The sequence below is a fragment of the Pseudomonas sp. RA_5y_Pfl1_P24 genome (assembly GCF_963970945.1).
Lineage (GTDB): Bacteria > Pseudomonadota > Gammaproteobacteria > Pseudomonadales > Pseudomonadaceae > Aquipseudomonas > Aquipseudomonas tritici.
Genome location: NZ_CAXAOJ010000009.1, coordinates 1 through 54,148, shown reverse-complemented (window position 1 = coordinate 54,148; position 54,148 = coordinate 1). Strand labels below are relative to the sequence as shown.

The 54,148-nt window shown below is 60.0% G+C and carries 58 protein-coding genes and 5 pseudogenes (1 of these 63 cut by a window edge); 33 read left to right on the top strand and 30 right to left on the bottom strand.

The window, feature by feature from the left end; translation table 11 throughout:
- On the top strand, positions 1-4,250 hold the final stretch of the coding sequence (locus tag AACY30_RS16770) for a filamentous hemagglutinin family protein (RefSeq protein ID WP_339540757.1). 8,323 nt of this gene lie to the left of the window's left edge; only the last 4,250 of its 12,573 coding nucleotides appear in the window; its start codon lies off the left edge, out of view; the stop codon is at positions 4,248-4,250.
- A gap of 123 nt (positions 4,251-4,373) precedes the next feature.
- Here the strand turns inward: AACY30_RS16770 and AACY30_RS16765 are convergent, their stop codons facing one another.
- From AACY30_RS16765 to AACY30_RS16755, 3 genes are all read right to left on the bottom strand, one after another.
- Complete coding sequence (locus AACY30_RS16765) at positions 4,374-5,960, bottom strand: hypothetical protein (protein ID WP_339540756.1); 1,587 nt, start codon at positions 5,958-5,960, stop codon at positions 4,374-4,376.
- Between the two features lie 65 nt (positions 5,961-6,025).
- The gene (locus tag AACY30_RS16760; protein ID WP_339540755.1) at positions 6,026-7,759 is read right to left on the bottom strand and encodes a hypothetical protein; all 1,734 of its coding nucleotides are present in this window, start codon (positions 7,757-7,759) and stop codon (positions 6,026-6,028) included.
- Positions 7,756-9,555, bottom strand: coding sequence for a tyrosinase family protein (locus AACY30_RS16755; protein ID WP_339540754.1), 1,800 nt, complete (start codon positions 9,553-9,555; stop codon positions 7,756-7,758). Before AACY30_RS16755 ends, AACY30_RS16760 begins: the two co-directional genes overlap by 4 nt.
- A 158-nt stretch (positions 9,556-9,713) precedes the next feature.
- Here AACY30_RS16755 and AACY30_RS16750 point away from each other — a divergent pair, with 158 nt between their 5' ends.
- The gene (locus AACY30_RS16750; RefSeq protein WP_445261442.1) at positions 9,714-10,187 is read left to right on the top strand and encodes an Lrp/AsnC family transcriptional regulator; all 474 of its coding nucleotides are present in this window, start codon (positions 9,714-9,716) and stop codon (positions 10,185-10,187) included.
- A 260-nt stretch (positions 10,188-10,447) separates the two neighbouring features.
- Here the strand turns inward: AACY30_RS16750 and tal are convergent, their stop codons facing one another.
- Complete coding sequence (tal, locus tag AACY30_RS16745) at positions 10,448-11,371, bottom strand: transaldolase (protein ID WP_339540753.1); 924 nt, start codon at positions 11,369-11,371, stop codon at positions 10,448-10,450.
- Positions 11,372-11,395: 24 nt separating this feature from the next.
- A pseudogene (locus AACY30_RS16740) lies at positions 11,396-11,917 on the bottom strand (sugar-binding domain-containing protein); the annotation flags it as partial.
- Between the two features lie 6 nt (positions 11,918-11,923).
- Here AACY30_RS16740 and AACY30_RS16735 point away from each other — a divergent pair.
- Positions 11,924-12,067: pseudogene (locus AACY30_RS16735) on the top strand (LLM class flavin-dependent oxidoreductase); the annotation flags it as partial.
- Between the two features lie 55 nt (positions 12,068-12,122).
- On the opposite strand, the gene AACY30_RS16730 reads toward AACY30_RS16735, so the two are convergent.
- Positions 12,123-12,470 (bottom strand): hypothetical protein, encoded by a 348-nt coding sequence (locus AACY30_RS16730; RefSeq protein ID WP_339468714.1) that lies wholly within the window; start codon positions 12,468-12,470, stop codon positions 12,123-12,125.
- 91 nt (positions 12,471-12,561) lie between these two features.
- Between AACY30_RS16730 and AACY30_RS16725 the strand changes: the two genes are divergently transcribed.
- From AACY30_RS16725 to AACY30_RS16710, 4 genes are all read left to right on the top strand, one after another.
- Positions 12,562-12,897 carry a hypothetical protein gene (locus AACY30_RS16725; protein WP_339540752.1) on the top strand — a complete coding sequence of 112 codons (336 nt, stop codon included), beginning with the start codon at positions 12,562-12,564 and terminating at the stop codon, positions 12,895-12,897.
- A 55-nt stretch (positions 12,898-12,952) separates the two neighbouring features.
- Positions 12,953-13,861: a glutaminase B gene (glsB, locus tag AACY30_RS16720; protein WP_049712766.1), complete on the top strand. Its 909-nt coding sequence runs from the start codon at positions 12,953-12,955 to the stop codon at positions 13,859-13,861.
- Positions 13,862-14,013: 152 nt separating this feature from the next.
- The gene (locus AACY30_RS16715; RefSeq protein ID WP_339540751.1) at positions 14,014-14,142 is read left to right on the top strand and encodes a hypothetical protein; all 129 of its coding nucleotides are present in this window, start codon (positions 14,014-14,016) and stop codon (positions 14,140-14,142) included.
- 86 nt (positions 14,143-14,228) lie between these two features.
- Positions 14,229-14,882 (top strand): zeta toxin family protein, encoded by a 654-nt coding sequence (locus AACY30_RS16710; RefSeq protein ID WP_339540750.1) that lies wholly within the window; start codon positions 14,229-14,231, stop codon positions 14,880-14,882.
- A 39-nt stretch (positions 14,883-14,921) separates the two neighbouring features.
- Here AACY30_RS16710 and AACY30_RS16705 read toward each other — a convergent pair whose 3' ends face one another.
- From AACY30_RS16705 to AACY30_RS16690, 4 genes are all read right to left on the bottom strand, one after another.
- Positions 14,922-15,425 carry a signal peptidase II gene (locus tag AACY30_RS16705; protein ID WP_339468711.1) on the bottom strand — a complete coding sequence of 168 codons (504 nt, stop codon included), beginning with the start codon at positions 15,423-15,425 and terminating at the stop codon, positions 14,922-14,924.
- 72 nt (positions 15,426-15,497) lie between these two features.
- Positions 15,498-15,737 (bottom strand): DUF6124 family protein, encoded by a 240-nt coding sequence (locus AACY30_RS16700; RefSeq protein ID WP_445261441.1) that lies wholly within the window; start codon positions 15,735-15,737, stop codon positions 15,498-15,500.
- Between the two features lie 420 nt (positions 15,738-16,157).
- A complete protein-coding gene (locus AACY30_RS16695; protein WP_339428497.1) occupies positions 16,158-17,402 on the bottom strand; it encodes a saccharopine dehydrogenase family protein in 1,245 nt (414 codons plus the stop codon).
- Positions 17,403-17,430: 28 nt separating this feature from the next.
- Positions 17,431-18,528, bottom strand: coding sequence for a carboxynorspermidine decarboxylase (locus AACY30_RS16690; protein ID WP_339540748.1), 1,098 nt, complete (start codon positions 18,526-18,528; stop codon positions 17,431-17,433).
- 262 nt (positions 18,529-18,790) lie between these two features.
- Here AACY30_RS16690 and AACY30_RS16685 point away from each other — a divergent pair, with 262 nt between their 5' ends.
- From AACY30_RS16685 to AACY30_RS16655, 7 genes are all read left to right on the top strand, one after another.
- On the top strand, positions 18,791-19,810 hold the full coding sequence (locus tag AACY30_RS16685; RefSeq protein WP_339436936.1) for a LacI family DNA-binding transcriptional regulator: 1,020 nt from the start codon (positions 18,791-18,793) through the stop codon (positions 19,808-19,810).
- A complete protein-coding gene (locus tag AACY30_RS16680) occupies positions 19,794-20,798 on the top strand; it encodes an ABC transporter substrate-binding protein (RefSeq protein ID WP_339436935.1) in 1,005 nt (334 codons plus the stop codon). The genes AACY30_RS16685 and AACY30_RS16680 overlap by 17 nt, the downstream gene beginning before the upstream one ends.
- Positions 20,799-21,617, top strand: a complete 819-nt coding sequence (locus tag AACY30_RS16675) for an ABC transporter permease (RefSeq protein ID WP_339436934.1) — start codon at positions 20,799-20,801, stop codon at positions 21,615-21,617.
- The gene (locus tag AACY30_RS16670; RefSeq protein WP_339428500.1) at positions 21,614-22,408 is read left to right on the top strand and encodes an ABC transporter permease; all 795 of its coding nucleotides are present in this window, start codon (positions 21,614-21,616) and stop codon (positions 22,406-22,408) included. The genes AACY30_RS16675 and AACY30_RS16670 overlap by 4 nt, the downstream gene beginning before the upstream one ends.
- Positions 22,405-23,436, top strand: coding sequence for an ABC transporter ATP-binding protein (locus AACY30_RS16665; RefSeq protein WP_339468707.1), 1,032 nt, complete (start codon positions 22,405-22,407; stop codon positions 23,434-23,436). The genes AACY30_RS16670 and AACY30_RS16665 overlap by 4 nt, the downstream gene beginning before the upstream one ends.
- A 9-nt stretch (positions 23,437-23,445) precedes the next feature.
- Positions 23,446-24,279, top strand: coding sequence for a phosphodiesterase (locus tag AACY30_RS16660; protein ID WP_339540747.1), 834 nt, complete (start codon positions 23,446-23,448; stop codon positions 24,277-24,279).
- Positions 24,280-24,416: 137 nt separating this feature from the next.
- Positions 24,417-25,736: an OprD family porin gene (locus AACY30_RS16655; RefSeq protein ID WP_339540746.1), complete on the top strand. Its 1,320-nt coding sequence runs from the start codon at positions 24,417-24,419 to the stop codon at positions 25,734-25,736.
- 173 nt (positions 25,737-25,909) lie between these two features.
- Here the strand turns inward: AACY30_RS16655 and AACY30_RS16650 are convergent, their stop codons facing one another.
- Both AACY30_RS16650 and AACY30_RS16645 read right to left on the bottom strand, forming a co-directional pair.
- Positions 25,910-26,368: a GNAT family N-acetyltransferase gene (locus tag AACY30_RS16650; protein WP_339540745.1), complete on the bottom strand. Its 459-nt coding sequence runs from the start codon at positions 26,366-26,368 to the stop codon at positions 25,910-25,912.
- Positions 26,365-26,751 carry a GFA family protein gene (locus AACY30_RS16645; RefSeq protein ID WP_339540744.1) on the bottom strand — a complete coding sequence of 129 codons (387 nt, stop codon included), beginning with the start codon at positions 26,749-26,751 and terminating at the stop codon, positions 26,365-26,367. The genes AACY30_RS16650 and AACY30_RS16645 overlap by 4 nt, the downstream gene beginning before the upstream one ends.
- 194 nt (positions 26,752-26,945) lie before the next feature.
- On the opposite strand from AACY30_RS16645, the gene metE reads away from it, so the two are divergent.
- Positions 26,946-29,234, top strand: a complete 2,289-nt coding sequence (metE, locus tag AACY30_RS16640) for a 5-methyltetrahydropteroyltriglutamate--homocysteine S-methyltransferase (RefSeq protein ID WP_339540743.1) — start codon at positions 26,946-26,948, stop codon at positions 29,232-29,234.
- A gap of 48 nt (positions 29,235-29,282) precedes the next feature.
- Here the strand turns inward: metE and AACY30_RS16635 are convergent, their stop codons facing one another.
- Positions 29,283-30,437 (bottom strand): DUF1624 domain-containing protein, encoded by a 1,155-nt coding sequence (locus AACY30_RS16635; protein WP_339540742.1) that lies wholly within the window; start codon positions 30,435-30,437, stop codon positions 29,283-29,285.
- A 146-nt stretch (positions 30,438-30,583) separates the two neighbouring features.
- Here AACY30_RS16635 and AACY30_RS16630 point away from each other — a divergent pair, with 146 nt between their 5' ends.
- Positions 30,584-31,120, top strand: a complete 537-nt coding sequence (locus tag AACY30_RS16630) for a DUF924 family protein (protein WP_339540741.1) — start codon at positions 30,584-30,586, stop codon at positions 31,118-31,120.
- Positions 31,121-31,216: 96 nt separating this feature from the next.
- Complete coding sequence (gene yfcF, locus AACY30_RS16625; protein ID WP_339540740.1) at positions 31,217-31,849, top strand: glutathione transferase; 633 nt, start codon at positions 31,217-31,219, stop codon at positions 31,847-31,849.
- Here yfcF and AACY30_RS16620 read toward each other — a convergent pair.
- Positions 31,824-32,096 (bottom strand): hypothetical protein, encoded by a 273-nt coding sequence (locus AACY30_RS16620; protein WP_339468700.1) that lies wholly within the window; start codon positions 32,094-32,096, stop codon positions 31,824-31,826. The two genes, yfcF and AACY30_RS16620, sit on opposite strands and share 26 nt — an antisense overlap.
- A gap of 131 nt (positions 32,097-32,227) precedes the next feature.
- Here AACY30_RS16620 and AACY30_RS16615 point away from each other — a divergent pair, with 131 nt between their 5' ends.
- Positions 32,228-32,863, top strand: a complete 636-nt coding sequence (locus AACY30_RS16615; protein WP_339540739.1) for an ATPase — start codon at positions 32,228-32,230, stop codon at positions 32,861-32,863.
- A gap of 34 nt (positions 32,864-32,897) precedes the next feature.
- A complete protein-coding gene (locus AACY30_RS16610; RefSeq protein ID WP_339540738.1) occupies positions 32,898-33,239 on the top strand; it encodes a hypothetical protein in 342 nt (113 codons plus the stop codon).
- Between the two features lie 57 nt (positions 33,240-33,296).
- Here the strand turns inward: AACY30_RS16610 and AACY30_RS16605 are convergent, their stop codons facing one another.
- Both AACY30_RS16605 and AACY30_RS16600 read right to left on the bottom strand, forming a co-directional pair.
- A complete protein-coding gene (locus tag AACY30_RS16605) occupies positions 33,297-34,043 on the bottom strand; it encodes a creatininase family protein (protein ID WP_339540737.1) in 747 nt (248 codons plus the stop codon).
- Positions 34,044-34,075: 32 nt separating this feature from the next.
- Entirely contained in the window at positions 34,076-34,789 is a 714-nt protein-coding gene (locus AACY30_RS16600; protein WP_339540736.1) for a murein L,D-transpeptidase catalytic domain family protein, read from the bottom strand.
- A 40-nt stretch (positions 34,790-34,829) separates the two neighbouring features.
- Between AACY30_RS16600 and AACY30_RS16595 the strand changes: the two genes are divergently transcribed.
- On the top strand, positions 34,830-36,425 hold the full coding sequence (locus tag AACY30_RS16595; protein WP_339468695.1) for a L,D-transpeptidase family protein: 1,596 nt from the start codon (positions 34,830-34,832) through the stop codon (positions 36,423-36,425).
- Between the two features lie 12 nt (positions 36,426-36,437).
- Here the strand turns inward: AACY30_RS16595 and AACY30_RS16590 are convergent, their stop codons facing one another.
- Positions 36,438-36,956, bottom strand: coding sequence for an AAA family ATPase (locus AACY30_RS16590; protein WP_339540735.1), 519 nt, complete (start codon positions 36,954-36,956; stop codon positions 36,438-36,440).
- A gap of 74 nt (positions 36,957-37,030) precedes the next feature.
- On the opposite strand from AACY30_RS16590, the gene dapF reads away from it, so the two are divergent.
- The gene (gene dapF, locus AACY30_RS16585) at positions 37,031-37,834 is read left to right on the top strand and encodes a diaminopimelate epimerase (RefSeq protein ID WP_339540734.1); all 804 of its coding nucleotides are present in this window, start codon (positions 37,031-37,033) and stop codon (positions 37,832-37,834) included.
- Here dapF and AACY30_RS16580 read toward each other — a convergent pair.
- Positions 37,822-38,071, bottom strand: a pseudogene (locus AACY30_RS16580) (PAS domain-containing sensor histidine kinase); the annotation flags it as partial. The gene dapF and the pseudogene AACY30_RS16580 overlap by 13 nt on opposite strands.
- Before the next feature lie 291 nt (positions 38,072-38,362).
- Here AACY30_RS16580 and AACY30_RS16575 point away from each other — a divergent pair.
- Complete coding sequence (locus tag AACY30_RS16575; RefSeq protein WP_339540733.1) at positions 38,363-38,914, top strand: hypothetical protein; 552 nt, start codon at positions 38,363-38,365, stop codon at positions 38,912-38,914.
- A gap of 15 nt (positions 38,915-38,929) precedes the next feature.
- Here the strand turns inward: AACY30_RS16575 and AACY30_RS16570 are convergent, their stop codons facing one another.
- Together AACY30_RS16570 and AACY30_RS16565 are read right to left on the bottom strand one after the other, a co-directional pair.
- Positions 38,930-39,355: a GNAT family N-acetyltransferase gene (locus AACY30_RS16570; RefSeq protein ID WP_339437291.1), complete on the bottom strand. Its 426-nt coding sequence runs from the start codon at positions 39,353-39,355 to the stop codon at positions 38,930-38,932.
- Positions 39,352-39,849: a GNAT family N-acetyltransferase gene (locus AACY30_RS16565; protein ID WP_339421324.1), complete on the bottom strand. Its 498-nt coding sequence runs from the start codon at positions 39,847-39,849 to the stop codon at positions 39,352-39,354. The genes AACY30_RS16570 and AACY30_RS16565 overlap by 4 nt, the downstream gene beginning before the upstream one ends.
- A 207-nt stretch (positions 39,850-40,056) precedes the next feature.
- On the opposite strand from AACY30_RS16565, the gene AACY30_RS16560 reads away from it, so the two are divergent.
- On the top strand, positions 40,057-40,527 hold the full coding sequence (locus AACY30_RS16560; RefSeq protein ID WP_339540732.1) for a GNAT family N-acetyltransferase: 471 nt from the start codon (positions 40,057-40,059) through the stop codon (positions 40,525-40,527).
- A gap of 112 nt (positions 40,528-40,639) precedes the next feature.
- On the opposite strand, the gene AACY30_RS16555 is transcribed toward AACY30_RS16560, so the two are convergent.
- Positions 40,640-41,128, bottom strand: a complete 489-nt coding sequence (locus AACY30_RS16555; protein ID WP_339540731.1) for an HIT family protein — start codon at positions 41,126-41,128, stop codon at positions 40,640-40,642.
- A gap of 124 nt (positions 41,129-41,252) precedes the next feature.
- Between AACY30_RS16555 and AACY30_RS16550 the strand changes: the two genes are divergently transcribed.
- Positions 41,253-41,582 (top strand): DHCW motif cupin fold protein, encoded by a 330-nt coding sequence (locus AACY30_RS16550; RefSeq protein WP_314569705.1) that lies wholly within the window; start codon positions 41,253-41,255, stop codon positions 41,580-41,582.
- A gap of 48 nt (positions 41,583-41,630) precedes the next feature.
- On the opposite strand, the gene AACY30_RS16545 is transcribed toward AACY30_RS16550, so the two are convergent.
- Entirely contained in the window at positions 41,631-42,113 is a 483-nt protein-coding gene (locus AACY30_RS16545; RefSeq protein WP_339540730.1) for a copper chaperone PCu(A)C, read from the bottom strand.
- Complete coding sequence (locus AACY30_RS16540; protein WP_339468688.1) at positions 42,113-42,721, bottom strand: SCO family protein; 609 nt, start codon at positions 42,719-42,721, stop codon at positions 42,113-42,115. Before AACY30_RS16540 ends, AACY30_RS16545 begins: the two co-directional genes overlap by 1 nt.
- A 181-nt stretch (positions 42,722-42,902) precedes the next feature.
- Between AACY30_RS16540 and AACY30_RS16535 the strand changes: the two genes are divergently transcribed.
- Both AACY30_RS16535 and AACY30_RS16530 read left to right on the top strand, forming a co-directional pair.
- Positions 42,903-43,286 carry a DUF2946 domain-containing protein gene (locus AACY30_RS16535; protein WP_339540729.1) on the top strand — a complete coding sequence of 128 codons (384 nt, stop codon included), beginning with the start codon at positions 42,903-42,905 and terminating at the stop codon, positions 43,284-43,286.
- 63 nt (positions 43,287-43,349) lie between these two features.
- On the top strand, positions 43,350-43,895 hold the full coding sequence (locus AACY30_RS16530; RefSeq protein WP_339421264.1) for a putative natural product biosynthesis protein: 546 nt from the start codon (positions 43,350-43,352) through the stop codon (positions 43,893-43,895).
- Between the two features lie 521 nt (positions 43,896-44,416).
- Here the strand turns inward: AACY30_RS16530 and AACY30_RS16525 are convergent.
- Positions 44,417-44,893: a hemerythrin domain-containing protein gene (locus AACY30_RS16525; protein WP_339468685.1), complete on the bottom strand. Its 477-nt coding sequence runs from the start codon at positions 44,891-44,893 to the stop codon at positions 44,417-44,419.
- A gap of 279 nt (positions 44,894-45,172) precedes the next feature.
- Between AACY30_RS16525 and AACY30_RS16520 the strand changes: the two genes are divergently transcribed.
- Positions 45,173-45,379 carry a PLDc N-terminal domain-containing protein gene (locus AACY30_RS16520; RefSeq protein ID WP_049712903.1) on the top strand — a complete coding sequence of 69 codons (207 nt, stop codon included), beginning with the start codon at positions 45,173-45,175 and terminating at the stop codon, positions 45,377-45,379.
- Positions 45,380-45,437: 58 nt separating this feature from the next.
- Here AACY30_RS16520 and AACY30_RS16515 read toward each other — a convergent pair whose 3' ends face one another.
- Positions 45,438-45,998, bottom strand: coding sequence for a type 1 glutamine amidotransferase domain-containing protein (locus tag AACY30_RS16515; protein ID WP_339540728.1), 561 nt, complete (start codon positions 45,996-45,998; stop codon positions 45,438-45,440).
- A 26-nt stretch (positions 45,999-46,024) separates the two neighbouring features.
- Positions 46,025-46,528 carry a DUF4142 domain-containing protein gene (locus AACY30_RS16510; RefSeq protein WP_339540727.1) on the bottom strand — a complete coding sequence of 168 codons (504 nt, stop codon included), beginning with the start codon at positions 46,526-46,528 and terminating at the stop codon, positions 46,025-46,027.
- Positions 46,529-46,724: 196 nt separating this feature from the next.
- Between AACY30_RS16510 and AACY30_RS16505 the strand changes: the two genes are divergently transcribed.
- From AACY30_RS16505 to AACY30_RS16495, 3 genes and pseudogenes are all read left to right on the top strand, one after another.
- The gene (locus tag AACY30_RS16505) at positions 46,725-46,949 is read left to right on the top strand and encodes a hypothetical protein (RefSeq protein WP_339540726.1); all 225 of its coding nucleotides are present in this window, start codon (positions 46,725-46,727) and stop codon (positions 46,947-46,949) included.
- 2 nt (positions 46,950-46,951) lie between these two features.
- The gene (locus tag AACY30_RS16500) at positions 46,952-47,383 is read left to right on the top strand and encodes a DNA methylase (protein WP_339540725.1); all 432 of its coding nucleotides are present in this window, start codon (positions 46,952-46,954) and stop codon (positions 47,381-47,383) included.
- A 14-nt stretch (positions 47,384-47,397) separates the two neighbouring features.
- Positions 47,398-47,827 (top strand): annotated as a pseudogene (locus AACY30_RS16495) (DUF72 domain-containing protein).
- Here AACY30_RS16495 and AACY30_RS16490 read toward each other — a convergent pair.
- Positions 47,792-48,577, bottom strand: coding sequence for a DeoR/GlpR family DNA-binding transcription regulator (locus tag AACY30_RS16490; protein WP_339540724.1), 786 nt, complete (start codon positions 48,575-48,577; stop codon positions 47,792-47,794). The pseudogene AACY30_RS16495 and the gene AACY30_RS16490 sit on opposite strands and share 36 nt — an antisense overlap.
- Positions 48,578-48,698: 121 nt before the next feature.
- Between AACY30_RS16490 and AACY30_RS16485 the strand changes: the two genes are divergently transcribed.
- Positions 48,699-49,859: an alpha-hydroxy acid oxidase gene (locus tag AACY30_RS16485; RefSeq protein ID WP_339540723.1), complete on the top strand. Its 1,161-nt coding sequence runs from the start codon at positions 48,699-48,701 to the stop codon at positions 49,857-49,859.
- 192 nt (positions 49,860-50,051) lie between these two features.
- Here AACY30_RS16485 and AACY30_RS16480 read toward each other — a convergent pair whose 3' ends face one another.
- On the bottom strand, positions 50,052-50,978 hold the full coding sequence (locus AACY30_RS16480; RefSeq protein ID WP_339540722.1) for an alpha/beta hydrolase: 927 nt from the start codon (positions 50,976-50,978) through the stop codon (positions 50,052-50,054).
- Positions 50,979-51,138: 160 nt separating this feature from the next.
- Between AACY30_RS16480 and AACY30_RS16475 the strand changes: the two are divergent.
- Both AACY30_RS16475 and AACY30_RS16470 read left to right on the top strand, forming a co-directional pair.
- Positions 51,139-51,985 (top strand): annotated as a pseudogene (locus AACY30_RS16475) (SDR family NAD(P)-dependent oxidoreductase).
- Positions 51,986-51,996: 11 nt separating this feature from the next.
- Positions 51,997-52,584 (top strand): NUDIX domain-containing protein, encoded by a 588-nt coding sequence (locus tag AACY30_RS16470; RefSeq protein WP_049712913.1) that lies wholly within the window; start codon positions 51,997-51,999, stop codon positions 52,582-52,584.
- A 235-nt stretch (positions 52,585-52,819) separates the two neighbouring features.
- Here the strand turns inward: AACY30_RS16470 and AACY30_RS16465 are convergent, their stop codons facing one another.
- Both AACY30_RS16465 and AACY30_RS16460 read right to left on the bottom strand, forming a co-directional pair.
- Positions 52,820-53,233, bottom strand: a complete 414-nt coding sequence (locus AACY30_RS16465) for a hypothetical protein (RefSeq protein WP_339540721.1) — start codon at positions 53,231-53,233, stop codon at positions 52,820-52,822.
- Position 53,234: 1 nt separating this feature from the next.
- On the bottom strand, positions 53,235-54,148 hold a 914-nt coding region (locus tag AACY30_RS16460; RefSeq protein ID WP_339540720.1), incomplete at its 5' end, for an RHS repeat domain-containing protein.

The following is a 54,148-nucleotide window of genomic DNA, read 5'->3' as shown; positions in this document are numbered from 1 at the left end:
AAGGCTGGGTGCTGTTGCCGGGTGTCGATTTCAGTGGTGGGACTATCGTGGTGCCGGGCAATGGCGTGACCTTGGCCGACGGCACTGCCTTCCCGGCGGGCGCCACGCTTAACTACGACTTGCCGATCAAAGGCTTGACAGTGGCTGCCGACACGCGCTTGCCGGTGGCCGCGACCTTGGACCAGGACCTGGTGCTGCCCGCCGGCAGCGTGTTGTCGGCGGATGTGCGCGATGCCGGCGGTAACCTGCTGTTTGCCGCCGGCACCTTGCTCAGCCAGGCGCAAACCCTGGTGGCGGGCACACAACTGGGGGCCGGCACGTTGTTGACGGAGGGCACGCGCCTGCAAGCCATGATCTGGCCCAAAGGCGTGCCGCTGCCCACCGTGCACGGCGCAACGCTGAGCAATAACATCGTCTTGCTCAGCGGCACCAAAGCCTTGCCGAAGGGCGGACTGATCCCCGCAGGCACCGATGTGAAACTGCCCAACGGGGCGACGTCGGTGCAACTGCGCGTCGGGGTTTCCGGCGCCGCCGGCCAGGTGTGGGCGATCTCGCCGATGCTGGCCGAAGGCACTCAATCGTGGTCGTTGCGCCTGGTGGCGGGCGCCGACACCGAGGCGGCTGACAGCCGTATCCTGCAAGCCCACCCGCGCAGTGGTGACATCCACTTGGCGGATAACCACTACGGCATGTTTGCCAAGGAAATTCCGGCAAAAGGCGTGCAAACCTGGACCGCCCAGGCAGTCATTGATATGGGCTTTGCCGGTGTGGTCGTCAAGGAGGGCGAACCGATTGATCAGGCGGTACTCGATGGCTTCGGGCTCGGTTCAATCGAGGACTTCTGTGCCGCATCGCCGGAGTACTGTAAGCCCAAGGTCACCTATGTATTCACCCAGTACGCTGTTGATCAGTTGGCAAGTCAAGGCATCACTGTGGTCGTCAATACCGAGATGACCGATGCGTTTTTCCAGAGCATTGAATACCCGACTGTGGCTGAGGTGTGTGGCAGTGCGCCTGAGTTCTGCCTGTTGAAGGCGGACAAGGAATACGCCGCCACCCCTTCCAGCACGCGATTCAGCGTCATCCGCACTGGCACCGGCGACCTGGAATTGTTGAGTGCGGGCAGCCTGAGCATGGATTCGTTGTACGGCGTCTACACGGCCGGCACCTCGTCGACCGGCACCTTTGCCGGCGACCCTTATAACCTGCCCAAGGCGACGCCGACAGGCGCTGACCCGTCCAGTAAAACGGTGCTGAGCGACCCCGGCAGCTTCTTTGAACAGTTCGTCAATGGCTCGCCGACCAGCCTGTATCGGGCCTGGTACCCGGAGGCAGGGGGCAACCTGACGCTGAATGTCGGAGGGGACCTGACCGGTCATATCACCAGCCTCACCGCGTTGAGCCCCACGCGCCCCAACCCCAAGGATGCCGGGGTGGACTCCGCTGCCGTCGGCAATTGGTTATGGCGCCAGGGCAGTAGCGATGTGGCGACGGGCGGGCAAGCTCAGCCGACGGCCTGGTGGATCAATTTCGGCAGCTACACCGCAACGACGGCGGCGGACAAGATGCTCGGCTTTACCGGCTTCGGTGCCCTTGGCGGCGGGAACGTGGATGTCAACGTCAGCGGTGATGCCGGCGTGTTGAACACACTGGGCTACAGCACCAGTCATGTCGAGGCTAACCCGCATAGCCAGGGCTTGGTGCTGGCTGTGGGCAGCACGGGCCGGGTCGCCAGCGATGGCAGCCTGCAACTGACCGGTGGCGGCGACCTGCGCGTGCGCATCGGTGGGGCACTGAACCCGGCCAGCGTTGCCGACACCGCTGACCATCGTGATGGTGTACTGGTCAACCTGCGAGGTGACGTGCAATTACGCAGTGCTACCGTGGGCAGTGTCGACGTGATGTATGGCAGTAGCGCCAACTTCCAGAGCCCCGGCGAAACCCGTGCCTACGACCCACTGGTCGCGACCCGTGGGGCGGCTCGCGGCGGAATGACCCTGGTGCCGGGCGATGCTACGTTCAATCTGCAAACCCTGGGTGACCTGGTGGTGCAGAACGTCGAAGACCCGGGGCGAGTCGTACTCTCCCACCTGTCCCCCTTCGCTCAAGGGGCTGAACAGGGCACCGGTACCAGTTGGTTCACACTGTGGACCAAGGGTACGTCGATCGACCTGTTTTCCCTGGGCGGCAACCTCACGCCCTTCAGCCGATCCGACGCGACGGCCGATTTGGCGGTGGTCTATCCATCGATCGTCAGGGCTACGGCAGCCGGCGGCAGTCTGTATTACGGTAAAGCGGCGCAGACGCAGGTGAATGGCGACGACAACTACAGTTACCCACTGCTGTTGGCGCCCGGCGAAAACGGCCAGTTGCAGTTCCTGGCCCAGGATTCGATCTACGCCGGCGGCATGACCGTCAGCCAATCCGGGACGGCGCAAAGTACTCTGGCAACGCCTTGGCATCCGGCGTATCAGGGTCGCATCGGTAACACGGTGAAGGCCAGCAACCTGTCGGTTAACGGTAACTCGGGCAGCCAGCCGTTGTTTGTGTACGGGCCGGGGACGGCCACGCTGTCTCCCGGTGGCAGTGCTGAACCCGCACGTTTTTACGCGATAGACGGGGATCTGGTCGGCGTCAGCAGTGGCCGCGTGATTGCCTTCAGTGCAGCGGCGGGCAGCTTGCATGAAGGCCAGACCTGGTATGAGGGCAATGGACCGGTCTGGATGATGGCTGGACGCGATATCGTCAGCAGTGGTCGCCGCTTCGGTCAGGAGTCGACTGCTGTTGTGGACATACGCACCCAGGACAACCTGATCCTTCACAACAACCTCAACGAAATCTCCGTGGTGTCCGCCGGCCGCGACATTCTGTACAGCAACTTCCAGGTCGCCGGGCCCGGCCTGCTGGAACTGTCGGCGGGGCGCAATATCCTCCTGACCGGTTCCGGGGCGTTGGGCGAGTCCAGCGTGACCAGCCTCGGGCCCCTGTTGGCCGGGGATAACCGTCCTGGGGCGAGCATCGTCATGCAGGCGGGCGTCGGTCCCCATGGGCCGGATTACCGGCGCTTCGTCGAGGCGTACCTGAACCCCGCCAACCTGGCGCAGCCTGGCGAGTCGATTCAAGGCAATAAGGTCGCCAAGACGTACGAAAACGAGCTGGTCACCTGGCTCGCCGAGCGCTTCGGTTTTGTCGGCGATACCGAGCAGGCACGCGCCTACTACGCGGCGCTGCCCGCCGAGCAGCAACGCGTGTTTGCCCGCGACCTGTACTTTGCCGAACTCAAGGCCGCAGGGCGCGAGTACAACACCGACGGCAGCGTGCGCCAAGGCAGCTACCTGCGTGGCCGCGCCGCTATTGCGGCGCTGTTCCCGGACAAGGACGTGGCCGGCAACCCGATTACCTACAAAGGCGACATCACACTGTTCGGCGGCTCGGGCGTGCACACCAACTTTGGTGGTTCGATCCAGATGCTCACCCCAGGCGGCCGCCAGACCTTCGGCATCGAAGGCGAGGCGCCCCCGTCGACGGCGGGCGTGATTACCCAAGGTGCCGGTGATATCCAGCTGTACTCCATGGGCAGCATCCTGCTTGGCCAGAGCCGCATCATGACCACCTTCGGCGGTTCGATCATGGGGTGGACCAGCGAGGGCGACATCAACGCCGGTCGCGGGTCCAAGACCACCGTGGTGTATACGCCGCCCAAGCGTGTCTATGACAACTGGGGCAACGTCGGCCTGTCGCCGTCGGTGCCGAGCACGGGCGCGGGGATCGCGACCTTGAACCCGATTCCGGAAGTGCCGGCGGGGGACATCGACCTGATCGCACCGTTGGGCACCATCGACGCAGGGGAGGCGGGGATTCGCGTATCCGGCAACGTCAACATCGCCGCGTTGCGCGTGGTGAACGCGGCGAATATCCAGAGCCAGGGCAAGTCGTCCGGGGTGCCGGTGTCGGCCACGGTCAACACGGGGGCCATGAGCTCGGCCAGCGCGGCGGGGGCAGCGGCATCGCAGGCGGCGGAAGACGCGGCGCGCAGCCAGCAGGCGGCGGCCAAGCAGGGCCGGCCTTCGATCATGACGGTGGAAGTATTGAGCCTGGGCAGCGAGCCGTTGCCGCGTGAACCGGAACCGCAGCAGAAAAACTCTGCCTACAACCCCAACAGCCCGGTTCAGGTGCTGGGCGCGGGGCCGCTGAGCGAACAGGCGCGGGCGCGGTTGACGGATGAGGAGCGCAAGCAGATCAGTTTGTAAGGCTAAGGAAAGGACCTCTCGATGTACCGTTCGGGGCGATCAATGATCGCCCCTTTTTTTCGGGCGTTTCTCGGTCGGCTGTGGGGCCGGCCTCCCTCTGAGTGTCAGGCTTGCAACACCCGCCTAATGATCATCCTTGAGGGTCTTGAACGCCTCGATGCGTTTGATCAGGCGAGTGTTCTTCGCGGAGTCGGCGCTGCCGAACAGGAAGGAGAAGTCCGACGCCAATTTGGAACCACCGGCAATGGCCGCGTACTGGTGGCAGTCGTTGCAGTTCTCTGTCTGCACATAGGTTTCCAGGGTGGTATTGGCGACGGCAACACTTTGATCGCTGACAAACGGCCCATAGGACAGCGGCGTCTTCACGTTCGGCCCAGGGCCTGGATCGTTAGGTGCGTTGGGCGTTTTAGACCACAGCACGTTCACCAGTTTGTAGTACTGGAACACTGATTGGCCCTGGGTCTGCTGGGCGAAGGTCTGCTGCACCGCCGTGTTTAACGCTTGCATGTCCTCAGGCGTGGCATTGGCCCGTGTGGCCTGTACCGGTTGGTTAAATGGCGTGCAGTTGGGCGGCGTGTGGGTGGCGTCACATTGCACGCGGGCGACGTTGGGTGTGCAGGCATCACCGGTGCAGGCCGGGTTGTTGAAGCTGTAGCCCTGCGACGGTGTAGCGCCGCCGTCAGGCACGTTGTCGACCTGCTCGAACGTGGTCCAGATGAAGTTCGGCTGGGTCTGGGTCTTGTTGATGATATGCAGGCCCACCAGACCCACGACTTCCTGGGTGCATTGCAGCGTGTCAGGGCGTTGCAGCCAGGCGACGGTGGTCAGGTAGCGTGCGTACAGCTCGGGTTTGTGGGTGAGGACGCGCCAGGCCGCCTTGAGTTCCAGGGCGCCCAATTCTTCCTGGGGCAGCGCCTTGGCCGGCAGCTCACGCACCAGCTTGCCCGCAGGCAACGACAGGCCGGCGGGGTGTCGGTTGTCGCTGTTCTGCGCCACGATCAATTGATTGGCGGCGTCGTACAAGCCGTTATTGACGATGTAGTCGAACTCGGCCTTGCCGACCTTGCGCTCGAAAAACACCAGGTTGCCCGACTGGTCCGTCAGCCAGCCGCCGGCGGCTTCCATGATCGAATCGGGCAGGGTCACCTGGGTGCCGCTGGACAGGTGGAAGCGGTGCTTGCGGTTGATCGCGCTTTCCGACGTGGCGGTAATGAATTTGCGCGCGCCGGTGGAGAGCGCTTTCAGGTTGCCGGTGGCGGTGCAATTGGACGGCACCAGGGTTTCCACGCCCCAGCCGGTCGGTTTGGGTGCACCGGGCAGGAAAATGTCGTTGGCGTCCTTGTAGCTGGCCCACACCGGCGCGTTGCTCATCGGCTTGCCGGGCGTTTGCGGCACGCCGAACTGTGCAGCGCTGCTTTGCGTGTCTGGCTCGCCCGCCAGGGTCGGGTCGGCCGGCCAGCCGGGATTGACCGGCCAGTTCATGGCGATGAACAGTTGCCAGCCGAAACAATTGAGAAAGTCCTGCTCGGTGCCGAAATTGTTCACCGGCAGGAAGCCCCCACTTGCGGGGTCGAACACCAGTTGCTGGACGCAGGTCTGCGCGTCCGAAGCGCTGGCCGGTGGCGGCGCCACCAGTGACAGCAGGGCGCCGGCCAGTAACGAGAAAACATTCAAGCGAGCCCGACACAGCGGGCGAGGCCATCCGTACATGATCGCATTCCTTGCTCAAGGCTTAAGGGGAGCCGCCCACGCCAGGCATGGGCGGCAGGGACCAGTCAGGCGCCTGGCACCAGCGCAAGGCCGCTTTCCCATGGGTGTTGGGCCGCGCTGGGGTTGGCGGCTTCGCTGGGGTTCAGCGCCCGCACGCTGACCAGCCCCGGCGCAGCGTTGCCGCTGACGTTGACGGTCATGACGTAGCCTTGCGTGCCGCCACTGTCGGTCTGCCCGGGAATCGCCGAGGCATCCGGCAAGAACTGCGTGACCTGGGCGCTGATCCCCGGGTTGGAAAACTGCACCCGCGCATCCGCCACGGTGGTGTTCGGGTCTGCCCCTTGCACCACCAGCACGAACTGAGCTGAGCTGCCGGGTGCAAAACTGGCCGGCAAGTCACTGGGTGACTGGCCGTAGAACAGGTCCAATGGCAGCAGTTGCACGGGCCAGGGTTGGGCATCGGTGTTATTGGCGGCCACGCAGTCGCATTCCTTGGGCGTGGCGGTCAACGGTGCTGGCGTCACGCTCAAGGCGACATTTAATTCGTTGGCAATCACCCACACGTAGTCGATCGGCGTGCCGTTGATGGTGATGTCATTGATCGAGAACCCCGCGCTTTGCGGCACCTCGAACACCGCCTGCAAAATCTGGTCGGAGTTGTTCGGGCCGGTGCCGGCAGTGCCACGGGTGACGCGCCAGTAGCTGCTCACATCCTGGCCTTGAGGGCCTTTCCAGGTGCTGAAGGATTTCGGCTGTTGCAGGTACAGGCCGATGGGATTGGTCAACGAGATCAGGTTTTTAACCGCGGCCTGGTTGGCGGAAAAGCCGATATGCGGGTCGGAGTTGCGATAGTTCTGCCCGTATTGAGCGCAACAGATCAGGTTCTGTTGGTTGCCGCTGCTTTGGATCGGCCGAAGGATGGTAGCCGCGGCCGCCAGGTAGATCTCGGCACTCAGGGTGTTGGGCCCGGAGGTCAGGTGCATCGCGCCGCCTGAGACGCCCGGTATACGCACGGTGCCGGCGTTCCATTTGTTGACGGTGTCATAGGCGGGCCGCCCGGTGGTTTCATCGATCACCGGGTCACCGGCATTGCCGGTCGGGCCGTTGGCGGTGTAGCGCAGGTACAGGTCTTCGAGTTTCACATGCGGGTCGACGTACGCCTGGTACAGCCCCAGCACGGCATTTGGGTCGATGTTCCACATGGTCAGGAAGTAGGCCGGGTTCTCGCTGGTGAACATGATGCTGCGCATGTTGCCGTCGGGGTCGCGGGTGATGGACCACTCGCAATACTCATCCAGCCAGCCCCGTGGACCCGAGGGCGAAAAATCGGCATAGGGGCCGTGCCAGTTGATGGACTTGCACAACACTTTGGGGATCTGCAGTTGGGTTGCCGCCGGGTCCGGGTACAGCGAATAAAGCGTGTTGTTAAGGGTGATCTGGCCGTGATCGGTCAACTGCATCACCTGGTCCAGGGTCATGGCCGTGCCGCCCAGTTGCGGAACCACGGCGGCGCCATTGTTGTAGAAAAACGTCCACAGTCGATTGGGGAAGGGCTGCCAGGTAATGGTCAGCGGTGTCTGCGTGCCGTAGCCGCTTTCCAGCGGGTTGTAGTAGCCCGAACGCGGTGCGTCATTGAGGTTCGACCAGGGGTTGCCGATGACCGACATTTGGGTCCAGCCGGTGACGTTGTTGTTCCAATTGGTTTCGAAGGTCGACAGCTGGTCCTCCAGGCCCAGCTTGTTGTAGTCCTTGGGCGCTTGTTCGGCAGGGGAGGTGAATTGGGTGAAGGGCGTGCTCATGTGCGTTCTCCAGCAGGGGTAGTGGTGGAAGTGGAGCAGCAACCGGTTCCCGGAGCGGGGCCGGCGGAGGATTGGCGTGGGTCGTCCCACACCAGTTGGGCGATAAAGCCAGGCAGTGGCGTGTACGCTTCGGGCGTCAACACCTGGCCGCTATCGGGGTGAGTCACGATCAGCGATAAATGCGCCGCGTCAGTCGGGGCAAGGTTCAGCGCCTTGACGGCGCGCGCGGCATTCAGTGCGCGGGAGACGCCCTGGGTGATGCAGCGGCCCTTGTCGTCCACCAGGCCCATGCCGATGCGGCTGAAACGCCCGACGTAATGCGGGTTGTCGGCACTCGCGTGCTGCGCCGTGGCGTCGGGTTGATTGAGAAAGACGTCGATCAGGTACGTGTCGTGGGTGCAACGCACGTGGTCGAACACCACCCAGGGCCCGCTGCCGGCCGCTTGCGCCTGGCAACAGGCCGGAGCCGTCGCTTTGGCTGCGCCGAACTGCGGGGCCACCGGGGTGCCGTAGTCGTAGCCGATGTGCCGGCTGTCCTGCGCCATGTCTCCCAGCGTGGTGTAGCGCCAGGCATCGGCGCTGGTGAAGGTCACATCGTCGGCCTGGGCCCCGGCGAAGGGCTGCAGCAGACACTGAGTGGTGTACTGCGCCGCCGGATTGGCGCGAATCCAGACTTCGAGCATGCGGTCGATATTGGCGTGATACGAGCAGAACACCGGGTCAAAGGCGGTGTAGGCGTTATCGGCCATGTCGCCACCGATCCAGCCGTGATAGTTGTCGTGGGGTTGCTCGTAGAGCCCGTCGAAGTTCAGCGCACGGTTGGGGTACAGGTTGTCGGGTTGCGGCGGATTGAAGGCGGTGATGTTGGCCCAGGGATAACCCGGCACACCTTGGGGCTGGCTGAAGGTGGTGAACGCGAGCGCATCGACCACTTGCTGCTGGAAGATCCGGCTCATGCCATACAGCTGGGTCCGCTCGGCGCGAAAAGCCTCGCCCTGGGTGTAGAACAACGGGTTGCGTTGCACGTACAGGCATTCCACGCCCGCGACGGGTGCCGTGGCGCAGACCTTTGAACAACCATCCTTGGCCGCTGCATAGCGCAGCGGGTTACGTCGCACCTCGCTGGTGTGCGGGTGCACATAGGTTTCATCAAGGAATGCCTGGGGTAAGCCGGCTTGGGGGCTGCCGTCTACACTGGCGTCTGCGGCCATCCAGTCCCAATACGGGATCGCGCAGTCGATCAACGCTTCCAGGTACAGCAAGTAAGCGCGATGCCACAGGGCGAAGGCCTCTTGGTAATGCAGGCACCAGTTTGTGTGAATGTAGGCGTAACGCTGCCAGGGCGAGCCGCTGTCCGGGTCGCCGATGTGCATCAGGTCATCCAGCTTGGCGCGGTACAGGTTCAATTGCTCTGGGCTCAGGGCGCGGATGTCCTGGCGTACGCGTTTAACCGGGTGCGGCAACGCCGGAGGCGGGATGCGTTCGGCCAGGTCAAACGGCGAAATGCTGTTCAGCCGCCACCCCTGGTTGACCCACAGCCGGAAGGTTTCCAGGGCGTCGATCGGCCAGAATTGCTGCTGGTCGGTGGTCAGCGGCATGTTGCGCGAGGCGAGGTGCTGGTAGATGGTTTCCGACCAGGCCTTGACCGACGCCGGGTCTTCCAGGAATACGTCGTAGGCATTCATGCAGCCCACCCAGGTGGCCGCCACGGCGGCGCGTTGGGCGGCGGGCACCCAGTAGGGTGCACTGAAAAGTCCTTGGATATCAGCGGTCCATGTCGGTTTCGCGACTATCATAAGATCCCTCTCATGCCGCCCTCAGGCCAGGTGTTGGCGGGGCTGCTAAGCTGAATCGATGTTAACTAGCCACTGCGCAGGATTTGTGCAAATTGGCCCGTCATTGCGACGGATTCATTGCATTTTTCAAGGACGATTTGGAACCGATGACAGACGCCATGGATTTGAAGATCCTGGGCAAGTTGCAAAAGGATTGCGACCAGAGCCTGGAGTTGTTGAGTGACAGCGTGGGGCTGTCGTCCACCAGTTGTTACCGGCGGATTCGCCGCATGGAAAGCGTGGGGGTTATCAAGGCTAAAGTCGCCGTACTGGATGAGCGCAAGCTGGGGATCCATGTCACGGCGTTTTTCCTGATCAAGCTGGACAGGGACAGCAAGGATATTGACCGCAGGATGCAGCAGATTCTCGCCAGTCGCCCGGAGATTCAGGATTGTTACTTGATGACCGGGGAGTTTGATTTTGTGATGGTGGCCAAGTTTCGGGATGCTACGGAGTACACGGAGTATATCTATCGGTTTATGGAGACTTATCGGGATATTCCGATTCGGACTTATTCGTCGACGTTGGTGGTGCGCACGGTCAAGAAGTCTTATGAACTGCCTTTGCAGGGGGTGGGGTTTCTTGGTGGGTGAGTGCATAGCCGTTTCTGCGGTAATGGCGGCTTATGGCTCCGCTTTTACAGCGGGTCACTTTTGGAAAGAAAGACCCAAAAGTAACCAAAAGGACTTCGCCCCAGATCAACAGCAAAAGCGCGGCGGGCTTACCCGGTATTGTGTGGTCGAACTCGGTCAAAACGGTGGGAGCGAGCAAGCCCCCCACCTTTTTATCGATTTATACCTGATAAGGTTCGGCGACTGTCAGGTCGCCACGGGACCGAAAGTACGCAGCCTCTTCAGAGCGCAGCCAATACCGCCTCAAGCTTTTCCTGATCTCGCGCAAACTGGCGAATGCCTTCGGCCAGCTTCTCGGTCGCCATCGCATCTTCGTTGGAAGCCCAGCGAAACTGCGCCTCGTCGATGGTTTGGCGCGGCTCGCCCGTCGCCCCCAGCACCAACTTGCGCTCCAGCGGGCCGTGGTCTTCATCGAGTTTTTGCAGCAATTCGGGGCTGATGGTCAGGCGATCACACCCGGCCAATTCCTCTATCTGGCTGAGGGTACGAAAGCTGGCGCCCATGACCACAGTCTTGATGCCGTTGGCCTTGTAGTAGTTGTAAATCCGCGTAACCGACTGCACGCCCGGGTCTTCGGCGCCGGTGTAGTCCAGGCCCGTGCTTTTGCGGTACCAGTCGTAGATGCGGCCGACGAAAGGTGAAATCAGGAACACCCCGGCATCGGCACAGGCCGCCGCCTGGGCGAACGAAAACAACAACGTGAGGTTGGTCTGGATACCGGCTTTTTCCAGGCGCTCGGCGGTGCGAATGCCTTCCCAGGTAGATGCCAGTTTGATCAATACACGGTCGCGGCCGACGCCGGCTTTGTCGTACAGCTCAATGAGCTGGTTGGCCTTGGCCCACAGCGCGTCTTCGTCGAACGACAGGCGCGCGTCGACTTCGGTCGAGATGCGACCTGGAATGGCCTTGAGGATGCCGCAGCCTACGGCCACCGCAAACTGGTCGCAGGCCAGGCCCAGGTCACCCTTGGACAGGTCGACCGAGTGACGCAGGATGTCGCCGTAGTGTGCGATAGCCGAGGCTTTGAGCAGCAGCGACGGGTTGGTGGTGGCGTCGACCGGTTTCAGACGGCTGATAGCCTCAAGGTCGCCCGTGTCGCAGACCACCGTGGTGAACTGCTTGAGTTGTTCGAGCTTGGATGTCATGAGCGGTCGATCTCCATAATGAGTTTAGTGATTCAAGGCCTGTGCGGTATCCAGGTCGGTGATCAGGATGTCCAGGTAGCGGCCCTTGAGCGCACCTCGAATCGCCTGGACCTTGTTCAACCCGCCGGCCAGGCCGAGCACGCGGTGGATCGAGCGCAATTTGGGCAGCGCCACCGACACCACGAATTCTTCGTCTTCTTCCAGTACCGGCTTGCCCTGGGCATCGAAGTAGCGCAGGCAGATATCACCCACGGCACCGCGCTCGGCCAGCAGGCGCATGTCTTCGGTGTAGTAGTTACCGCTGTTGCGCAGCAGTTGCGAGGGTTCCAGGTCGCCGATGCCGACAATCGCCAGGGTGGCCAGGCGCTGGGTGAGCAGCGTGGCTTCAAATGCGCCCTTATGGCCGACGCCGCCCAACAGTTGTATCACGTCCTGGGCCGCCTGTTTGCCCGGCTGCGCCTGCAAGCGGCCAACCATGGCGCGAAGGGGGCTGCTCCACGACGAAATACCGATATGCTCCTGGGACGCCAGGCTGGTTCCCAGGTGACCTTGGCTTCGCCGGGGTACCTGCCGGGCTCGTTCACGGAATGTGTGGAGGGTGTGATTCCGCATTTGCAGCGCAAGGGGTTGTTCCGCACGGCGTATGAGGGGGCGACGTTGCGCGAGCACATGGGCCTCGCTGATCTCACACGCTGAACTCGGTCAATGTGGGAGCAGGCAAGCCAGCCCCACAGTTCTATCGGGGTGACCCTCAGTCCACGCAAATCGCCCGGCCGAGCTTGCCTTTTTCCACCGTCGCCGAGCAGCCAAAGTGGCTATTGTCCGCTTGGCAGGTGCCGCTGATCGGCGTGCTGCCAGTTTGGGTGGTGACACTGGTCTGGCACTCGCCATCACACTGACTAGAGTCGGTACACGCCTTGCCTGCATCCTTGTACGGCGTGATGCATTTCCAGCTCTGCAACTTGCCGACTTGCTTCATCGTGCCGCCGCCTGCCAGGCACGTCGACGCGGCGGAGTCTTGCGCAGGTGGCGTAGTAGGCGCTGTTGAAGTGCAAGCCGATACCAACAGCAGGGCGGCCAGGCCGATCATCAATTTCATGCAAAAGTCCTCATTGGGTAAGCGCAGCGGTGCAGTGTACGGGCAATTGGACTACTTTGATTGACGAGCGATCCCTACCCGGTACTTACCCATGCTCGCGTTATGGAAGCGGTATTTTGCCTTGCTGGAAAACGATCTGAGCACACAGATTTTCGACAACGTGAAAAACCTGCTGGTGTGCGTGCTGTTGTTTGCGGCAGGGACCAATACGCTCGTGAGCCAGCAGGACCTGTTTATCGGGGTGTTTGCCTCCAGCGTGGCCGGCTGGGGGCTTATTGTGCTGTCGATGCTGTTGAGCGTCAGCGATGGCATCCGTCGATTGGCCAAGCTGCGTTATCACCTGGCGCTACAGCTGTTGTTGATCCTGGTGTATCTGGTGGTGGCCGAGCGGGTGGTAGAGATTGTGTGGGGCTTGCGCGCGCATTGAAGTATCCTCCGCGCCCCGCTTATCACTGATTCAAAGACAGATGACAGGACAAGACATGCAGGCGCTGCTGGACTCGATCCTTGACGAAGTTCGTCCATTGATCGGCCTCGGCAAAGTCGCCGACTACATCCCCGCGCTGGCCGATGTACCCGCCAACCAGATCGGCATCGCCGTGTACGGCAACGACGGCTCAGCCTACCGCGCCGGTGACGCCGATACGTTGTTCTCGGTGCAGAGCATTTCCAAGGTGTTCAGCCTCGTACAGGCCATCGACCACGGCGGCGAAACCATCTGGGAACGCTTGGGCCACGAACCGTCCGGGCAACCGTTCAACTCCATGGTGCAACTGGAATTCGAGCGCGGCCGCCCGCGTAATCCGTTTATCAATGCGGGCGCGCTGGTGATTTGTGACATCAACCAATCGCGCTTTGCCGTACCAATCCTGTCAATGCGCGACTTTGTACGGCGCCTGTCCGGCAACCCGCAGATCCTGGTGAACAGCGTCGTCGCCGACTCCGAAGCCCAGCACGGCGCGCGCAACGCGGCCATGGCCTACCTGATGAAGTCGTTCGGTAACTTCCACAACGACGTCGACGCCGTACTGCACAGCTACTTCAACTACTGCGCGTTGCAGATGAGCTGCCTGGACCTGGCCAAGGCCTTCAGCTTCCTCGCCAACGAGGGGACCAGTGCCCACAGCGGCGAGCAAATCCTGACGGCGCGCCAGACCAAGCAGGTCAACTCGATCATGGCCACCAGCGGGTTGTATGACGAGGCGGGGAATTTCGCCTACCGCGTGGGATTGCCGGGCAAGAGCGGGGTCGGCGGCGGAATTGTCGCGGTGGTGCCGGGGCAGTTTACGGTGTGCGTGTGGTCGCCGGAGCTGAACGCGGCGGGGAACTCGCTGGCGGGGATGAAGGCGTTGGAGTTGTTGAGTGAGCGGATTGGGTGGTCGGTGTTTTGAGGTATCGGACGGGAAGTACGCATATGTTGGTTCGCAAGCCGGGTGTGAGGACATGGGACACACATTGAGGTAAAGTCGACTCTGCGTTCGACGCTTGAGGTGATCTATGCTAACCGCCATTGATCTGCCCCTGTCCTGAGCCGGAGACCAACATGTCACGTAAAAAAGTTAAGCCACAAATCACTGAGGCGCAGATTCTTGCACAAGAGTCGAGTATTCCCTCTATTGCAGCCAAGGCATTCTTGGATCGACGGTCCACCCAGGCGCAGATTCAGGCTTGAGCACCACCCCCCGCGTCCGGATGTTCGCCTGACCGAACGGGAGTGGAAAGAGCACGTTCAACTCGAAAGTTCCGGCTCATTTGCTGGTGAACTACATCAACCCTGATGCAATTGAGTTGAGCATCCGTGAAACGGGGGTGTTTGAATTTGCTGCGTTTGGGCTTGATCAATATGCCATTCGGGCGATTCCGTTCTTGCGTGGCCATACATTACTTTTAAAATTCCCTGATTCTCTTGCCAAGCTCGAAGACCTGATCGTGGACGGCGATCAAATCGCTTTTCCCTCACGACAAGTCGACTCTTACATAGCGTCTGCGTTGTCTGACTTTATTCGAGCTTCCTTGGTTGAGGAGCGGGTGAGTTTCACGTTCGAAACCGTCATGTCAGATAGCAGCAAGATTGAGCTGCTGCGGCAGGCAAAAGCCGCGGGTTATAGGGTATACGTTTACTACGTTGCTACTGCAGATGCCGATATCAACGTAGCGCGGGTTGCTTACAGGGCATCTATCGGGGGGCATGATGTTCCTGCAGACAAGATTCGCTCTCGCTACAAGCGGTCTTTGGAGAATCTTTTCGAGGCCATATTGCTTTCAAACAGAGCTTATATTTTTGATAACTCGCAAGATGGCGAGCTTAGATTCGCTCAGCTTGCTGAAATTACCGAAGGCGAGGATATCGACATCGTTTCGGACACGCAGCCGGCCTGGTTTCAACACTACGTAATCGACAAATTGACGTAGAGGGTAAGAGGTTGTCCTTTACGTTACTTTCTCATCGACTCAAACCCTGCGCGGTTTTACAAATAAGTCGATCATTAAATAGACCGCCCCGGCTGTGATTGCGATATCGGCAATATTGAACACGCCGGTATGCGTAGGCCCTACATTCAGCACCATGTAATCAACGACATGCCCATCCCGGAAAACCCGGTCGATTAGGTTAGCAATGCCACCCAACGCAATCGCATACAGCGGCAAGACCTTACGCAGCGGTTGGCTCCAGTTGGAAAGCGACCACCACATCGCCCAGGCCACCACTACCGCCACGCCGACGATAAAGATCAGCTGTTTTACCTGCGGCGGCAAAGCCGCGCCCAGGCTCAGGAAGGCGCCCGGGTTAAGGCTCAGTTCCAGCGCGAGGTTGATGGGGCTGGCGCCGATTTTGAAACTGTTGGCTTGCAGTGTAACCAGGGCCAGTAGTTTGACGAGTTGGTCTACGGCGATAAAGGCGATACCGGCGAGGAGGGCGAAGGTGCGGCCTCGCAGTAGGGGGGACGTGCTCAAGCGGTAACTTCCTGTTTGGGGGCGGTCGATAGAGCGCCCGAAGATAGCTCAGGCGCTCTATCCCGTCCATCTTCAAGCCGCCGGGTGGGCAACGTCCAATGCCTTGTCGACCAGCAGTTGCACACCTTCGAGCATGCGGCAGATACCCAGTGCGACGTTGCGTTGAGCACCGTCGATTTCAAAGGCTAGATGAGTTGCAATGTCGTTGATGGAGGCCAGGTCCTGGGAGGCGTTGACCAGCAGGGTTTCCGTGCCTAAATCGGTGCGGACGGTGAAGAGTGTTTCTGGGGGATTTGGACTGTCTTTGATCATGGTGAAGCTCCTTTGTAAATGGAGCTGCCACGATTCGCGGTCAACCGAATTAGGGTGGCAGCTATACGCGGGTTGACCGACCGGCCAAAGAAGCAAAACCGGCATACCCGAAGGTATCCCGCGTACAACTGCCGCGACACAATACATCAGGCGTAAAAAAAACGCCGAAGATCGGTGTAGGTGCAGTTGCTCTTTGAAGTCGGACGGTCAAATCCGGTCGCTGAATTGGCAGCGACGGCAGAGAGGTTAGTCAGCGCACTTCCGAGCGACAACCTGAAACGGTTGTGAGAAATATCCGAGAATCTGGGGCGGAGTGCCAGCTCCCACATTTTGACTTTCATTGCTCTTTGGGATTTATGTGAGTCCCAACAAAAAATGCGCCCCTCGGGGCGCATTTTTTTGTGGTCAGCTATCGCCTATTCAGGCAATCGCGTCCCAAGCCCGATCACCGTTCTCGTCTTTAATCCGAGTCGGCAACCCCATCACGTCCAGCGCTTTCAGGAACGGCTCAGCGGGCAGTTCCTCGACGTTGGCCATGTGCTTCACATCCCACTCACCGCGCGCTACCAGCAGCGCAGCGGCTACGGGGGGAACGCCTGCGGTGTACGAGATGCCCTGGCTGTCTGTCTCGGCAAAGGCTTCTTCATGGCACGCCACGTTGTAGATGAACATCTCACGCGGCTGGCCGTCCTTGGTGCCTTTGACCAGGTCGCCGATGCAGGTCTTGCCGGTGTAGCCCGGCGCGAGCGAAGACGGGTCGGGCAGTACGGCCTTGACCAGTTTCAGCGGCACGACTTCCAGGCCTTCGGCGGTGGTGACCGGCTTCTCGGAGAGCAGGCCGAGGTTTTTCAGTACGGTGAACACGTTGATGTAGTGTTCGCCGAAGCTCATCCAGAAGCGCACGTTGGGCACGTCGAGGTTTTTCGACAGTGAGTGCACTTCATCGTGGCCGGTGAGGTAAAGGTTCTGCGAACCGACGACCGGCAGGTCGTCGGTGCGTTTGACTTCGAACATGGTGTTGCTGGTCCACTGGCTGTTCTGCCAGCTCCACACCTGTCCGGTGAACTCGCGGAAGTTGATTTCCGGGTCGAAGTTGGTGGCGAAGTATTTGCCATGGGAGCCGGCATTGACGTCGAGGATGTCGATCGAGTCAATGCGGTCGAAATGCTGTTGCTGCGCCAGCGCGGCGTACGCGTTGACGACACCTGGGTCGAAGCCCACGCCAAGGATGGCGGTGATGTTCTTCTGTTTGCACTCTTCCAGGTGGTTCCATTCGTAGTTGCCGTACCACGGCGGGGTCTCGCAGACCTTGCCCGGCTCTTCGTGGATCGCGGTGTCGAGGTACGCAACACCCGTGTCGATGCAGGCACGCAGTACCGACATGTTGAGGAACGCGGAACCCACGTTGATGACGATCTGCGATTCGGTCTCGCGGATCAGGGCCTTGGTCGCTTCCACGTCCAGGGCGTTCAGCGCGAAGGCCTGGATGTCGGCGGGAACCTTGAGGCTACCCTTGGCCTTGACGCTGTCGATGATGGCCTGGCATTTGGAGATGTTGCGCGACGCGATAGCAATACGACCGAGTTCGTCGTTGTGCTGCGCGCACTTGTGGGCCACCACCTTGGCGACACCTCCTGCACCAATGATAAGAACGTTCTTTTTCAATTGCTTTATCTCTCCTTTATCCGCCAGCTTACGAAAGGCTGGACAGGTAGTCGTCGTAACCAAATTCACGAACCACTTCGACTGTACCGTCGAGTTGTTTCACTACGATGGACGGCATTTTCAGGCCGTTGAACCAGTTTTTCTTGACCATGGTGTAGCCCGCGGTGTCGATGAACGACAGCCGATCGCCGATGGCCAGCGGACGATCAAATTGATACTCGCCGAAGATGTCCCCGGCCAGGCAGGATTTGCCGCACACCATGACGGTGTGTTCACCCTCGCTCGGTGCCAGCTTGGCGTTGAGGCGATAGATCAGCAGGTCCAGCAGGTGGGCTTCGATGGAGCTGTCTACCACGGCGAGGTTTTTGCCGTTGTAGAGGGTGTCGAGCACGGTCACTTCCAGGGAGGCGCTGTTGGTGATTGCCGCTTCGCCCGGTTCCAGGTAGACCTGCACGCCGTACTTCTCGGAGAACGCCTTCAAGCGCGCGCAGAACGCGTCCACGGCATAGTCTTCTCCGGTGAAATGGATGCCGCCGCCAAGGCTGACCCACTCGACCTTGTGCAGCAGCGCGCCGAAGCGTTCTTCGATGGTGCCGAGCATTTTGTCGAACAGGCTGAAATCGCCGTTCTCGCAGTTGTTGTGGAACATGAAGCCGGAGATCTGATCAATGACGCCTTCGATCTTCACCGGGTCCCATTCGCCGAGGCGGCTAAACGGGCGCGCCGGGTCGGCCAGGAGGTAGTCGGAGCTGCTCACCTGCGGGTTCACGCGCAGGCCACGGGTCTTGCCTTCGGAACGTTCGGCAAAGCGCTGCAGCTGGCTGATCGAGTTGAAGATGATCTTATCGCAGTTGTCCAGCATCTCTTCGATTTCATCGTCGGCCCAGGCCACGCTGTAGGCGTGCGCTTCACCTTCGAATTTCTGGCGGCCGAGCTTCAATTCATACAACGACGACGAGGTGGTGCCGTCCATGTACTGCTGCATCAGGTCGAACACCGACCAGGTGGCAAAGCACTTGAGCGCCAGCAACGCCTTGGCGCCGGACTGCTCGCGCACATAAGCAATCTTCTGCATGTTGACCAGAAGTTTCTGTTTATCGATGAGGTAGTACGGCGTTTTGATCATTTTTGAGAGCCTGCGGCGGTGCCTGCCAAAAAAGGACACGCATTGTGCCCGCACTTGGATCAGATCGAAAGGTTAGTGGGCGGAATTTGCTGCCCTTGGTTTTCAATAATACCTGCGGAGTATGACCATCTATGGGCATACCCCACATTTTGATCTGTGTATAGCAAGTCAGGTGCCATCAAACTGTCATCTCCTTACCGCCGGAATGCCACATTCTCCCGGTACTGTCCTCGCCAATGAGATCGATCTCAAGCGAGTAACCATGACTGACCTGAAAGACGTTGCGCGCCTGGCTGGCGTATCCCGCGCCACCGCCGCCCGCACTTTTGCTTCCCCCGACCAGGTGCGCCCGGCGACGCGTGAGCAGGTGTTTGCCGCCGCCCGCGAGCTGGGCTTTCGTCCTAATCTGCTGGGTCGCCAATTGCGCCTGCAAACCACCCAGTTGATCGGTGTGGTGGTGCCCAACCTGCTCAACCCGGTGTTCGCTGAACAGTTCCAGGCCATGGAGCGCGCGGCACGTTCGCGCGGCTACAGCCTGTTGCTGGCGACCACCGACTACAGCAGCGAGCGCGAAAGCATTGTGGTGGAAGAGTTGCTCCGCCAGCGCGTCGACGGCCTGGTGCTGACGGTCACCGATGCCGAAAGCAACGTCGTGCTCAGTAGCCTGAACACCGAGAAAACCCCGTTCGTATTGGCCTATCACCAACCGAGCAACCCCAATTACAGCGCGGTGTCGGTCGACAACCGGGCCGGCATGGCCATGGCCACGCGGTATTTGCTCGAAGCCGGGCACCGGCGCATCAGCATGGTCGCCGGCCCCGCGTTGCAATCGGACCGCGCTCGCCTGCGCTATGCCGGCTACTGCGATGCCATGCAGGAATACGGCCTCAAGAGCCGTCCGGTGATCGAAATGCCGGCCCACACCCAGGCTGAATTCGCCGCCATCGAACCTTTCCTCCACGGCGACGATGCACCCACCGCCTTGGTGTGCTCCAACGATTTCCTGGCGATCAGCCTGATCGCCGAACTGCGTCGCAACGCCTGGAACGTGCCCCAACAGCTTTCGGTGATGGGCTTCGACGGCATCAGCCTCGGCACCCAGATGCACCCGACCCTGTGCAGCGTGGTGCAGCCCATTGCGCTGTTGGCCAGCACCGTGATTGACCAACTGCTGGCGCAAATCGCCGGCAATGCTCCGACGTCCCATTGCCTGCCTTGCCATATACGGCCTGGCGAAAGTACTCAACCCTACGAGGAGACCCTTGATGCGCGCACTCAGTAAAACCCTGGCAGCCCTGTTGCTGTGCGGTGCGGCCAGCGTGGCCCAGGCCGCCGAAACCGCGATCTGCTACAACTGCCCGCCGGACTGGGCCGATTGGGGCACCCAGCTCAAGGCCATCGCCGCCAGCACCGGCGTGCAGGTGCCGCTGGACAACAAGAACTCCGGCCAGTCCTTGGCGCAGTTGGTAGCCGAAAAAGCCGCACCGGTCGCCGATGTCGTCTACTACGGCGTGACCTTCGGCCTGCAGGCGCAAAAAGCCGGCGTGGTCGACACTTACAAACCCAAGGCCTGGGAGCAGATTCCCGCTGGCCTGAAAGACCCGGCCGGGCATTGGTTCGCGATCCACTCCGGCACCTTGGGCATCATGGTCAATGTCGACGCGCTCGGTGGTTTGCCGGTGCCGCAAAGCTGGGCTGACCTGCTCAAACCGGAATACAAAGGCATGGTCGGTTACCTTGACCCGTCCAGTGCTTTCGTCGGCTACGTGTCGGCAGTGGCGATCAACCGCGCCATGGGCGGCGACCTGGACAACTTTGCCCCGGCCATCGATTACTTCCAGAAGCTCGCGAAAAACGCCCCCATCGTGCCCAAGCAAACCGCCTATGCGCGGGTGCTGTCCGGCGAATTGCCGATCCTGGTGGACTACGACTTCAACGCCTACCGCGCGCGCTACAAAGACAACGCCAACGTCGCCTTCGTGATTCCGAAAGAAGGCAGCATCAGCGTGCCCTACGTGATGAGCCTGGTCGCCAATGCACCACACCGCGCCAATGCCGAAAAAGTCCTCGACTTCGTGCTGTCGGACGAAGGCCAGGCGCTTTGGGCCAAGGCCTACTTGCGCCCAGTGCGGCCAATGAAAATGCCGGCTGACGTGGCCGCGCAGTTCCTCCCGGACAGCGACTACGCCCGTGCCGGTGTGGTGGACTACGAAAAAATGGCCGCTGTGCAGGAAGCCTTCGCTGCCCGATACCTTAACGAGGTCAAGTAAGTGGCCGCATCGGCAAGACATGCAGCCTGGGCGCTGGCCCCGGCTTTTGCAGTACTGCTCGCGTTCTGGTTGTTGCCGCTGGCACACCTGATGATGCTTGGCGCCGAGAGCCGCGACAGCAGTGGCAGCGGCTATTGGCAGGTGCTCAGCAGCGCGCAGTACCTGGGCAGCCTTGGGCAAACCCTGATCCTGGCGGTGGTGGTGACGTTGGTCGCGTTAGTGATCGGCGGCATCAGCGGCGTATTCCTCGCCCGACAGCAGTTCTTCGGGCGCTCGGCGCTGGTGGCGTTGCTCACTTTTCCTTTGGCCTTTCCCGGCGTGGTGGTGGGCTTTCTGGTGATTCTGTTGGCAGGGCGCCAAGGTCTGTTTGCCGCCCTGGGCCTGCAACTGGCCGGTGAACGTTGGATCTTCGCCTACTCGTTGGCGGGGCTGTTTGTGGGCTACCTGTACTTCTCGATTCCGCGAGTAATTCTCACGGTAATGGCCGCCTGCGAAAGCCTCGACCGCAGCCTGGAGGAGGCCGCGCATTCACTGGGCGCAGGGCACTGGCGCGTGGTCTGCGACGTGATCGTGCCCGGTTTGGCACCCGCGTTGGCGTCCTGTGGGGCGATCTGCTTTGCCACGTCCATGGGCGCTTTCGGCACCGCCTTTACCTTGGGCACGCGGCTCAATGTCACCCCGGTGGCGATCTACAATGTATTCACCAACTACGCCAATTTTGCCGTCGCCGCTGCGCTGTCGGTGGTACTCGGTGCGGTGACCTGGGCGGTGTTGCTGCTCACGCGACGCCTGGTGAAAAACGCGGGGACGGTGCTGTGAAACGCTCATCGCTGTTTGTGATTCAACTGCTGTTCACCCTGCTGGTGTGTGCCTTCATGCTGGTGCCGGTGCTGATGTCGTTGCTGGCCGGGCTGACCCGCAACTTTTTCGTGGGTGTGTCCAGTGGCTTGACCTTCGATTGGGTTATTCAGGTGTGGCAGGCCTATTCGCCGACTGTGTGGCTGTCGCTGCAGTTGGCCTTGGCCTGCGCGGTGTGCGTCTGTGTCATCGGTGTGCCGGCAGCCTACGCCTTGGTGCGCATGAACAACCGCTTCAGCCGCGCCTTCGAAGAGTTGATGGTGCTGCCGGTGGCCATGCCCGGCCTGGCGAGTGCGCTGGCCTTGCTGCTGACCTACGGCCAGTTCGGCAGCTTTCGCAGCAGTTGGCTGTTCATCCTCGTCGGCCATGTGCTGTTCACTTTGCCGTTCCTGGTACGCCCGGTGATGGCGGTGATGCAGCGTCAGCAATTGCCGGTGCTGGAGGAGGCGGCGGCCAGCCTAGGTGCGGGGCCGATCAAGCGCTTTTTCAGCGTGGTGGTGCCCAACTGCCGGGCGGGGATTCTGGCGGGTGTGCTGATGGTGGTCACCTTGTCCCTGGGTGAATTCAACCTGACCTGGATGCTGCACACGCCGATGACCAAAACCTTGCCCGTCGGCCTGGCCGACAGCTACGCCTCGGCGCGTCTGGAAATCGCCAGCGCCTACACCCTTATCTTTTTGCTGATGATCGTGCCGCTGCTGATTGCACTGCAGGCCATCAGTGCCCGTTTGTCCCGTGGAGAGCGTCGATGACCGCTATCACTATCTGCCTGCAAGGTTGTCGCAAGGCGTTCGCCGATGGCACCGTGGCCGTGCATGACTTGAACCTGACCGTCGAAGGCGGCGAAACCCTGGCGATCCTTGGCCCGTCCGGCTGTGGCAAAACCACCACGCTGCGCCTGATTGCCGGCTTGGAGCGCCCGGATGTGGGCCAGGTGTTTTTCGGTGACCAGAACGTGACCCGCCTGCCCATCGAGCGGCGCGATGTGGGTATGGTGTTTCAGAACTATGCGCTGTTTCCCAACTTGGATGTGGCGGGCAATATCGTCTACGGCCTGAAAATTCGCGGCATGTCGGCACCGGAGCGCAACAAGCGTTGTGAAGAACTGCTGGAACTGGTGGGTTTGCAGAACCACGGCAAGCGCAGCATCCATGAACTCTCCGGCGGTCAGCGTCAGCGCGTGGCCTTGGCCCGTGCGTTGGCGCCGCGCCCCAAGGTTTTATTGCTGGATGAACCTCTGGCGGCGCTGGACGCGCAACTGCGCGAACGCCTGCGCAGCGAGTTGAATGAACTGCTGCGCGGGCTCGGCATTACGTCGGTGTTCGTCACCCACGACCAGGGTGAAGCCATGGCCCTGGGCGATCGCATCCTGGTGATGGAACACGGTCGCGTCGCCCAGTTGGCCAGCCCACGGGACATCTACCAGAAACCGGCCAACGCCTTCGTCGCGGGTTTTGTCGGCAACCTCAATGCGTTCGCGGTGATTGAGCCGTCGGCCCATGGCTTGAAAGTCTGCGGCGGCGAGTTGCCGTGGCACGAAGCCAACCTGCCGGGCACGGTCTACTGCCGCCCCGAACACCTGCGGGTGATGGAGGGCGAGGGGCACCTGCACGGCCATCTGCTGGCGCAGTTTTTCCAGGGCGCGCAAAGCCGCCTGTTGGTGGATGTCGGCGGCCCGCAACCGCTGTTGGTCGACAGCAGCGACAACCAGCTGTACGCCGTTGGCGCGCCGATTTCCCTGGCGGTTGCGCCGCACATGTTGTTCACCCTGAATGCTTGAGAATCTATTGTGAATCGTCCGTTTCTCGTCGCGCAGATCAGCGACTTGCACCTCAAAGCCGGCCAGCGCCTGACTTACGGCGTCGTGGATACCCTGGGTGCGTTGCGCCGCGCCGTCGACCACTTGAACGCCAGCCACCCACGGCCCGATATCGTGGTGATCAGCGGTGACTTGGTGGACTTCGGTCGCGCCGATGAATACGCCGTGCTGCACCCCGAACTCGCACGCCTGCACATGCCCTGCTACCTGGTGCCTGGCAACCATGACACACGCGGGCCATTGCTGGAGGCGTTCCGTGACCATCCTTATTTGCCAATGTCGGCAGATGGCCCGTTGGACTGGGTGGTGGACGAGTATCCGCTGCGCCTGATCGGCCTCGACTCCACCATTCCCGGTGGCCATGGCGGGCAGTTGCTGGACAGCCAATTGCAGTGGCTCGATGAGCAACTGGCGCGGCGTCCTGGTGCACCCACCTTGCTGATCCTGCATCACCCGCCGTTCATCAGCGGCATCGGCCATATGGACCGGGAACCCTTCATCAACGCCGCCGGCCTGGAGCAGGTCGTCGCACGCCATCCGCAAGTGGAGCGGCTGTTGTGCGGGCATCTGCATCGGCCGATGCAGCGACGTTTCGGCGGCAGCTTGAGTTGTGTGTGTCCCGGCACGTCTCACCAGATCGTGCTGGATTTGCAAGAAGCGGCGCCCGCGCATTTCAACCTGGAGCCGGCGGGCTATTTGTTGCATCGCTGGGAGGCGCAACAAGGTTTGATCAGCCATAACGGCGTGTTCGGGGACTACCCGGGGCCGTACCCGTTTTATGACGCTCATGGATTGATTGACTGAGGTTTTACGGAGGTTCACTTCGCGCAACTAAGTCGTAAACGTTAGTTAACGCACCGGCCAACCCGAGTTTGTCCGCGTGCTTCCTGCTGCCCATTATTTGCGCCCGGAACTTGGATTCCGCGCCGGAGTTCGTCCTGATGAAAGCCACTTTGAATATATTAAGCGTATTGACCGGCGGCCTGGGCATTGCCCTGAGCCCCTTGGCTTCGGCTGATTTCTTGAGTGACAGTAAAGCCAACGTGAGCATGCGCAACTTCTACTTCAACAACGACAACCGTGACGGCGCCGCCGCACCGTCGAAGACTGAAGAGTGGGGCCAGGCGTTTATCCTCAACTATCAGTCAGGCTTTACCGATGGCACTGTGGGGTTTGGCCTGGATGCGGTCGGCATGCTCGCCCTGACCCTCGACAGCGGCGCCGGCCGCCATGTGGGCAGCTCGATGTTCCCCAACGACGACGGTAAGGCCGCCGATAGCTGGAGCCGTGGCGGTGCCACCGCTAAGGCGCGTTTTGCCAAGACCGAGGCGCGCTACGGTTACCTGCGGCCGAACCTGCCGATCCTGGTGAGCAACGACGGGCGCCTGTTACCGCAGTCGTTCGAAGGCGGGCAAATGACCAGCAAGGACATCGACAACCTGACCCTGGTCGGCGGCCAACTGCAACACACCACCGGTCGAGGCTCCAGTGATCGCAGCGGCCTGGCCGCGGCGGGTGGCACTCAGGAAAGCAATAAATTCAACTATGCCGGTGCCGACTACCAAGTAACCAAGGACCTGATGGTCCAGTACTACTACGCCAACCTTGAGGATTATTACCAACAACACTTTGCCGGGCTGATCCACGTGTTACCGCTCGGCGAATACGGCTCGCTGAAGACTGACCTGCGTTACTTCAAGACCACGTCTGACGGCAAAAACAGCACCGTCGCCGGTCGTGCCGAAGGCTACAAACTTGGCGGTTATACCAAGAACGGCACCGGTGAAATCGACAACAACACCTGGAGCGCGGCGTTCATCTATTCTCTGGGCCCACACGCGATTACTGCCGGTTACCAGCAAGTCTCGGACGACAGCAACTTCGCCCAACTCAACCAGGGCGGTTTGGTGAATAAAGGGGAGGGTGGTTCCAGCCTGTACCTCTACACCGACCGCACCGTGCAGACCTTCATCCAGGCCGGTGAGCGCACGGCGTTTGCGCAATATGCCTATGACTTCGCTTCGCTCGGGGTGCCTGGCTTGAAGGCGTCGCTGATGTACTTGAAGGGCGAGCATATCCTCACCACCAGCGGTAATGACGCGAGCGAGTGGGAGCGGGATATTGCCCTGGATTACGTGGTGCAGAGCGGTACGTTCAAGAACGTTGGGTTTGGCTGGCGTAATGGGGTTTCGCGCAGCGAGGTCGCACGGGATCAGGACCAGAATCGGCTGTTCGTGAGTTATTCGATTCCATTGATGTAAACACCTTCCAAACACCGCGAAACCCAATGTGGGAGCCGTCGAGCCCCAGCGAGGCCGCGATGACGGTGGCACTGCCGATAGAGATGCCGCCTGACATACCGCCATCGCAGCCTCGCTGAAGCTCGACAACTCCCGCAGTTTAATCTGAAGGCGCAACGTAGACTGTGCCCGTCTCAGTCGCCCTTCAGTGCCTTTGCGTGCGTTGCCGTGTCATCCGCCACTTGGTGAAAGCCACAGCGAAGATAAAACGCTGCGGCTTCGGGTGTATCAGTCGACAGGCGAACCGATTGGAACTGCGCGCGGGCATGTTCCAGCAGCTGTTGCACCAGTGCTTTTCCGACATTGCGACCGCGTATGGCGGGCGCAACGTAAATGCGACGGAGTCGTCCCGTACCTGAAGGTGCATAGGGGTCACAGTTAAGGCCGCCGATTGCAACCAGTTGCCCTTCACGAAATACGCCCAACAGGCACTCGCCCGGTTGGTCGAATTGGTTGGCGTGGTCGTCCCACTCGGTAATCAGGCGCGTCAGGAATCTGAAACCTTCAGCGAAGGCCTGCGCTTCCAGCACGCGGATTTGCTCTGGAAGGTGTTCCAGTTTGCGTATCGAGAACTCTCCGTTGAGCTGACTCACAGGAGCTGTCCGCGAAGCCAAGGAGCCTTGGAGTCGGTGCAACTGTGCACCTGGTTCTCTGCAGTGAAAGATGTATCGAGAGTGCCCAGCGCAATCGAAATCCACTCTGGGTACTGCCCTTTGGCGTCGCTCCAGAACAGTGATGATCCGCATGCTGAACAGAACTGGCGAGTAATACCCGGTGACGACTCATAACTTTTCAGCGCGTCCCGCAAAGCAATGATAGTCACGGCTGATTGGGGTGCGCTGGCATATGTGGCGAACGCTGCACCATGACTTTTCTGGCACGTTTTGCAGTGGCAGTGGGTGACGGCCTTGAGTGATGTCGAGATCTGATAGGTGACGGCGCCGCAGAGGCAACTGCCTTGAGTCGTTGCATCCATGTGGGTTCTCTTCCTGTCGGTGCCGGCACGATAACCTGAAAAAACCTCAACTCAAATGTGAGGGCCGCCCGCTCACTACCTATCGAGGCTCAACATGAGCAAATCTTGTGATCATCTCGAATAAAATGAGTTTGTCTCACTATCTGCATCTGCCGACAATGGCTCCATAAATATTGACATTGGAGTTGTAAGTCATGGCAGTCGCTCATTCCCTGGGTTTTCCGCGCATTGGACGCGATCGTGAATTGAAAAAAGCGCAGGAAGCGTTCTGGAAGGGCGAACTCGACGAAGCCGGCCTGCGCGCCGTTGGCCGTGACCTGCGCAAGACCCACTGGGACTTGCAAAAACAGGCCGGCATTGAACTGCTGCCAGCCGGTGACTTCGCCTGGTACGACCAGGTACTGACCCACTCACTGATGTTCGGTGTGATCCCGGAGCGGTTCCGCCCGGCGGATGGCAACGCCACGTTGCAGACCCTGTTCGGCATGGCCCGTGGTGTCAGCGACAGCTGCTGCGGCGGTGCCCACGCCCAGGAAATGACCAAGTGGTTCGATACCAATTACCACTATCTGGTGCCTGAATTCAGTGCGGATCAGCAGTTTCACTTGGGCTGGGAGCAACTGTTCGAAGAAGTCCAGGAAGCCCGCGAACTGGGCCACAACGTCAAGCCGGTGGTGATCGGCCCGCTGACTTACCTGTGGCTAGGCAAGGCCAAGGGCGGCGACTTCGACAAGCTCGATTTGCTTGACCGTTTGCTGCCGCTGTACGGCCAGATCTTCCAGCGCCTGGCAGAACTGGGCGTGGAGTGGGTACAGATCGACGAGCCGATCCTGGTGCTGGACCTGCCGCAGGATTGGAAAAACGCCTTTGAACGTGCCTACAACCAGATCCAGCGCGACCCGTTGAAAAAGCTGGTGGCGACTTACTTCGGTGGCCTGGAAGAGAACCTCGGTTTGGCCGCCAACTTGCCGGTGGATGGCCTGCACATCGACCTGGTGCGTGCGCCGGACCAGTACCCGACCATCCTCGACCGCCTGCCGGCGTATAAGGTGCTGTCCCTGGGCGTGGTCAACGGCCGTAACGTCTGGCGTTGCGACCTGGAAAAGGCCTTGGCTACCTTGCAGCACGCCCATGAGAAACTGGGTGATCGTTTGTGGGTTGCGCCGTCCTGTTCCTTGTTGCACAGCCCGGTGGATGTGGGCCGTGAAGACAAATTAGATACTGAGCTGAAAAGCTGGCTGGCGTTTGCCGTGCAGAAGTGCGCTGAAGTCGCCGTGTTGGCACGTGCGGTCGACGCGCCAGAAGCGCCAAGCGTACTGGCGGCCCTGGCTGAGAGCCGCACCGTACAAGCGGCCCGCGCCGCGTCGCCGCGTATCCACAAACCTGCGGTGCAAGCCCGTGTGGCTGCGATCACCGCCAAGGACAGCCGGCGCCCGTCACTGTTTGCCCAGCGCATCGAGAAGCAACGTGCCGGCCTCAAACTGCCGCTGTTCCCGACCACCACCATCGGTTCGTTCCCGCAGACCGCGTCGATTCGCCTGGCGCGTCAGTCGTACAAGGCTGGAAAACTGAGCGAAGCCGAATACGTCGAAGCCATGCACAGCGAGATCAAGCACGCCGTGGAGGTGCAGGAAAACCTCGGCCTGGACGTGCTGGTGCACGGTGAAGCCGAGCGTAACGACATGGTCGAGTACTTCGCCGAACAACTGGACGGCTATGCATTCACCCGCTTCGGCTGGGTGCAGAGCTATGGTTCGCGCTGCGTGAAACCGGCGGTGATTGTGGGCGACTTGAGCCGCCCGAAAGCCATGACCGTCGAATGGATACGCTACGCCCAAGGCCTGACAGGCAAGGTGATGAAGGGCATGCTGACCGGCCCGGTGACGATGCTGATGTGGTCGTTCCCCCGCGAAGACGTGAGCCGTGAAGCGCAGGCCCGTCAATTGGCCCTCGCCATTCGTGATGAAGTGGTGGACCTGGAAGCCGCCGGTATCAAGATCGTGCAGATCGACGAAGCCGCATTCCGCGAAGGCCTGCCGCTACGCCAGGCGCAGTGGCAGTTTTATCTGAATTGGGCCACCGAAGTATTCCGCCTGTGCGCCTCGGGTGTGCGTGACGAAACCCAGATCCACACCCACATGTGCTACAGCGAATTCAACGATGTGATCGAAAGCATCGCGGCGATGGATGCTGACGTGATCACCATCGAGACTTCACGTTCGGATATGGCGTTGCTGGATGCGTTTGAAGCCTTCGCTTATCCGAATGACATTGGGCCGGGCGTGTATGACATCCACTCGCCGCGCGTGCCGGATGCTTCGGAGATGGCCAATCTGTTGCGCAAGGCGGCGAAGCGGATTCCGGCGGAGCGGTTGTGGGTGAACCCGGATTGTGGGTTGAAGACGCGAGGTTGGCCGGAGACGGAAGCGGCATTGATCCACCTGGTGACGGCAGCCCGTCAACTGCGCGCCGAACTGGCCTGATTCCTGAGTCAAACACAGTCAAAAATGTGGGAGCGGGCCTGCGTCAGGTCAGAGGTATTTGAGCCAGGCCAGGTCCCGGCGTCGCGCTTTTAGCCCGGCGAACCAGCGCACTGGCAGGTAGAGCGCCAGGGGCAACAACAGCGCCATTAGCCATATCGCGCCCATGCCGTCGAACCCAAAGTAGTTGCCATGGTTCAGGCCAAACAACGCCACACACGTGACATACAGCACTTTCAATACATACAGATGCAGTAAATAAAAGAACATCGGCGCAGCCCCGAACGTGGCGAGCACGCCAATCCAGCGTTTCTGCCCCGCACGTTCGAACGCCAGCAACAGCAACAACCCAATCCCCAACGTCAGCGCCAAAAACAACAGCGATGGCGGGTACTTGGTGACGTTGAAAAAGCTCATCAACATCTGCACGCCACTGTCATACGCCTGCCAGGGCTTCTCGCCATAGCCATTGGCCGTGCGCAATACCACAACCCCCCCCAACGCACCCACACCGCCCAACAACAGATAACGTCGGCGAAACGCCGGCTGCATGCCATTGGCAAACAGCGGGCCCAAGCTGTAACCCAGGGCAATCACACCGATCCACGGCAGCACCGGATAAGTGGTGCGCAGTCGCAGCGAGTCGCCCACTTCGATCCAGTTGCGCTCATGCAGGATTGTCCACGGAATATGCAACGCCGAACCCGCATCGAAATGCAGCCCATCCAGCAGGTTGTGCCCGGCAATGATCACCACCGCCACCCCGATCAACAGCGGGCGCGGCAACCAGACCAGCGCGGCCAGGGCGATCATGCTCACGCCAATCGCCCAGATCACCTGCATATAGATCACGCTGGGCGGCAGCTGGAAGGTCCAGGCGAAGTTGACCAAGGTAAATTCCAGTACCACCAAGAACAGCCCGCGCTTGAACAGGAACGCCGAGACATCGCGGCGGCCCTGGTATTTCTGGCCGTATAGCCAGGCCGACAACCCCGTGAGCAATACAAACACTGGCGCGCACAGGTGGGCGAGGGTGCGGCTGATAAACAGTGCGGGCTCGGTGCTGTCGATGGTCATCGGGTCGCTGACCTGTCGGTGCAGCAGGAAGGTTTCGCGCACGTGGTCCAGCAGCATGAACAGGATCACCAGGCCGCGCAGGGCGTCGATGGAAAGCAGGCGTTGGCGTAGCGGAACAGCATCGGTCATGGGCGGGGTCACAGGGAGGGGTGGAAATTTGGCGTTATCTTATAACATTAATCCGCGCGTTGCCGCGATTCGTTGCTCCCACATTGATCCTTGGCGTCCTATGGATTCTGGTACCTTCAGCGAAATCGCTGTGTAGGCCCCTCACCATGACTACCCCACAATCCGTCATCGACTTCTGGAAACAGGCCGGCCCCAAACGCTGGTTCGCCAAGGACGACGCCTTCGACGCCACGTTCCGCGACACCTTCCATGCCGCCCACCTGCAAGCCGCCCGCCGCGAACTGGAAAGCTGGCTGGACTCGGCCCAGGGCGCGCTGGCGCTGCTGATCCTGCTCGACCAATACCCACGCAATACCTTTCGTGGCACCGCGCACATGTTCGCCACCGACCCGCTGGCGCGGTTGTATGCCGAGCGCATGGTGGACGCTGGGCTGGACCAGCAGATCGACCCGGCGTTGCGTGCGTTCTGCTATCTGCCGTTCGAACATTCGGAGGACCCGGCGGATCAGCAGCGCTCTCTGATCCTGAACCAGCAACTGGACGCCAGCACCTACCATTGGGCCAAGGAACACGCTGAGATTATTCAGCGCTTCGGGCGCTTTCCCCATCGTAATGAGGTGTTGGCCCGGCAGACTACGGATGAGGAACGTGCATTTCTGGACAGGGGCGGGTTTTCCGGTTAGCCCGGTATTCCGCCGAGGAATGCCCCCATAAAAACAGCGCATTGTCTTTCTCGTCGTACATCTCGTAGCGTGGAGTTCCATTCAAGGAGAGCCGTTATGAGCCAGCGTCCGTTGCGCCTGTATGTTGATCATGTGTACACCAGCCCTTACGCGATGTCGGTGTTCGTGGCCTTGAAGGAAAAGGGCCTGGCGTTCGATACGCTCACCCTCGACCTGGACGCGGCGCAGAATCAGACAGCCGACTTCGCCCAACTGTCGCTGACCCAGCGCGTGCCGACCCTGGTAGAGGGTGATTTTGTGCTGTCGGAGTCTTCGGCGATCACGGAGTACCTTGAACAGGCTTACCCCGAAACGCCGGTATACCCGGCCGACCCCAAGCAGCGGGCGAGGGCGCGGCAGGTGCAGGCGTGGCTGCGCAGCGATTTGCTGACGATTCGCCAGGAGCGTTCGACGATGGTGGTGTTCTATGGGCAGAAAATGCCACCCCTTTCATCCGTGGCTGAAGCTGGCGCTGCGAAGTTGATCAGTGCGGCACAAACGCTGTTGGCAGGTAACCCGGCGTACCTGTTCGGCGAGTGGTCGATTGCGGACGTAGACCTGGCGGTAATGCTCAACCGCCTGATCCTCAACGGCGACAGCGTGCCCGCCGAACTGGTGGATTACGCGCAGCGCCAGTGGCAGCGGCCATCCGTACAGGCGTGGGTCAATCAACAACGCCCTGCACTGTAGAGCGTTCAGTGATGTGCAAGACGCGGCGGTCGAGGTCTTCCCAGTCGGCCATGCCCAGTACCCGCGTGGTATTCAAACCACGCAGGTAACCGCGTAGTTGCTGGGCGCTGGCCGTGACTTGTCCAGCATCCGCCGCGTCATCCTGCAGTACGTTTTCATAGTCGGCCAGGTAATCGGCGACCCGCTCGCGAAACTCCGGCAGGACGGCTTCGCGGATGCGGTCGAAGGTTTTCTGGTGGGGCTTCATGGCGTGGTCCTTATAGGTTTTATCAGTGCACTATCGGTTCAGATAATAGTCACCATCACGGATCGCAAGTTCTGTTTTTGCAGGAAAAGCGGAAAATCCCCCCATCGAGACGCTGTTCAAGGAAATGCGTGATGAGGACATTTATTCAGCTTGTTTTAATGATGCTGATGCTTGGCGCGGTCGCCGTGAACAACGTCGCACTCGCCGATGATAGCCATTTGCTACCTGTCGTCATTAGCGTAGACTCCCTGCGGCACACGCAATCGGTAGGTGTGTTGTTGAGCGATAACACCCGCGACAACCTCAGCTACCTTGAACGCTATCACGACATGGCCTTGAATGGCGCCAAGGATGCCCTCGACGTGCGTATCCGCCAGGCGTTCGTCAACAGTTCCGACCCGGAATTGGCCATTGATTGGTTGATGAACTCGCTGCAAGGCAGTTTTTTGTCGGTGACTGTCTACGACAACCTGGATGCCCTGGTGCAGGCTCACCCCGATGTGGTCGTGATGCTCGATACCCATAACCAACTGTTGACCCAGCGTAATGACCAGGTCGAGGCGCGTTTTATTGCGCGGTTCTATGACGCGAACCTGCACTACATCGCCAAGGCCGAAGGTTCGGTGCACAAGCAGGTGCCATCGGTGTGGGTACGTGACAAGGCCGCGCCAGAGATTGCCGCGCAGATCGAGCGGCCGCGCGATGTGCAACTGGATGCCTTGAAGCAGTTCGATGCGTCGCTCAAGGCATTAGTCCGTGCGGGTTGATGTGAACCATTATTTTTATAGGCAGGAATTTTTCATGCGCTTTTCTTTCGCCCCGGGCTTGGCCTTTGCTTCCCTGTTGCTGGCCGGTTGTGTTTCTGCTCCCAACGCACCAACGCTGACCCTGCAAACCAGCAAGACCCCCGAGGCTTATGTGCAATGTGTGTTGCCCAAGCTGGCAAAGCACGGGATTACCGCCACCGTGACACAGGGCTCGCGCCACGCCAGCGTGTTGTTGACCAGTAAGATTGCCGCTGACGATGTACTGGAAGCCTACAAGTCCCAGGAGGGCGCCAAGGTGTTCTTGTATGAACGCAAGCCGCTGGCGTCGACGATTACGCCGTCGCGGTTGGAGCTGGCTGCACAGGAATGTAAGTAACACACGATCCCTGTAGGTGCTGGCGAGCCAGCGCCCACAGTTGGATGTGTGTAGGGCTTAAGGTTTGGCTTCGTTGCTGAAGTTGTTGACCGTCTTGATCAGCCCTTGAGCCGCCAGCGCCACCAATTCCCCCCCTTTCTCTACCGTCGCCAGCGCTGGGTCCGAGCCCATGCGCCCATCTGGGAAACGCGCGCGGAAGTCCAGCGCTTCGCGGATCGGCCCGGTGTTGGCGATTTGCGGCGAGTAGTCGGCAGTCTTGATCGAGTCCGGGTACGCCCACTGCGTCACCGCGATCTCCGATGGCGTGGCATGGCTGCCATGGCCCACTGGAAATTGGCGCTGAGCCAGCTCACTCACGCCTTCCAGGTCCCACCAGTTCACCAGTTTCAACGCAAAACCGGCCGGGCGGCGGGCGAAGCTCGCTTCGGCGTACAGCTCGGAAAACGCCGCTTCAATCGTGGCGATATTGCCGCCATGGCCGTTCAGGAACAGGATCTTCTCGAAACCATGCCCGGCCAGCGAACGCACCCAGTCGCCAATTGCGGCCATGAAGGTGCAAGGGCGCAGCGAAATGGTACCGGGGAAGCCCAGGTGGTGCTGGGCCATGCCGATATTGAAGGTCGGGCCGATGAGGATGTCGGCATTCTTTTGCGCCTCATGGGCGATGATTTCCGGGCACATCCAGTCGGTACCGAGCAGGCCGGTGGGGCCGTGCTGCTCGTTGGAACCGATGGGGATCACCACCGTGCGGCTGCGCTCCAGAAACTGCCCGATCTCGATCCAGGTGGATTGGTGTAGAAGCATTCGACGCTCTCTTTTTTATCTATGGGGACAGGCTATCCGCCACGGATTGTACGACTACTCGCCACCTGTTGGGGTTTGCAATTGAGGTACGTCGAGGACTTCAACCAGCGCTGGTCGGGGTACCACGAAAACATGAACTGCCCATCCTTGAGTTTATCCACCACTTGGCGCGCCACCTGAGGGCGCACGGCCGGGCAACCCTGGCTGCGGCCGATACGGCCTTCGCGCTTGCTCCACAACGGGCTCACGTAGTCGGCGGCATGAATCACGATGGCGCGGTCGCGGGCCTGGTCATTGAAGCCCGGCTCCAGGCCATCCATGCGCAGTGAGTAACCGTGGGTGCCCAAGTAACTCTCCTGGGTGCGGAACAGGCCCAGGCTGGATTGGTGACTGCCTTCCAGGTTGGAGAACTGCGTGGCGAAGTTCTCCCCGGATTTGGCGCCATGGGCCACCAGGTCGCGCAGCACCAGGGTCTTCTTGCGCAAATCGAAGATCCACAGCCGACGGGCGGTCGAGGGCTGGGAGTAATCAATGACGGCCAGGCGATCGGAACGTTCCTCGCCGTTATTGACCGCGCACTGCACCGCGTTCAGGGCGCTTTTCAAGACAGTGGGATTGAGTTCTGGAGCCGAGCGCGCAAGGCTGCTATACAAGGAAAGAGAAATCCCATTGGCGGCGAGCGCAAAATTGCTCAACGTAACCAAGGGCATGGCGATCAGGCCGAGGCGGCAAAGAAAATTCAACATCTACAGTACATTCCCCCGCTGTGGATTGGAGCTAAGACAATTGTTCAAAAAACACGCATGTTACTTGAGCATTTGCCTGCTCGTTGCACCATTGGTCGCGACAGCCGACGCGCTACCGGTTGAGCCGTTGCCGGTGACCACGCCGGCGCCGGTCGATCTGGCGCCCGTGCAGCAGGCGTTGGCGCAACTGCTCAGTGTCTGCCCAGGCCTGGCGGCGCAGATCGATGCCGTCGGCCAACTGCGCCTGCAAGCCTTCTACCAACAAGAGGGCAATGCGCCGTTGTGGTCCGCCGAAGATCGCCGCCAAGCCTTGCACACCCAACTGCAAATGCTCGCCGATGACGGCCTGAACCCCACCCACTATAGCTTGCCTTCGGCGCACGCCACGGCCAATGTGCTGTGCAGCGATATCAGTATCAGTCAAAGCTACCTGCAAGCGCTGCAGGATCTGCACTACGGGCGCCTGCAGCAATCGCGCTTCGAACCGTTGTGGCATTCCCAACCGCCCACCCGCGATCCCAACATCGAAGTGCTGGCCTTTGCCGCCACCGGCCTGCAAGACATGGCCCAGGCGTTTGACCAGGCTCGCCCCAGCGCGGACCTCTACCGCAGCCTGCGTAACGCCTATGCCACTGTGCGCCAGCAGCCGTTGCCCCATTGGGACCCGGTCGCCAGCGGCCCACTCTTGCGCCCCGGCATGGAAGACCCACGCGTGCCGGAACTGGCGCGACGCCTGATCAGTGGCGGCTACCTGGCCAACGCCTCCAGCGGCAAGCAGTACAACGACGAGCTGGTCAAGGCGGTCAAGGCCTTCCAGCTTAGCCATTCGTTGCAGGCTGACGGCGTGATCGGCGCCGGCACCTTGGCTGAACTGAATATCAGCCCGGCGATCCGTCGCGAACAACTGCGCATCAACCTTGAACGCTTCCGCTGGCTGTCCCAGGACCTGGAACCTGAAGGCGTGCTTGTCAACGTCGCCGCCGCGCAACTGAGCGTGTACCAGAGCGGCATCCCGGTGTGGCAAACCCGCCTGCAAGTGGGTCGCGCCGAACGTCAGACGCCACTGCTCAAATCGCGCATCACGCGGCTGACGCTCAACCCCACCTGGACCATCCCGCCCACCATCATGCGCGAGGACAAGCTCCCGGCCATCCGCCTCAACCCCGAATACCTGCGCCAGCAAAACCTGCAAGTGCTCGACGCTGAAGGCCACCCGCTGGCACCGGAGCAAATTGATTGGGCACGCCCCGGCAATATCCTGCTGCGCCAGGAAGCCGGCCCGCGCAACCCGCTGGGCAAGATTGTGATGCGCTTTACCAACCCGTTTTCGGTGTACCTGCATGACACGCCCAGCCAGCCACTGTTTACCAAAGGGCCGCGGGCGTTCAGCTCGGGCTGTGTGCGGGTCGAGCAACCGTTGGTGCTCAGGGATTTATTGGTAAGCCCGGCCGAACGCGCCCGCACGGATGAGCTGCTGGCGACCGGCGTGACCCATGAGTTCAGGTTGGCCACACCGGTGCCGGTGCTGTTGGGCTACTGGACGGTCGAGGTCGACCGCCAGGGTGGGTTGGTATACGCGCCGGATATTTATGCGCGGGACCTGGTGTTGATAAAGGCTATGGGGAGTGTGCTCTGAGGGGCCCGCTCACTACAAAGACTCTTCTGCCATAGAAGTGAGACTTGTCAAAATCATTGCAGTTGCCTGATCTGGTGCCATGAAGGCGGTGTCGACCGTCAGCGGTGCTTCATTCCAATCTTCGTACTCATGCACCAGAACCGACGCCCAGGTTGGAGGCACCAGGCCGGCAATGTCCCCCGCACGGGCTTCTACCCGCCGTTGATGTTCCAGCCTGTCTGAGCAAATCACCCTGACATCCAGCAACGCCCGCTCTGCCGTTGCCGCCACGGTCTTCCACGCCTCCCGACTTTCCTCGACCGGGTTCACGCAGTCGGCTACCACGGTGTGACCCAAGCGTAGATTGCTCAACGCCAGCGCATTCGCCACGCCATAGCCGCTGGTGCCCACATCGCTCGACAACACACCCGCCTCGCGGATCGCCTGTTCAATCACGTCGATGCGCAGGTACACCGCGCCGATCTGGCGCGCCAATGCCTGGGCAATCGTGGTTTTGCCGGTGCCGGGCAGTCCGCTGAAGACAATTAACATGCGTTGCTCTCGATGGGGTTGGGCCCGTTCAGAGTATCCTTCACTCTCCCCGCAGGTCGACCACTGGACAGCCGATGCCCTTGCCGTTCGTAAAAATGCATGCCCATGGCGATGATTTCATGATCGTTGACCGCCGTGGCCTCGACGATCCGATCACCCCGAAAATCGCCCGCCAGTTGGGTAACCGCCACACCGGAATCGGCTTCAACCAACTGGCCGTGCTGCTCGACTGTGAAGACGCCGCCGCACGCATCAAATTCTGGAACCCCAACGGCACGCCATTGGCGACCTGTGGCAGCGCCACCCGTGGTGTGGCCGACCGTTTGATGCATGAGGCCGGCACGGATTCGGTGGTGCTGCGCACTGACCGGGGCCTGCTGACCTGCGCGCGTGCGCCGGGGCGGCAAGTGTCAGTGAACATGGGCGAACCTTCGCTGGAGTGGTCGGCAGTGCCGCTGGCTGAAGCCATGGACACACGCACCTTGCCTCTGGAAGGCAACCCGGCGGCGTGCAGCATGGGTAACCCCCATTGCACGTTTTTCGTGGAAGACATTGCTGTTATCGACGTAGCTGCCCTGGGCCCGACGCTGGAAAATCACCCGCTGTTCCCGGCCAAGACCAATGTGCATTTCGTGCAGGTGCTCGACCGGGGCCATATCCGCCTGCGTATCTGGGAGCGCGGCGGTGGCGTGCCGTTGGGTTCCGGCTCGTGCTGCTGTGGGGCGGTGGTCAACGGGATTCGACGTGGGTTGCTGGATGCCACGGTGCAGGTGCAATGCGACGGCGGCACGGTGACCGTGCACTGGGCAGGCGAGGGCGGTGTGGTGCTGACGGGCAGTGTGGAGCCGGTCATGCAGGGCAGCGTCTACGTGCCCTGAAACTCCACGGTAAACGTGGTGCCGAGTGTGGCACAGGAACTCACCGCCACATCTCCGGCGTGTACCTTGGCCAACTCGCGCAAGATATACAGGCCAAGGCCCACACTGCGTACATCGCTGCATTACCGTGATCGGCTGTTGCAGGTCGCCATAGGCCACGCTGTTGGCCACCCGGTTGCCGATGATCTGCTGCACGCGATCGGCGCTCAGGCTGGCTTCGGCGCTGCCTTCGGGGTGAGGGGGGCAAGTCATGGCTGACGATCGCCACCATTTGCTCGGCAAACAGTGCGCGGCGCTGTTCATCTTTGGCAAGGCCCGCGGCGGGATCGGGTCAAGCTCGGACGACGGTTCACACTCGAGTGCCAGCAGCTCCAGCTCCGGCAGTAGCTCCTCCGGCGCCGGTGGTTCCAGCGGCGGCGGAGCTTGCGGAAGCTGGTAGTGGCTGCCGCTAATCGCCAGTGGCATTCACCTCAAGATATTCGCGATGATGTCGATAGGATCTCATCGCTCACAAGGACAGTCCTCCCGATGAAACTGCTGAAACTCGCTGCCGTATTGACCCTCCCACTGCTCGGCGCCTGTTCCGACTACCACTACAAAAACTACCAGGGCGACTGGGCCCCGGAAAAAATTCACTCGGTCGACCTGTCCAACAACGCGCCGGACGCGGTGCTCGTGTACTTCGACACCTGGCGCGAGCGCGAGCTGGGCGTGCCGTTCCACCGCCTGGTATTGGCCGTCGAAGTAGATGGTCAACCGCTGCCCGGGGCAGGACGTCGCTCGATCCTCGACGTCAGCGGTGAGCAAGCCCTCAAACTCACGCCGGGCAAGCACTCGCTGCGCTGGTGCAACGTGTCGATGAACGCCCTGGGTACTGGTGGCGCGTTCTGCAACAAAGGCGCGGACGACGTCGACTTCAAAGCCGGCCAGCGTTACGTGGTGACCTATCGCCTGACGGCCAGCACCAAAGGTATCGGGCCTGTGGGGCCGAACTACAGCACTGAATACCGCACCTATTCGAGCATCCGGAACCTGGACACCCAGGAAGTGATTTTTCCGTTGCCGGGTGAGGAAGAATAACCCCGCCGGTGCGCGTCACAACACCTTAGACAGAAACACCCGGCTGCTGCCCTGCGGTTCGCACGGTATCTCGCCGAACCGCACCCAGCCATGCTTCTCGTAAAACCCCGGCGCCTGGAAACTCAGGGTATATAGCATCGCGTTAGCACAACCCCGGCGCCGGGCCTCATCTTCGAAGGCTTGCAGCAACTGGCTGCCGAGCCCTGTGCCGCGCAGCGAATCGGGCAGGTGGAACAGGTCGAGGAAGGCCATGCCCAAGGTGGTCTTGCCGGTGATGCCGCCGAGGATTTGCTGGGTGTCGGGGTCCTTGATCAGCACCGTGAGCAAGCGGCGATCGTTGTAGCCGGTGATGGCTTCGTTGAAGGCAGCGAGGCCATGGCCCAAGATGCGCTCTGCGTCGGGGTTGGGTTGGTCGCTGACTTCAATACGCGGTGCGTTCATCCCTGGAGCGCCATTTCCATTTCATGCCACGCCATCCCACCGTGATCCGACGGCGAAGGGCGCACATAGCGATAGCCCATGCGCTCGTACAGCGGCACGTGCCGCTCCTTGCACATCAAGTGAATCGTCTGCTTGCCCATCCCGCGCATGCGCTGCACAAACTCGGTCATCAACGCCGTGGAATACCCCTTGCCCTGATGCGCCGGGTCGACCACCACCGACATGATCACCACATTCGGCGCCTCGGCCGAATGCCCCACCAACTCCTTGAATGCCTCGTCCGACATCACCACGTTATGAGCGCAGCCGCAGTTGATAAAACCTACCACCTCGCCATCGGCTTCCAGAATCAGAAAGCCCTGCGGATACTGCGCAATGCGCGTGGCGATTTTTCCCAGGGTGGCGGCTTCGTCGCCTTCGTAGGCGGTGGTTTCGATCTCGAAGCAACGCGGGGCGTCAGCGGGGAGGGCGTTGCGGAAAGTGAGTGCGGGCATGGGGTGTCCAGGGGGTGTTGAGCGAAAGGCCACATCATAGGCATCAGGCAAGATCACTGCCAGTCATGCTGCCGCCTTCGCGGCCTCGCTAAAGCTCGACGGCTCCCACAGGGGACTGCATCGCCTGTACAGTTCGACGATCAAAATGTGGGAGCTGTCGAGCTTTAGCGAGGCTGCGAAGACGGCGGATTATGGAGGGAGAGTGAAGTGCTGGAGATAAAACGGGCTACCCCGGAGGATGCGCAGGTGGCGTTCGACATCCGTTTGCAGGCCATCCGCAGCCAGTGCATCGGCGCTTACACGCGCGAGCAAATGATGCTGTGGACGAGGGGAAAGGCCGAGGATGGCTACGGCGTGCTGATGGATAAACTGTTTTACCTGGGGCAGGTAAACGGTCAGGCGGTAGCCACTGGAATGCTCGACTTGGACAACAACGAAGTGGGCGCGCTGTTTGTACTGCCCGAATTCACCGGGCGTGGGTATGGCAAGGCGATGCCCAATCACCTTGAGAGCGTGGCGCGCGAGCTGGAGATTGAAACCGTGGTGCTGGATGCGACGTTGAACGCAGCGACGTTCTATCGAGCCTGCGGCTACGTGGGGGACAAGCAGGCGATTTACCACTCGCCCTCGGGGTTAGCGTTAGTGTGCATCCCGATGACAAAACGGCTGAGCGCCTGACTGAGCACGGTTCCCGATGTGGGGGCTGGTTTGCCGGTGAGTCAGGCGACGAAAATGTTGGGAATGCTGCCGCCTTCGCAGCCGCGCCGGAGCTCGACAGCGCCAATGTTCATCACATCGACCGAAAAGCCGCGCGCAACCGCGCAATCACTGGGTAGATTGATTCCCCCTGGACCTGCGGCGGCGTAATGCTCTCGCCAAATTCGCGCCACACAAACAGCGTCAGTTCGGCCCCGTCGGTCAGGGCCCGCGCGGGAGGCTGCGCGCCAAAACCCTGCAGAACCCGATATCGCTCATCCCGCCAAAACGCGTCCTCCACCCAGTCGTACACCGGGATGAAATGAAAATGCAGCGGGAATCCCGGCATGTGCCCATAGCGGCTGATGTACAGCCATTTCGGCTTGAACTGCGCCTCCATCACCCGTTGGATCTTCGCAAGCAAACCGCCCAACTCGGCCAGTGCCGCTTCCGGCATCTCCGCCAGGGAGTGGATTGGCGCTTTGGCACCCAGCATCAGGTACCCCGGCAATGCGGAAGCCACGTGATGGTTGAGGCGCCAGTGTTCGGTTTGGTGGAGGACGAAGGCAGGGTCGATCTGCATAAGCGTATCCATGGGAGCAGGACCGGCAGAATACCTGTATCCCACAAATGCGGTCGATCTGTGTCTATCGCACGCGGCACCAGGTGAATAGCCTCAAAGGCTTTCAACCACCACCGAGCCCACCATGGATCTCACCGCCGTCCCCTTTGGCACCACCGATTGGTCCACCCTCGAACCCAGTATCCACCCTGGCGTCACCGGCAGCGCCTTGTGGCGCACCTGTCACTTTGGTACCACTCGGGTGCGCATGGTCGAGTACACGCCCGGCTACCTGGCGGATCACTGGTGCTGGCGCGGGCATGTGCTGTTGTGCCTTGAAGGCGAGTTGCACACGGAGCTGGAAGATGGCCGCCAGTTCACACTGACAGCTGGAATGAGTTACCAGGTGGGCAATGACATGGAAGGGCATCGCTCATCGACGGGCGTCGGGGCGAAGCTGTTTATCGTGGACTAAACCGTCATTCTCCTTAGGCGCGAGCAGGCTCGCGCCTACGGTCTTCCATCAATGCATCTTGCTGTGGTCCATATGGCTATGGTCCATGCCATCCAGCCCACGCGCCTTGGCGTTGACGTCGACAGTCTGCTTTTCACCCTTGGCATTTTGCACGGTGAGGGTCAGCGGCACCTGGTCGCCTTCCTTGATCTGGCCGGTCAGGCCCATCAGCATCACGTGGTAACCGTTGGGGTCTAGGGTCACGGCTTTGCCGGCAGGCAGTGCCACCGAATCCACCGGGCCCATGCGCATCACGTCGTCCTTCATGCTCATTTCATGGATCTGCACGTCCTTGGCCACGGGCGAGGCCACGCTCAGCAGTTGGCTGTCGCTGTCGGCCGTGACGGTCATGAACGCACCGCTGGAAGGCTGGCCCGGCACGGTGGCGCGCACCCAGGCGTCGGTCACTTGCACCTGGGCGCTGGCGTGCGCTGCGAGGCCGAGCAGGGTCAGGCCGAACGTCAGGCGTTTGAGGTGTTGAACGGCAGTCATTAGCAGACCTCCATGACGGTGAGCAGGTCTTCTGCGCACTCTTTAGCGGTAAGGGATGCCCGCAGGCCCAGGCGCAGGTTGCCACGGGTATCGAACACGAAGCTGGTGGCGGTGTGGGACAGGGTGTAGGTGTCGCCGGCGGGGATCTTTTCATAAAAGATGCCGAATTCCTTGGCGGCCACGGCGATTTCTTCCGGGGTGCCATACAGCGCTTCGAAGCTGGGATCGAAGGCCTTGACGTACTTGTCGAGAATCTCGGGGGTGTCGCGTTCCGGGTCCAGGGTGATAAACACCACCTGCATGATTTCGCCGTCGCGGCCCATCAGCTTCTTGGCCTGGGCGGCACGCGCCAGGGTGGTCGGGCACACGGCCGGGCACTGGGTGAAACCAAAGAACACCACCGGCATCAGGCCACGATACGAACTGAGGGTGACGGTTTCGCCGGCGGTGTTCTTGAGCTTGAAGGTGCGACCCATGATCTTGTCGCTCAAGTCCTTGCCGTACTTGAAGTTCAGCTTGGGGCTGTAGTCACAGCCGCCCAGCAGGCTGCCCAGGCCCAGAAGGCCCATGCCGGTCAGCACTTTGCGGCGGGTGAATAGCGTACTCATCGACGGTGCGTCCTGTGAAACGCCTGCATTGCTCTGGATCTACACATCAGGCTTTGAAAAGGAGTAAAGGAGGAGGGCGCCAAGTCTACCAACCCTGGCGGCGACACGTAATCTGCGACGTTCTGTCACAGGGGCGTGCCGTGCTTCATCCTTTTGTGGCTCTGGTGGTAGAGTCGCCGCCATGAAATTGAGCCACCCCGACCGTTCACTGATCGCCTGGGCCCTGTACTTTTGCGTGCTGATGAACCTGTTCGTCTGCGGTTTGGGTCATGGACAGATGATGGGCCAGACACTCAATGGCGTCGGCGGGGCGTTCTGTTCGGTGGATGGCAGCCAGGCGCCAGTTTCCGACAACGGGTTGGGCAGCCCGTCTTCCAGCAACATCTCGAACTACTTTGCTTGCCCAGTTTGCAATGCGTTGACGCTTGCGCTGGTGTTTCTGGTCGGCCTGGCCTGGCTGTTAGGCCTGGGACGAACGCCACGTCCGGCCCATGAACGACGCAACAAGGCGCCGCCGCGTTATTCCTGGCCCTCGGCGAACCCCCGCGCTTCACCTGCATTCTGACGTCCGCCCCGGGGCCTCCTGAAACCAGGAGGCGCTCCATCGTCATGACTGTGAGTGCGTTTCATGAACCTCCTACTGCCTGCAGGCGCCAGCCGCCTGGTCAGCAAGGCGTCCCGTCGCCTGCGCGCGGAACCTGTTCCGCCTGAATACCCCAGTAATTCGCGTAACTTCGTGCATCTGGATGCGCGCCTTTTGCCCTATTGGCACACCCTGTTCGATATCTGCCCGGCGCTGCTCAAACTCGACCCGCCCGAGGGCCTCAACCTGTTTCGCAGCTTCATGACCTGGGCCTATCGCAACCGGCCGCCGCTGGATTGGACCTACCACTTGAATGTCTGCCGCTGGCTGCTGGGCTCGGTCTATGGGGCGCAGATCGATGATGAGCCGATCGAGGCGTTCATGGCGGCGGCGGCCGCGGGCTGGGTCAATACGGACGAAAGCCAGGCCCAGGGTGTGGTCCTGGCCTGGCAGTCGTCGCGGGTTTTCGATTGGAAACACGCTCAGCGTACCGGGACCGAGCACCCGGCGCTGCCACCGCCACCCTGGGATTTTGCCTGGAGCCCGTTGAAAGCGTCGTGTGACTTCAGTGGGTGGTTGCCGGTGCCTTGAGCGGCTGCCGAGCGCGTCCCAACAGCTCCGCCTTGATCTGCATCAAGGCGCGATGCCGATCAAGGAGGTCGGGTGTGAGCGTCGTCCGCCGGTAAGGAGTCGCCTATGGTCGAGCCTTTTCCGCTTCACTCCAAGCACCCGTCACCGGTCACGGATGAACCGTCAACTGCCTGTGCGGGGTGCTTCCTGGCTGTCTCTATGGCTATCGGCGGGCTTAGCCCGCTTGCTCGGCGGTCTGTCGGTGGCTTTGGTTTTTTTGTCGCTGTCTGAGGGGCTGCTGGGGTAGGTCCCAGGCGGCAGGGCGGAACCGGCGTCTCTGTCGCCAGTCAAGGCGTTAGCGGCAGGCTCGGGGTTATCACCAAAGGCGGCGAGGGCGGGGCCGGCGAGCAAGGCTGAGAGGCCGACGATAAGAAAAATCCGTTGGGACGATCTGGTCTGCATGACGCAATCCCCTATCGGGTGGGTACATCCAGAAACAGCCCCGAAGCCTGGATCACGTCCAGGCTTCGGTCATGCTCCGATCAAGCCGCCATTGGCTTGGCCGACTGCGCCTTTTTATGCGCGGCCTTCATGGCTTCCATTTCAGCGCCCAACTCTTCCAGCAGCGCCTTACCCAGCAGTTTTTTAGCCTGGGGGAACATCTCGGTTTCCTCTTCTTCGATATGGTGCTCCAGCAACTCCTTGACCACTTTGACGCGGCCGGAAAACTCTGTTGTCGAAGGCTCAGTCTGCTTCAAGTCAGGCAGCACCAGCGAGTCGACGGTGCGATGCTCTTCCTTGGCTTCGTGGTACATGATGTCCTGTTCCTTGCCACCGGCCTTTCTGAAAGCCGGGTACAGAATCTCTTCTTCCAGCTTGGTGTGCAGGCTGATTTCTGCTTCCAGCTTGGCCAGTAGCTCAGTGCGCTTTTTAACCCCGCGTTCGGTTGACTCACTCAATTGAGTCAACAGGGCCTTCACGCGTTCGTGGTCGGCTTTAAGCAGGTCAATGGCATTCATGGGTGACACCTCACGGGAGAATCAGGCGTGTCGAATTGCACGCCTCGTCTTGAGGAGACATTGCATCAGGTGTACCAAGCTGAGCCTTTTCTGAATATTTAAATAAATCATGCGGTTAGCGGCTAGATAACGGGCCGGTTGTCGTGCAGCTTGCATGGTTGCCTGCGTGGAGGGTTGCATTCCACCATGAATGGCGGGCGTATTAGCCGTTGCAGGTAATTTAAATGAACCCTCAGCGCCGATGCTTGACCTAATGCACAAGACCTCAGGAGGTGACTCATGCAATTAGAATATATCTGGATCGGTTTGGCCGTGATTTTGCTGCTCGCAGAACTGTGGGCGATTAACGTTGTGTTGCGCAGCACGAGTGGCTGGGAGACTAAGGGGTTGTGGCTGATAATCCTGATCTTTGTGCCGCTGTTTGGGTTGATTGCATGGGCAATGTTCGGGCCGAAACGTGAGATGCCCGAGCAGCATCGAGGCTAAAACAGAGGTAAAAAAACAGGCGCCCATTGGGCGCCTGTTTGCGTTCAAAGCCACCTGTTCAGCCTGCGACAGCCTTGGCAATCGTGTCGTTGAACGCCGGCAAGTCGTCCGGCATGCGCGAGGTAATCAGCGTCCAGCCATTGGCTGTGCACGTCTTGGTCTCGGCATCGACCCAATCCGCCGCGCCGGCATTGACCAAGTCGGTGCGCACACTCTTATACGAGGTCAGGGTCTTGCCCTCGATCACGCCCGCATCGATCAGAGCCCATGGTCCGTGGCAGATCGCCGCCACGGTTTTACCCGCCGTGACGAATTCGTTGATCAACGTTAAGGCAGCTGCATCCTGGCGCAAGGTGTCGGCATTGACGGTGCCACCGGGGATTACCAGGGCATCGAAGTCCGCCCCGGACAGTTCGGACAGCTTGGCGTCCGACTCTACGGTGCGGTCCTTTTCGGTGTCGCCGACAAACGTCTGGGTGGTGCCGCCCTCACTGGATCCATGGGTCACCGTAGCGCCAAAACCGCGCAGCGCTTCCAGGGGCTTAAGCAGTTCGTCGCGTTCGATACCCGTGTTGGAGGTGATGATGAGGATGTTCTTGCCGTTGAGTTGCGAGCTCATGTTCGAGTGCCTCCTGAGTCGTGGGGTTACTTGGCGTATTTGGCTTGCAGATCCTTGGCGGCCTTCAGGTGAGCTTCAAGGGTTGGCAGAGTCTTGGTGGCGAAGGCCTTCAACTCGGCATTGTCCGAAGACATGGATTCTTTCTTGAACAGCTCGACGGTTTTTTCATGGGCGGCGACCTGATTGTTGGCGTAGGCCTCGTCAAACGATTCGTCGCGCATTTCCAGGATGGCTTTCTTAGCCTTATCCGTCAGGGCAGCATCATCCGGTACTTCGATGTCGAGCTTTTTAGCCAGGGTCGCCAGTTCCTGATTCGCCTTGGTGTGTTCAGTCACCATGTGTTGGGCAAAGGTCTTCACATCAGCCGAACTGCTCTTTTGCAGGGCCAGCTTGCCCGCTTCGATTTCGGTGATGCCACCTTCGGCCGCATTGTCGACAAAGCTATTGGACGTTGCCGCCATGGCGATCGAAATTGAGCCTGCAACCAGTACGAAGGTCAGGCCCATTTGTTTCATTAACTGAGTAGTCATGGTGTGGCTCCTTAAAGGTGGCGTGATGCCGTTACCTGAGTGTTGAGGGGGTGGCTGTGCAAAAGGTTTAATTTAATTCGCGCTTATTTCGCCAGTGGCCGTGCCCGGTTGAATTCTTGAACTATCGAAATTCAGTGGCCTCTGCTGCTTAGGTGCCCGCGGATTTTTGCGGGCTGGAACTGCCAGGAGATTGACCATGACCGATCACAAAAACGCTGACAAAACCCCAGACCCGATCAGCTCAGAAAACGTGCAGAAAGGCATTGAACAGCCATCCAAGGGGCAGACTCTGGACCGTCCGAACCCCAAGACCGAAACCATCGATAAAGTGCTGACACCGACTTCGATCAAAGAGACCGAGCGCCAGACCGATGCGATTAACGAGCAGGCCGACAAAGCCGAGAGCAAGTTGGGGCACTAGCCATGGCTCGGGCGATTACCGCGCCTGAGTTGGGCATCGAGCTCAAGCCTGACGATGACGCTAGCCTGTTCAAATGGTTTATCGCCAGCTTCTTGATGGGCAAGCGGATTCAGGCGCCAATCGCTGCGCAGGCCTACAAGGTGATCGTTGAAGAACAAGGTCGCGACACTGCACGCAAGTTGCAGCACTGCACTTCACGGGAATTGGTCGTCATGTTAGGGCGTGCTCACTACGTGCGTTACGACGAAACCACCGCGCAGCGCTTGCTGGACCTCAGTGCCAAGCTGAATGCCGAGTACGCTGGCAAGCTCACCCAGATGCGCAGTGCCAGTAAAGACCGCCAGGCGTTTGAAAAGCGCCTCGGGGAATTCGACGGCGTAGGACCTAAAACCATCGAGATTTTCATGCGTGATGCGGCGCCGGTGCTGTTTTAACCACGTCGCTTTTTGTGGGATGCGCGGGCTGGAGTTTACCGCGTGAGCATTGGCCGGCATTTGTGGCCGAGGGCACGCATTTGCAGCGCTATGCGTCACGCTTCAATGCGGGTGCTTGAGCCGCGTTACGCTACCTGGCTCGCAGCTGAGGTAATGTTGCAGGATTTTGAAATTGGCAGGGTTGCCGCTGATCCTGCTGTGATTGAAACCGGAGCCTTGCCCGGCGGTTGGCGGGGCGTGATTTATTGGCGCCTGCATGGATCACCGCGTATCTATCACAGTGCTTATGGCTCTGAGCGAGTGCAGGCATTTGCGCAGGCATTGGTTCAGGCTACCAACGCCGGCACTCCCACGTGGTGCATCTTCGACAATACCGCCAGCGGGCATGCGACGCCCGACGCCTTGTCCCTACTCGACCTCTACTCGCAACACTTCCAAGCCTAACTGCTCATACGCCTCCACACTCGGCACATGCCATTCGGTAATCAGCGTATGAATGCGGCTGCAGGGCGCCACCACAAAGGGCTCCACCGCACCGAGCTTGTCCGCCATGGTCACCGCCACTACATGGGAGGCGCTGTCGAGCAAGGCTTGCTTGACCGCCACTTCATCAAAATGCAGCGAGCTGATGCCCACTTGCGGATGCAGCGCGCACACCCCGGTAAACAGCAGGTCGGCCTTTATGCTTTGGATAAGGCGCACAGTTTCGTGGCCGTTGGTGGAGAGCGTCGCGGGGTTGAGTTGGCCACCGGTGAGGATCACTTTTACATCGGGGTGGTCGGCCAATGCGATGGCGATCAAGGGCGACGTTGTGACCACGGTCAGGCGAATCGAGCGGGGTAATGACTGCGCGATCTGCAGCGTTGTGGACCCGGAATCGAACAGCACGATCTGGCCATCTTGCACGCGGTCGGCCGCCAGTCGGGCGAGGCGGCGCTTGGCCTCGTTGGTTTCGCCAACGCGGGTGAAAAAGTCTTTGCCAGTGTCCTTGGGCCGAGGCAGGGCGCCGCCGTGCACGCGTTGCAACAGACCGGCGGCGGCGAGTTCGCCGAGGTCCCGGCGGATGGTGTCTTGGGATACGGCAAAGTGGTCCACCAATTCCGAGGCGGTGACTTTGCCGTCGCGTTCCAGCAACAACAGGATCTTCTGTTTGCGCAAAGAAGGCAGGTCAATGGCGTGATGAGTGTTGTGCATGGTTTTGCGTCATTTTGCGTGTTTATGCAAGATTATGCGTCTGCCGATATAAACGCAATGGCTGGTTGAGCAGCCGATGGGCGGTTACTCTCACTGTTCAGTTCAGGGAGAGGTGACTTAGATGTCGTTGATTACAACCATCGAAGATTTACGCAAGCTCGCGCAAAAACGTGTCCCACGGATGTTCTACGACTACGCCGACTCCGGCTCCTGGACTGAGAGTACCTACCGGGCGAATGAAAGCGATTTTGCCAGCATCAAATTCCGCCAGCGGGTGGCGCGCAATATCGACGAGCGCTCGATCCGTGCCAGCATGATCGGCCAGGACATGGCCATGCCGGTGGCGCTGGCGCCGACCGGATTGGCCGGCATGCAGCATGCCGATGGCGAGATCCTGACCGCCCGCGCGGCTGCCGCGTTTGGCCTGCGCTACACCTTGTCGACCATGAGTATCTGCTCCCTGGAAGACATCGCTGAACACGTCGGCCAGCCGTTCTGGTTCCAGTTGTATGTGATGCGCGATCGCGCTTTTATCGAACACTTGATCGAGCGCGCCAAGGCTGCCGGCGTGGATGCGTTGGTGCTGACCCTCGACCTGCAGATACTCGGGCAACGCCACAAGGACTTGATCAACGGCCTCTCGGCACCGCCCAAGCTGACCCTGCCGAATATCCTCAACATGGCCACCAAGCCGCGTTGGGTGATGGGCATGCTGGGCACCAAGCGCCGTGGTTTCGGCAATATCGTCGGGCATGTGAAAGGTGTGGCGGACATGAGTTCACTGTCTTCCTGGACGGCCCAGCAATTCGACCCGCGCCTGAGCTGGGACGATGTGGAGTGGATCAAGAAGTGCTGGGGCGGCAAGTTGATCATCAAGGGCATTCTCGATGTAGAAGATGCGCGCCTGGCTGCGAGTTCCGGCGCCGATGCACTGGTGGTGAGCAATCACGGCGGTCGCCAGCTGGATGGCGCGCCGTCGAGCATCAGCCAACTGCCGGCAATCGTGGAGGCGGTGGGAGAGCGTATTGAAGTGTGGCTCGACGGCGGCATTCGTTCTGGCCAAGACGTGCTTAAGGCGATGGCGTTGGGTGCAAAGGGCACCATGATCGGTCGGCCGCATTTGTATGGCCTGGGTGCGATGGGCGAGGCGGGCGTGACCAAGGCACTTGAAATCATCGCCCGTGAGTTGGACGTGTCGATGGCGCTGTGTGGGTATAACGATATACGCGATGTGAATCGCGAGATTTTGTTGCCCGGCACATTTCCAGAAAACTTTTATTGAGCAAAAAAAACGTAAAAATATGAAAAGAGTTGTCCACGAAAACCGTGGGTATCTCTGTGGATAACTTTGCGAAGCCCCGACAGGGTTGGCGATTTAAGCCAAGATCAATATTTGATCAACTTCTGACTTGGCCCAGCATGGGCTGGGTTTGCGCTTGACAGGCAAGCGCGAATCCAGTGCCGGAATGTGTTTTCAAGACTCGCCGTTGCGGCCTGTGGCGTGCGTGACAACCTGGGGTGGCATCTTCGCTTGCATCAGTTTGTCCAACGCCTGGCCATAACTGCGACCGCCCAGGCTCATGCTGTTGTTATGGCTGGCGCCGGGTACCAATAACAGCCGTTTGGGTTCCTGGGCGGCTTCAAACAATTGTTGGCTGAAACGCGGCGGCACGTAGCGGTCGTCTAGGCCATGCACCACCAGCAACGGCATATGGATATCGGCAATCTTGTCGATGGAGTCGAATTTCTGCGACAGCAGCCAGCGCACCGGCAACGAACTATTGGCCACCGCCGTGGCTACATCTGCCAGCGAGGTAAAGGTGGATTCAATCACCAAGCCGCGAACTGGCAGTGGTGTTTGTTTGCCTAACTCGGCGGCCAGGTCGATGGCCACCGCGCCGCCCAGGGAGTGCCCGTAGATCAGGCGTTTGCTGGGGTCAGGTTGCAGCACCTGGAAGCGTTCCCAGGCAATTCGAGCGTCTTCATACACGCTGGTTTCTGACGGAAGCTCGCCGTGGCTCTGGCCGAAACCGCGGTAGTCGATGGCCAGCACCGAGTAGCCCAGGGCGTGCAATTGCTCGATGCGAAACAGTTGCCCGGTGAGGTTCCAGCGTACGCCGTGCAGGTAGAGGATCGCGGGTGCGTCCTTCTTGTCCGCCGGGTACCACCAGCCATGTATGTTCTGCCCCGATTTGAAACTGGCGGGTTTGAGTTCGAACTCCTGCACGGCCTTAGGTAAGCCGCTGTACCAGCTGGCGGTACCTGGCTCGATGCGAAACACCAGTTCGCGTTCCTTGTGCTGCAGCACGGTGCACCCCACCGGCAGGCCTACGATCAACAACGTCATGCACAACAGCGGAAACCAGCGCAGGCTCAGGCGCGAGAAAAAACGAGAGGGCATGAAGTTTCCAGAGAAAAGGTGAAGCAGGGTTTTTACCAGATGGCCCACACAGGCAGGAATTAATTCGACAGCCGTCCACGCGGATTGCTTGCAAAGTGTTACAGCATTGAACAATGCGTGCACGGATTGTTAGGGTGGGGCCGAACAGGAGAGCAAGCACATGGATTTCACAGGCAAAACCGCAATCGTCACTGGCGGCGCACGCGGGTTGGGACTCAGCTATGCACGGGCACTGGCCCAAGGCGGCGCGCAAGTGGTGATCAGCGATATCGGCGCCGACAACGCCGGCTCAGGCAGCGATGCCTCGGTGGTGCAGTCGGCGGCAGAGGCCTTGCAGGCCGAAGGCTTGACTGTTATCGGCCATGGCGGTGACTTGTCCACGAACGAGGGCTGCCAACAACTGGTTGCGTTCGCCATCGAGGCATTCGGCCAACTCGATATCCTGATTCACAACGCGGGCTGGGTGGGTTACCAGAACATCGCCGACATCGACGTTGCGTTCCTGCAACGTGCCATGGATATCAACCTCTACGCACCACTCTGGTTGTGCAAGCACGCCTGGCCGCATCTGCTGCGTTCATCTGCGCCGCGCATCCTCCGACCGCGCCATGTATGCGCAATATGAACAGACCGGCCTGGTGGCCTACAGCGCAGGCAAGATGGCGCAACTGGGGATGATGAACGCGTTGAGCCATGAAGGCTTTGATGCGGGGATCAGAGTCAATGCGATCTCGCCGGTCGCCAAGACGCGCATGTGGGGCGTGACCGAAGAACCGGATGAACTCAAGCCGGAGTGGGTGACGCCGGGGGTTGTGTTCCTTGCATCAACGCAGTGCGACGACACGGGTTACATTCTGCGCGCCAGCAACGGGCAATTCACCGCCACGCGCTTTACGGAAAATCCCGGTGTGGAATACCCCCGTGATTTGGCCCGAATCAAAGCCCGAAGCGCAGAAGAAGTCGCTGCCGCCTGGGGTCGCATCAAACAAACGCAGACACTTTCTTGAGAAAACCGATCATGGATAACAGCCCCGTTCGCATCACCGCAGAAGAGACACTCTCGGAAAACTGGTACCTGCTGAAAAAATACAGCTTCGACCTGCGCCGCCGCGACGGCAGCTGGCAAGCCCAGACCCGCGAGGTATACGACCGCGGCAATGGCGCGACCATCCTGCTGTACAACCGCGAGCGGCGCACCGTGTTGTTGATTCGCCAGTTTCGGATGCCGACGTTCGTCAATGATTACCACGGATACCTGATCGAAGCGGCGGCGGGGTTGCTCGACAATGCCAGTCCCGAAGAACGTATTCGCCTGGAAGCGGAAGAAGAAACCGGTTATCGCGTGGGGCATGTGGAGAAGGTTTATGCGGCGTTCATGAGCCCGGGCTCGGTGACGGAGCGGATTCACTTTTTCATCGGTGAATATCAACCGGGGGATCGGGTTGGCAGCGGCGGCGGGCTGGAAGAAGAGGGCGAGGATATCGAGGTGCTGGAGCTTGGCTTTGAGCAAGCGCTGGCGATGGTGCAAAGCGGAGAGATTGCGGACGGGAAGACCATCATGCTGTTGCAGCATCTGGAGTTGCGGATGTTGAAAGAGGGATGGTGAGTCAGCTTTGTCTGGCGAACAGGTCTGCCGTGGTTATCACGCTATTGTAGTGAGCAGGCTTGCCCTGCGCTGGGCTGCTGCAGAGCAGCCCCACAACAGGCGATGCCTAACCACCTGAAGAAACTCCATTACCCTGACTGGGGCCGCTTCGCAGCCCAACGCGAGCAAGCTCGCTCGCCACACGGTTCGTATAGGTCTGAAAGTTTAATGTTATTTCATATTTATAAGGAGGAACTTAGTCGAATTTCTCGTAATCTTCTGCGCCTAATGACTTTAACCACTTTTTAAAGAAATTAATCTGTTCTTGTGGGTCGTTTGTGAGGTTGTTTTCTTCGTAATCAAATAGTTTGACTATGTCGTTCTGGGTCGCTTGTTTACCTAAGGTTATTTCATATGCGACGAGACCTGCGCTCATTTGTGAGGCCATTCTTGACGGCATGACGTTTATTTTTGCGCCTTTACACAGGAACGTTATGTGAGGGAACTCTGACCTGATTTTTGCTAGGCAGATATAAATATCTTTACCTTGATAAATTTTTTTAAAATTATCAGCTTCTGAAAAAGTCATGATTAGCTTGTCTTGATCATACTTGACTGTAACTTCCGTGCGTTTATTGTCGATGACTGCTTTTATTTTTTGGATTTGCATTTTATTTCCTGTTCGGGTTTGGTATTGAATACCCTACGTAGCTGCCGTCAGGCTTCACAAGTGTTACACCCAAAACATCTTCTGGATGTATTTTGTGGTGGACTGCGAATTCTTTTTCGTTAGGAAATGGATTTGATTTTCCGAGTTCCAAACTGACATCGTGTCCCGATATGCTTTTTATAACATATAAATATCCTTGTCTCGTACCGTACCCAGTTGCGAAGTCGGTTGCGGCGGCCCTAGAAGGCGAAGTGCTTATGAAGTTGCTCGGAGGATCGTTGCTATTTATTGCGTGCAGATACAGGTCGTTGCTTTCCCCCTTGCTTTTGAAACCCTTTGCAAAAACTTCATCCGGATGCTTTCTGTCCCCTCGAAATAAATAGTCCTCGTCATCAGTTGTTTGAGGTGGTTGAGGTTCTGCTTTATTGGTTTTTGCTTTCGCGGATGGTTCATCAACGGTAGTAACAGGTTTACAGATACCCCCACCCGGACATGTGTTCAAGCCCAGCGGATCTATCCACCCCGTGGGATTGGGCACGTACTGGTACGCATTGATCCCACCCGCCAGCTTCACCGGATCCGGCGTCAGGTAGCGGCCAACATCCGGATTGTAGTAGCGATGGCGGTTGTAATGCAGCCCACTTTCCTGGTCAAAGTACTGGCCTTGGAAGCGCAGCGGGTTGTCGACTTTTCCTATGTCCAGGCGGCTGATTTCGCCGTAGGCGCGGTAATGCGCGGACCAGATGATTTCGCCATCCGGGTCGGTGAGTTCCTGTGGGGTGCCGAGGTGGTCGAGTTGGTAGTGGTAGGGCTTGGTGTCTTTTGGGCCGAAGCCTTCCAGCAGCGCCAACGGACGGAAGCTGTCGGGTTCGTAGAGGTAACTGCGGTGGCGGTCCGCGTGGTGTTCGGCGATGA

What these genes read in the sequence shown, in the direction of transcription:
- AACY30_RS16490 (WP_339540724.1), bottom strand. Translation starts at nt 48,577, where the DNA reads ATGCACAACACTCATCACGCCATTGACCTGCCTTCTTTGCGCAAACAG.
- AACY30_RS16590 (WP_339540735.1), bottom strand. Translation starts at nt 36,956, where the DNA reads ATGTTAATTGTCTTCAGCGGACTGCCCGGCACCGGCAAAACCACGATT.
- AACY30_RS16760 (WP_339540755.1), bottom strand. Translation starts at nt 7,759, where the DNA reads ATGAGCACGCCCTTCACCCAATTCACCTCCCCTGCCGAACAAGCGCCC.
- AACY30_RS16750 (WP_445261442.1), top strand. Translation starts at nt 9,714, where the DNA reads ATGGATTTGAAGATCCTGGGCAAGTTGCAAAAGGATTGCGACCAGAGC.
- AACY30_RS16565 (WP_339421324.1), bottom strand. Translation starts at nt 39,849, where the DNA reads ATGCCCGCACTCACTTTCCGCAACGCCCTCCCCGCTGACGCCCCGCGT.
- dapF (WP_339540734.1), top strand. Translation starts at nt 37,031, where the DNA reads ATGCCCTTGCCGTTCGTAAAAATGCATGCCCATGGCGATGATTTCATG.
- AACY30_RS16480 (WP_339540722.1), bottom strand. Translation starts at nt 50,978, where the DNA reads ATGCCCTCTCGTTTTTTCTCGCGCCTGAGCCTGCGCTGGTTTCCGCTG.
- AACY30_RS16730 (WP_339468714.1), bottom strand. Translation starts at nt 12,470, where the DNA reads ATGAAATTGATGATCGGCCTGGCCGCCCTGCTGTTGGTATCGGCTTGC.
- AACY30_RS16575 (WP_339540733.1), top strand. Translation starts at nt 38,363, where the DNA reads ATGAAACTGCTGAAACTCGCTGCCGTATTGACCCTCCCACTGCTCGGC.
- AACY30_RS16600 (WP_339540736.1), bottom strand. Translation starts at nt 34,789, where the DNA reads ATGTTGAATTTTCTTTGCCGCCTCGGCCTGATCGCCATGCCCTTGGTT.
- AACY30_RS16520 (WP_049712903.1), top strand. Translation starts at nt 45,173, where the DNA reads ATGCAATTAGAATATATCTGGATCGGTTTGGCCGTGATTTTGCTGCTC.
- AACY30_RS16645 (WP_339540744.1), bottom strand. Translation starts at nt 26,751, where the DNA reads ATGGATGCAACGACTCAAGGCAGTTGCCTCTGCGGCGCCGTCACCTAT.
- AACY30_RS16620 (WP_339468700.1), bottom strand. Translation starts at nt 32,096, where the DNA reads ATGAAGCCCCACCAGAAAACCTTCGACCGCATCCGCGAAGCCGTCCTG.
- AACY30_RS16515 (WP_339540728.1), bottom strand. Translation starts at nt 45,998, where the DNA reads ATGAGCTCGCAACTCAACGGCAAGAACATCCTCATCATCACCTCCAAC.
- glsB (WP_049712766.1), top strand. Translation starts at nt 12,953, where the DNA reads ATGCAGGCGCTGCTGGACTCGATCCTTGACGAAGTTCGTCCATTGATC.
- tal (WP_339540753.1), bottom strand. Translation starts at nt 11,371, where the DNA reads ATGACATCCAAGCTCGAACAACTCAAGCAGTTCACCACGGTGGTCTGC.
- metE (WP_339540743.1), top strand. Translation starts at nt 26,946, where the DNA reads ATGGCAGTCGCTCATTCCCTGGGTTTTCCGCGCATTGGACGCGATCGT.
- AACY30_RS16550 (WP_314569705.1), top strand. Translation starts at nt 41,253, where the DNA reads ATGGATCTCACCGCCGTCCCCTTTGGCACCACCGATTGGTCCACCCTC.
- AACY30_RS16505 (WP_339540726.1), top strand. Translation starts at nt 46,725, where the DNA reads ATGACCGATCACAAAAACGCTGACAAAACCCCAGACCCGATCAGCTCA.
- AACY30_RS16465 (WP_339540721.1), bottom strand. Translation starts at nt 53,233, where the DNA reads ATGCAAATCCAAAAAATAAAAGCAGTCATCGACAATAAACGCACGGAA.
- yfcF (WP_339540740.1), top strand. Translation starts at nt 31,217, where the DNA reads ATGAGCCAGCGTCCGTTGCGCCTGTATGTTGATCATGTGTACACCAGC.
- AACY30_RS16510 (WP_339540727.1), bottom strand. Translation starts at nt 46,528, where the DNA reads ATGACTACTCAGTTAATGAAACAAATGGGCCTGACCTTCGTACTGGTT.
- AACY30_RS16500 (WP_339540725.1), top strand. Translation starts at nt 46,952, where the DNA reads ATGGCTCGGGCGATTACCGCGCCTGAGTTGGGCATCGAGCTCAAGCCT.
- AACY30_RS16765 (WP_339540756.1), bottom strand. Translation starts at nt 5,960, where the DNA reads ATGTACGGATGGCCTCGCCCGCTGTGTCGGGCTCGCTTGAATGTTTTC.
- AACY30_RS16485 (WP_339540723.1), top strand. Translation starts at nt 48,699, where the DNA reads ATGTCGTTGATTACAACCATCGAAGATTTACGCAAGCTCGCGCAAAAA.
- AACY30_RS16725 (WP_339540752.1), top strand. Translation starts at nt 12,562, where the DNA reads ATGCTCGCGTTATGGAAGCGGTATTTTGCCTTGCTGGAAAACGATCTG.
- AACY30_RS16570 (WP_339437291.1), bottom strand. Translation starts at nt 39,355, where the DNA reads ATGAACGCACCGCGTATTGAAGTCAGCGACCAACCCAACCCCGACGCA.
- AACY30_RS16610 (WP_339540738.1), top strand. Translation starts at nt 32,898, where the DNA reads ATGCGCTTTTCTTTCGCCCCGGGCTTGGCCTTTGCTTCCCTGTTGCTG.
- AACY30_RS16535 (WP_339540729.1), top strand. Translation starts at nt 42,903, where the DNA reads ATGAAATTGAGCCACCCCGACCGTTCACTGATCGCCTGGGCCCTGTAC.
- AACY30_RS16530 (WP_339421264.1), top strand. Translation starts at nt 43,350, where the DNA reads ATGAACCTCCTACTGCCTGCAGGCGCCAGCCGCCTGGTCAGCAAGGCG.
- AACY30_RS16615 (WP_339540739.1), top strand. Translation starts at nt 32,228, where the DNA reads ATGAGGACATTTATTCAGCTTGTTTTAATGATGCTGATGCTTGGCGCG.
- AACY30_RS16755 (WP_339540754.1), bottom strand. Translation starts at nt 9,555, where the DNA reads ATGATAGTCGCGAAACCGACATGGACCGCTGATATCCAAGGACTTTTC.
- AACY30_RS16655 (WP_339540746.1), top strand. Translation starts at nt 24,417, where the DNA reads ATGAAAGCCACTTTGAATATATTAAGCGTATTGACCGGCGGCCTGGGC.
- AACY30_RS16700 (WP_445261441.1), bottom strand. Translation starts at nt 15,737, where the DNA reads ATGATCAAAGACAGTCCAAATCCCCCAGAAACACTCTTCACCGTCCGC.
- AACY30_RS16715 (WP_339540751.1), top strand. Translation starts at nt 14,014, where the DNA reads ATGTCACGTAAAAAAGTTAAGCCACAAATCACTGAGGCGCAGATTCTT.
- AACY30_RS16680 (WP_339436935.1), top strand. Translation starts at nt 19,794, where the DNA reads ATGCGCGCACTCAGTAAAACCCTGGCAGCCCTGTTGCTGTGCGGTGCG.
- AACY30_RS16470 (WP_049712913.1), top strand. Translation starts at nt 51,997, where the DNA reads ATGGATAACAGCCCCGTTCGCATCACCGCAGAAGAGACACTCTCGGAA.
- AACY30_RS16685 (WP_339436936.1), top strand. Translation starts at nt 18,791, where the DNA reads ATGACTGACCTGAAAGACGTTGCGCGCCTGGCTGGCGTATCCCGCGCC.
- AACY30_RS16635 (WP_339540742.1), bottom strand. Translation starts at nt 30,437, where the DNA reads ATGACCGATGCTGTTCCGCTACGCCAACGCCTGCTTTCCATCGACGCC.
- AACY30_RS16555 (WP_339540731.1), bottom strand. Translation starts at nt 41,128, where the DNA reads ATGCAGATCGACCCTGCCTTCGTCCTCCACCAAACCGAACACTGGCGC.
- AACY30_RS16605 (WP_339540737.1), bottom strand. Translation starts at nt 34,043, where the DNA reads ATGCTTCTACACCAATCCACCTGGATCGAGATCGGGCAGTTTCTGGAG.
- AACY30_RS16630 (WP_339540741.1), top strand. Translation starts at nt 30,584, where the DNA reads ATGACTACCCCACAATCCGTCATCGACTTCTGGAAACAGGCCGGCCCC.
- AACY30_RS16525 (WP_339468685.1), bottom strand. Translation starts at nt 44,893, where the DNA reads ATGAATGCCATTGACCTGCTTAAAGCCGACCACGAACGCGTGAAGGCC.
- AACY30_RS16690 (WP_339540748.1), bottom strand. Translation starts at nt 18,528, where the DNA reads ATGATCAAAACGCCGTACTACCTCATCGATAAACAGAAACTTCTGGTC.
- AACY30_RS16665 (WP_339468707.1), top strand. Translation starts at nt 22,405, where the DNA reads ATGACCGCTATCACTATCTGCCTGCAAGGTTGTCGCAAGGCGTTCGCC.
- AACY30_RS16545 (WP_339540730.1), bottom strand. Translation starts at nt 42,113, where the DNA reads ATGACTGCCGTTCAACACCTCAAACGCCTGACGTTCGGCCTGACCCTG.
- AACY30_RS16540 (WP_339468688.1), bottom strand. Translation starts at nt 42,721, where the DNA reads ATGAGTACGCTATTCACCCGCCGCAAAGTGCTGACCGGCATGGGCCTT.